A 56,827-nucleotide genomic window follows, 5' to 3' on the forward strand; every position below is an offset into this window, starting at 1 on the left:
ATCCTGCTCACCGGCTGGGGCCAGCGCATGGCCGCCGACGGCGAGCATCCGCCCAATGTCGATCGCGTGCTCGCCAAGCCGCCGCGCCTGCGCGAACTGCGCGCCACGCTGGCCGAACTGGTGGACGCGGCGGCGCCGTCGGGGGCCGCCGGCAGTCCGTCGTCCGCTGTCTCCGGAGACCCGTCATGACCGAGTCCGCCGCGTCACCCCTTGCCCGTCTGCTCATCGTCGATGACGAAGTTGCCCAGATGCGCGCGCTGTGCGACACGCTCCAGGACGAGGGCTATGCGACCACCGGCTGCACGGATGCCGCCAGCGCGCTCGACCTGCTGCGCGCCAAGCCCTTCGACCTGCTGCTCAGCGACCTGATGATGCCCGGCATGGACGGCATCGCGCTGCTGCGCGCCGCGCTGGCGATCGACCCGATGCTGATCGTGATCATCATGACCGGCGAGGGCTCGATCAGCTCCGCCGTCGAGGCGATGCGCGCCGGTGCCCAGGACTACATCCTCAAGCCCTTCCGGCTGAGCGCCGCGCTGCCGGTCATCTCGCGCGGGTTGTCGATGCGCCAGCTGCGCATCGACAACGCCGCGCTCGAGCGCCGCGTGCGCGAGCATTCGGCCGAGCTGGAGGCGGCCAACCGCGAGCTGGACGCCTTCACGCGCTCGGCCTCGCACGACCTGCGCACGCCGGTCGCGGCGGTGATGGGTCTGTCGGAGCTGCTGCTGCTCAAGGCCGGCCCGACGCTGCCGGCCGATCAGCGCGACTGGCTGGCGAGCATCCACAAATCGGCGCGCCACATGAACCGGCTCATCGACGACCTGATGCGGCTGTCGCGCTTCGGCGGGCAGGCGCTCGTGCCCGAGCCGGTCGACATGACAGCGCTTGCACGCGAGGTGGCCGACGAGCGTCTCGCGCAGGAGGCCGGCCGCGATATCCGGCTCGCGATCGAGCCGCTCGCGCCGGCCCGGGCCGACCGGGCGCTGGTGCGCCAGGTGTTCGTCAACCTGCTGTCCAACGCCATCAAGTACTCGCGCGACCGCGATCCCGCCTGCATCACCGTCGGCTGCGACACGGCGGGCGCGGTGCCCGCGTGGTTCGTGAAGGACAACGGCGTCGGCTTCGACATGGGCGACGCGGCGCGGCTGTTCGACGCCTTCGAGCGGCTGCACGGCGCCGACCGGTTCGAGGGCAGCGGCGTGGGGCTGACGATCGTGCAGCGCATCGTCGTGCGCCATGGCGGACGGGTCTGGGCCGAGGCGAGTCCGGGGCAGGGCGCTTGCTTCCACTTCACGCTGGCAAGTGACGCGGGGTGATCGGGGCCGGGCCGGCGGCGCGGGCGCGACAGGCATCGGGGCGGCCGGCAGGGAGCCGGGCTCCGTGTGCGCATGCGACACTCGCCGCCCGTCCATTACCGCTCCCGTCGACGTGTCCACCCCCGCCCAGCCCGAAGCCGACGGCGGCGCCAGCCGGCCCGCCGATGACCGCGAACCCTTTCTCGTCGCCCTCGGCGAGCGCGTGAAGCTGCTGCGCTCGCGCCGTGGCATGCCGCGCCGCGTGCTCGCCGAGACGGCCGACGTGTCGGAACGCCACCTCGCCAACCTGGAGACGGGCTTGGGCAACGTGTCGGTGCTGGTGCTGCGCCAGGTGGCGCAGGCGCTCGAATGCCCGATCGCCGAGCTGCTCGGCGACGAGACCACCGCGAGCGCCGAATGGCTCCTGATCCGCGACCTCCTGCACGGCCGCGACGAAGCCGGGCTGCGCCGCGCGCGCGAGGCGCTCACCGAGCTGTTCGCCGAGCCGTCGCCCAAGGCGCGGCGCGCGAGCCGCATCGCGCTCGTGGGCCTGCGCGGCGCCGGCAAGAGCACGCTTGGCGCGCGGCTCGCGCAGGCGCTCGGCTGGCCCTTCATCGAGCTGAGCCGCGAGATCGAGCGCATCGCCGGCTGCGCGCCGAGCGAGATCCACGCGCTCTACGGCGCCAACGCCTACCGCCGCTACGAGCGCCGCGCGCTGGAAGAAGTGATCGAGCTGCATCCCGAGGCGGTCATCGCCACGCCGGGCGGGCTGGTGTCGGAGGCGGCCACCTTCAACCTGCTGCTGTCGCACTGCTTCACGCTCTGGCTGCGCGCCTCGCCCGAGGAGCACATGAGCCGCGTCATCGCCCAGGGCGACCTGCGGCCGATGGCCAACAACGCGCAGGCGATGGAAGACCTCAAGCTCATCCTCGCCGGGCGCGAACCCTTCTATGCCAAGGCCGATCTGAGCTTCGACACGAGCGGGCGGACGACGGAAGAAGCCTTCGCCGGGCTGGAAGCGGCGCTGCGGCCGGCGCTGCCCGAGGCTTTCCCGAAGGCGGGCTGACAGCGCTTGCAGCCGGCGGCACGGCAGGTCGGCGGTTCCCGGCGGGGCGTGGCTTTCAGCGCCGCTCGGCCACCACCACCCGCACTTCCGCCCAGGCCTGGTCCTGCTCGGGCGCCGCCGGATCGGTGCGGCGCTCGGCATGCAGCCATGCCACCGCCACCTCGCCGTCGTCATTCACGGCGATGCGCGGCGTGATGTTGCGCGAGGGATTGCCGGCGGCGTCGGGCGTGCTCAGGCGGCGCGGGCCTTCCCACAGGCCGGCGGCACGCCAGTAGCTGCGCGCATGCACGCCGGTGGCGGTGTAGGGCTGGGTCATCCACTGCTCGTTGATGAGGTCGGGCAGCAGCCTGTCGTCGGACCAGGCAACGTGAAGATTGCCGCCGCGATCCACGGCCGCCACCGTCCGCAGGCCGAAGGCCGGCAGCGCGACCGGCGCCGACCAGACGCCCGCGGCGCTGCGCCAGCGCACGCTGCGCCGGGCGCCGCCGTGGCCGAAGGTCTCGCCGGTGATCGCGATGCCGCCGTCCGCCAGCGCGGCGAGCGCGATGTCGGTCTCGTCCGTGGTGCCGCCGGGCAGGCTCAGCAGTTCTTCCTGTTCGAGCGCGCGGGCATCGCAATCAAATACCTGGTGATGGATGAGCCCGTCGCGGCCGACCCAGGCCAGATGGGGCTTGCCGCCGTCATCCACCACGAGCGTCAGGTCCCTGATGAACAGGAGCGACGACGGCGCCTGCGCGACCCGCAGGTGGGGATGCCAGAGCGAGCGCGTCCGGTCGCGGAAGCGCACCCACAGCGCGCTGCGCGACTGGCCGGCGAGGGTGGCGCTGCTGATGCCGGCCAGGATCATCTTGCGATCGCCGCAATCGGCGAGGAGCGGCGCGCCGGAGCTGGTGTCGAGGGCGAGATCGCCGAGCGGGGGCAGGGCGTCGGGATCGATCTGCCATGCGGCCGTGCGGTTGGTGCGGGTGGCGGTGCGCAACAGCGCCGCGCCGCTGGTGTCGGGGGCCTGGAGCCAGACGGCGACGCCGCTGCCGTCGGGGCGCAGCACCGGCCGGGCGCTGGCCTGCACGGCGCCGGTCACGAGCAGCCGGCTCCAGTTGCTGGCGCTGCCGGTCAGCGGCCGGATGCCGAAGTACAGGACGCAGGGATCGCCCTCGGGCGGCCCGAGCACGACGCCGCAATTGCCCGACCATTCGCCGATCTGCCGGCTTACGGGCACGCCGTCGCCCGCGATGAAGCTGCCGCCGACGGCCGAGCCGGCCGGATCGTTGGTGCCGCCGGTCCGCCAGAACGGACTCCACGCCTGGCCGGTGCCCGCGCGCCAGACGCCGTCCGGGATGAGCGGCGGATCGCTGCCGTGCCAGACCGGCCAGTCGGCGAAGCGATACCACCAGCTCGCGATGGCCTTGCCGCCGTCGGCGTAGTCGAGGTCGTTCATCCAGACGTTCTCGTAGCGGTGGACCGGCAGGTCGTTGCCGCGCGGCCAGCCGATGGCCACTTCGTAGAGCGGGCTGGCAGCTGCGGGTGTGCTCCAGCTGCCGCGCTCGGTGGCGCTGAGCTGGGCGGTGGCGCGGGCGTCGGCGGTGGTGGCGGTTGCCGTGGCGGCGGGGGGATCGCCGCCGCCTCCACAGCCCGCGAGCGCGAGGCAGACGGCGATGACCAGGGCGAGCAGCGGGCCGCTCGCGATCGTCATGAAGTCGATCCGGCGGCGCATGCGCTCGTCGGGACGCACGGTTGCTGCAATCCTTTGCATGGCTGCCTCCTTGCCGGCACAGGAATGGCGCGCAGCGTAGTTCCGGCCGCTGAAAGGCGTCGGCAAGTTACACGCCGGCCGATGCCCGCCACCGGCGCGGAGTGATGCGGGGCGGCGCTGGCGCGGGCGCATCAGCGGGTCTCGGCCCATTGCACGTCGACGACGGCCCAGACGCGATCCTTGGGATGGGCCGCGGCGGGATCGGTCTCGCGGCGCGCGCGCAGCCAGGCGACGGCGAGGCGGCAGTCGGGCGCGACGGTGATGAGCGGCCGCGCGTTGCGGCGGACGATGCCGTCGCCGTCGGCGGCGCTGAGCGTGCGTGGCGCGTCCCAGCGCGCGGGCGTGCGCCAGTAGCGCAGCAGCCGGATCGACGAGGCGGTGTAGGGCTTGTCGATGTAGTCGTCGGCGTTGAAGTCGCCGGGGTCGTCCGACCACACGGCGGCGATGTTGCCGATGTGGTCGATGACGAGGCTGGTGGGCTGGTTGTCCGACGGCACGGTCACGGGCCGACTCCAGGTGCCCGAGGCGCTGCGCCAGCGCACGTCGTCGCGGCCGGGGCCGTCGGCCAGCGTGTTGCGCAGCGCGAAGGCCATGCCGCCGTCGGACAGCGCGGTCATCTGCAGGCCGCCGTAGATGTCGATGCCGTTGGGCCAGGGCAGGGTCTCGTGCAGCGTGACTGCGCCTTTCGCGTCGCACTCGAGCATGAGGTGGTGCATGACATCGCCGGTGGTGATCCAGCCGAGATGCGGCTTGCCCGCCTTGTCCACCCGCAGCGTGAGGCCGGCGAGCCGCTCGGTCGGCAGGTTCTGCACGAGCCGGATGAGCGGTCCCCAGCGGGACTGGCTGCGCTCGCGGATGCGGGCCCACACCACGCGATGCCCGACCTCGTCCGGCGGCGCGCCGAAGAAGAAGGAGCTGCCGATGAGGATCATGCGGTTGCTGCCGCAGTCGGCCAGTTGCAGGGCGCCCGCGCCGGTGTAGCCCTTGGGCGTGTCGAGCGTGTCGAGCACGCGGGCGTCTTCCTTCCAGGCGGCGGTGCGGCCGGTGCGCGTGGCGGTGTGCAGCTTGTTGAGGCGCGGCGTGCCTTCCTCGGCAGCCCAGACGGCGATGCCGCTGCCGTCGGGGCGCAGCATCGGCTCGGGCGCCGACAGGTTGATGGCGGCGGCATGCAGGCGCGTCCAGCGCGATTCGGGCGCGACGAGCGGATGCACGTCGAGTTCGCGCACGCAATCGTCGGTGTAGTTGGTGATCGAGTAGAAGCACTGCACGTCGCTCGGCCGCAGGCTCGCGCCGATGGGCTGGCCGTCGCCGGCGATGCCGGTCATGAGCTGGGTGCCGCCCTCGGGCTTGATGTGGAAGCCCGGCGCATCGAGCGTCGTCCAGCCGGCGTCGCGCGACGGGCGCCAGGCGGCCTGCGCGGTCGCGAAGTGGGCGTGGTAGTGCCAGTCGAGCCATTCGGTCGGATAGCTGCCCCAGGTGGCGAGCGCGCGGCCGGCGGCATCGAAGGCGATGCGGGCGAGATAGAGGTTGTCGGTCGAGTGCAGCGGCAGCTGGTAGGACGGCGCGGGCGTGAACTCGCCGCCGTACAGCTCCCAGCCGACCTGGATATCGACTTCGGGACTGAGGGTTGCGGGCGCGGTCCAGCCGCGCTTTGGCGTGCTGGTCTGGACGGTGGCGATGGCGCCGTCCGTGCCCGGAGATGCGTCACCCCCGCCGCAGGCCGCAAGCAGCGCGGCGCAGGCGAGGACGACAGGCGGTCTGAGGTTTGCAAGGCCTTGCATGGTGGCCTCCTCGTGGCTCGTGACCCGACGGCGCGCAGCTTAGGAGGATCGCGGCCGATGCCCGCGCCGGTTACAAGGCCTTTGGCGCGACCACGCCCGCGCGAAAGCGCGCGACCTGCGAGCGCACGCCGGCGGCGATCGCCTCCCAGGTGCGCGGCGGGAAGTCGGCCGGCAAGTCCGCCTCGACCGCCGCGAGCGCCGGCTCGACCTGATCCACCAGCCCGAGCATCGCCTCCCACACCGGCAGGCCGCCATGCTTCATCGCGAGGCCGTGCCAGTGCCGCGCCTCGATGCGCGCGAGCAGCCAGTGCGGATTCTTCGAGCGCAGCGCCATCGCGAGGCCGGCCTGGTGCCAGCGGAAGCGGTTGGGCGCGTCGCCGAAGTAGGGCCACATCGAGATCACGTCGTAGATCGGCGTGAGCCAGTAGCGATCGCCCGGGCCGAGGAATACCGACCAGTTCTTGGCATGGCCGTCGGTGGCCGCGAGCAGCCAGAACGCGAGCTGCGCGAGCTGGAACACGAGCCGGTCGCGCGGCGCCTCGTCGCTCGCGGCGAGCAGGCGCAGGCAGGCCGCCATGCCGGGGCCGCCGTCGGCTTCGTACTTGCGAGCGGGCGGCTGGCCGAGCGCCTGGCAGAAGTCTTCCTGCGGCAGGCGCGCGATCCAGTAGCCGCCGTCGGCGAAGGCGCGGTCGAAGCGTTCGACCACGAGCACGGGCTGGCCGTCGAAGCGCGCCATCTCCGTCGTGGCGACCGGCAGGCCGAGCGCGCCGAGCAGCCGCAGGCAGAGCCATTCGTTCTGCACCGAGTCGGACAGATCGACGCGCCGCGAGCCGCCGACGAGGCCGAGCGGCAGCTTGAGGATGTGGGTGGTGGGCGTGGCGCCGCGCGGCAGATGCCAGCGGCCGTCGAGGCGCAGCAGCGCGGTCTTTTCCTGGGCGCCGGCGATCGAGATGCGGAAGGGCTCGTCGTCGCGCAGCGCGGGCGCGCCGTCGGACGGGACGGCGGCGAGCAGGGCGGCGACATCGGTGTCGGTGAGCGGGTCGGCGTCGATGCGGTCGAAGCCGGCGGGCGTCTCGTCTTCGGGCAGCAGCTGCACCGCGCCGACGCAATCGCGGCCGATCGCGCCGAGCAGCGCGAAGGGCTCGGTACCGCCGAGTCCGAAGCGGCGCGCGAGCCGGGCGCGGATGGCTTCGTTGTCGGGCAGCAGGTTGTCGAACCAGTGGGCGACGGCGGGGCCGCGCAGCTCGTTGCCGGGCGTGATCGGCAGCGAGAGCGACAGCGCGCGGCGGCGCGGCGAGGCGAGCCAGGCGGCGTCGTAGGCGAGCGTGTGCGCGCCGCGCGCGAGCTGCCAGCGCGCGACGGGCTCGCCGTTCATCCAGAGGTGGAGCGCGTCGCTCACCAGACACCCTTGCGCGCGGGCAGGTTGACGGAACGCGGGGTGGCGGACGGGGCGGGCGCCGGCGGCGCGGCTTGCGGCTCGCCGGTGGGCGGGGCTTTCGGCACGGTCATTTCATCGGCCCCCGGTGCGGCCGTCACTTCATATGCGGCCGGCTGTGCGGCGGCGAGCGGAAGGGCTGCGGGCTGGCCGGCGAGGCCGCCATCGGCGGCACTTGCCGTCGTTGCCGCATCCGTCGCCACCGCCTCCGGCTCGCCATCGCGCAGCACGAGGGTGACGCCCAGCGCCGCGAGCAGCCGCATGAACTGATCGACGCTCACCACCGACGGATCGGCCTCGATCTCGGCCATGCGCGCCTGCCCGACGCCGAGCTGCTGGCCGAGCTGCGCCTGAGTGAGGCCGGCCTGGCGGCGCAAGGCGCGCAGTTGCGGGCGGAGCTGGCTGGCGAGGCGGATCGGGTAATCCATGGCGGCTGGCCTATCGGCTTCAAGCGATGAAGCAAGAGTATCGCTTTTGAGCGATCAAAGATGAATATCGCTCAAAGCCAATGAAATATGCCTTCCAGGCCACCGATCCGGCAGCCGAATGCCGCCCGGAAAGGGACATCCCTCATTTCGGACATGCACTATCGTGCTTGACGCCATGCAATGTAGTGCAGCATAGTGCGCCTCAACAGGAAGCGCACTGCACTAAAGTGCATGTGACGCGATCCCCGGTCAGCCCGGCCGCCGATGGCCGAACAAAGAGGAGCGCGCATGAGCATCAATCCCCGAGTCGAGTACCAGACCGACCCATCCCGCTACCGCCACTGGAAGCTGAGCTTCGATGGCCCGATCGCCACGCTCGCGATGGACACGGCCGAGGACGGCGGCCTGCACCCCGGCTACAAGCTCAAGCTCAATTCCTACGACCTCGGCGTCGACATCGAGCTGCATGACGCGCTCCAGCGCATCCGTTTCGAGCATCCCGAGGTGCGCACCGTCGTGCTCACGAGCGGCAAGGAACGCATCTTCTGTTCGGGCGCCAACATCTTCATGCTCGGTCTGTCGTCGCACGCCTGGAAGGTCAACTTCTGCAAGTTCACCAACGAGACGCGCAACGGCATCGAGGACAGCAGCGCGCATTCGGGCCTCAAGTTCCTCGCCGCGATCAATGGCGCCTGCGCCGGCGGCGGCTATGAAGTGGCGCTCGCCTGCGACCACCTGCTGCTCGTGGACGATCGCTCGTCGGCGGTGTCGCTGCCCGAGGTGCCGCTGCTCGGCGTCCTGCCCGGTACCGGCGGCCTGACCCGTGTGACCGACAAGCGCCATGTGCGCCACGACCATGCCGACATCTTCTGCACCACGACCGAAGGCGTGCGCGGTCAGCGCGCGGTGGACTGGAAGCTCGTCGATGAAATCGCCAAGCCGGCCGCCTTCGCCGACGCGGTGAAGACCCGCGCGCTGGCGCTGGCCGAGCAGAGCGACCGCCCGGCCGACGCGAAGGGCGTCGCGCTCATCCCGCTCGACCGCGGCGTGACCGAAGACGCGCTGCGCTACGAGTTCGTCACGGTCGAGATCGACCGCGCGAAGCGCCAGGCGACCTTCACCGTCAAGGCGCCGACCGCCCCGCAAGCCACCGAGCCTGACGCCATCGTCGCCGCCGGCGCGCGCTGGTGGCCGCTGCAATTCGCCCGCGAACTGGACGACGCCATCCTCTCGATGCGCACCAACGAGCTGGACATCGGCACCTGGATCCTCAAGACCGAGGGCGATGCCGCCGCCGTGCTCGCCGCCGACGCGACGCTGAAGAGGCATGCGAACCACTGGTTCGTGCGCGAGACCACCGGAATGATCCGCCGCACGCTCGCGCGGCTGGATGTGTCGTCGCGCTCGCTGTTCGCGCTGATCGAGCCGGGATCGTGCTTTGCCGGCGTGCTGGCCGAACTCGCCTTCGCCGCCGACCGCACTTACATGCTCGCCGCCGGCGACGTGTCCAACGCCACCGCGATCCAGCTCGACGACGGCAACTTCGGCACCTGGCCGATGGTGACGGGCCAGTCGCGCCTCGGCCGCCGCTTCTACGAGGACGAAGCCCAGCTCGCCGCCGCGCGCGCCACCGTCGGCACCCCGGTCGATGCCGAACAGGCCGTCGCGCTCGGCCTCGTGACGGCCGCGCCCGACGAGCTGGACTGGGCCGACGAGATCCGCATCGCGCTCGAAGAACGCGCCGCGCTGTCGCCCGACTCGCTTACCGGCCTTGAAGCCAACCTGCGCTTCAACGGCAAGGAAAACATGGTCACGCGCATCTTCGGCCGGCTCTCGGCCTGGCAGAACTGGATCTTCATCCGCCCCAACGCCTCGGGCGAGAAGGGCGCGCTCAAGCTCTACGGCAAGGGCGAGAAGGCCGCGTTCGACCTCGATCGGGTTTGACCCCACGACAATCGCAGCACCCGGCCGGCGTCCGCCGCGCCGGCCAGCCATCACGAGCATCGGAGACCCTCATGTCCGCCGTTTCCATCGACTACAGCGAACGCATCCCCAACAACGTCGACCTGTCCAGCGACCGCACGCTGCAACGCGCGCTCGAACACTGGCAGCCCGGCTTTCTCGACTGGTGGGGCGACATGGGCCCCGACGGCTCGCACAACTTCGACGTCTATCTGCGCACCGCGGTGAGCGTCGATCCCCAGGGCTGGGCGCAGTTCGGTCACGTCAAGATGCCGGACTACCGCTGGGGCATCTTCCTCAACCCGAAGGAGGAGGGCCGCAAGGTCAACTTCGGCGAGCACAAGGGCGAGGAAGCCTGGCAGGAAGTGCCGGGCGAGCACCGCGCCAACCTGCGCCGCATCATCGTCACGCAAGGCGATACCGAGCCGGCCTCGGTCGAGCAGCAGCGCCATCTGGGCCTGACCGCGCCTTCGCTCTACGACCTGCGCAACCTGTTCCAGGTGAACGTGGAAGAAGGCCGCCACCTCTGGGCGATGGTCTATCTGCTGCATCGCTACTTCGGCCGCGACGGCCGCGAGGAAGCCGATGCGCTGCTGGAGCGCCGCTCGGGCGACCAGGACCATCCGCGCATCCTCGGCGCCTTCAACGAGAAGACGCCCGACTGGCTGAGCTTCTACATGTTCACCTACTTCACCGACCGCGACGGCAAGTTCCAGCTCTGCGCCCTGGCCGAGTCGGGCTTCGACCCGCTCGCGCGCACGACCAAGTTCATGCTCACCGAAGAAGCGCACCACATGTTCGTGGGCGAGTCGGGCGTGTCGCGCGTCATCCAGCGCACGGTCGACGTGATGAACCAGCTCAAGACCGATGACGTGGCCAAGCTGCGCGCCGCCGGCGTGATCGACCTGCCGACCCTTCAACGGTATTTGAACTTCCACTTCAGCGTGACGATCGACCTGTTCGGCGCCGACGAGTCGAGCAACGCCGCGATCTTCTACAACTCGGGCCTCAAGGGCCGCTTCGAGGAAACCAAGCGCGACGACGACCATCGCCTGCAGACCGCCTCGTACAAGGTGCTCCAGGAGCTCGACGGAAAGCTCGCCGAGAAGGAAGTGCCGATGCTCAACGCGCTGAACGAAGTGCTGCGCGACGACTACATCAAGGACAGCGAATCGGGCGTCGGCCGCTGGAACCGCGTGATCGAGAAGGCCGGCATTCCCTTCCGCCTCAAGACGCCGCACAAGGCCTTCAACCGCCGCATCGGCGCGCTGTCGGGCGTGCGCGTGGCGCCGGACGGCCGCGTGGTGAGCGAGGCCGAATGGCTCGCCAACGTCAACGACTGGCTGCCGAGCGCCGAAGACCGCGCCTACGTCGCCTCGCTCATGGGCCGCGTGACCGAGCCGGGCAAGTTCGCCAACTGGATCGCGCCGCCGGTCATGGGCATCAACAAGCAGCCGGTCAACTTCGAGTACGTGCGCTTCAACTGATCGGCGTCTCCCTTCGACAGCCGTTTGGCCGGATCGTCTCCACGCGGTCCGGCGTTTTTTCCCCGGGACACGGCCATGAATGCTCCCCTGCCCGAAGTGCTGCGCCAGCACCTCATCGACCCCGAGATCTGCATCCGCTGCAACACCTGCGAGGACACCTGCCCGATCGACGCGATCGAGCACGACGATCGCAACTACGTGGTGAAGGCCGACGTGTGCAACGCCTGCGGCGCCTGCATCTCGCCCTGCCCGACGGGCGCGATCGACAACTGGCGCATGGTGCTCAAGGCCCAGGCCTTCAGCCTCGCCGACCAGTACGCGTGGGACGAACTGCCGCCGGACAACCCACCCACCGACGTGGACGGCGCCGCGATCGAGCCCGCTGCCGAGCCGGTCGCCCTCGCCCAGCTGCAGGACGAGCCAAAGACTTCGCGCCACGCGCCGTGGTCGGCCGCGCATCCCTACATCAACCTCTACACGCAGCAACGCCCGGCAATCGCGACCGTCGCCGGCAACTACCGCGTCACGGGCGAGGACTGCGACAGCGACGTGCATCACCTCGTGCTCGACTTCGGCACCCAGTTCTTCCCGGTGCTCGAGGGCCAGTCGATCGCGGTGATCCCGCCCGGCACCGACGAGCGCGGCCGCGCCCATTACGCGCGCCAGTACAGCATCGCCAGCCCGCGCGACGGCGAGCGGCCGGGCTACAACAACCTGTCGCTCACCGTGAAGCGCGTGACGACCGACCATGAAGGCCGGCCGGTGCGCGGCGTGTGCTCCAGCTACCTCTGCGACCTCAAGAAGGGCGATAAGGTGCAGGTGATCGGCCCCTTCGGCAGCAGCTTCCTGATGCCGAACCATCCGGGCTCGAACCTGCTGATGATCTGCACCGGCACCGGCGCCGCGCCGATGCGAGCGATGACCGAGCATCGCCGTCGCCTCGGCGCCAAGGCGAGCGGCCGGCTGATGCTGTTCTTCGGCGCGCGCACCGAGGCCGAGCTGCCTTACTTCGGCCCGCTCATGAAGCTGCCGAAGGACTTCATCGACGTGAACCTCGCGCTCTCGCGCGCGCCCGGCGAACCGCGCCGCTATGTGCAGGACCGGCTGCGCGAACGCTCGGCCGACGTGGCCGCGCTGCTGCGCTCGGGCGACACGCATCTGTATGTGTGCGGCCTGCGCGGCATGGAAGCCGGCGTGCTCGACGCGCTGCGCGACATCTGCGCCGCCCACGGCCTCGACTGGGGCGCGACCGCGCAGGCGATGCAGGCCGAGGGCCGCATCCATCTCGAAACCTACTGACGACCCACCACCAGGAAGGCCGCGCGAAGGCGCGAACCGCGCGCGGCCGGGAGACAACGATGGAGACACTCGCGCTCGACGTGGATGCGCGCGGCGTGGCCCGGCTGGAGATGGCCCGGGCCGAGGTGTTCAACGCCTTCAACGAGACGATGATCGGCGAGCTGGCCGAGAGCTTCGACGCGCTCGGCCGGCGCGAGGATGTGCGCGTGATCCTGCTTTGCGGGCGCGGCAAGGCCTTCAGCGCCGGCGCCGACCTGCAATGGATGAAGCGCCAGTCAGCCCAGGACGAGGCCGCCAACCTCGCCGACGCGCGCCGCTTCGCCGACATGATGCGGGCCGTCGCCGAATGCCCGAAGCCGACCGTCGCCCGCGTGCAGGGCTCGGCCTTCGGCGGCGGCGTGGGCCTCATGGCCGCCTGCGACATCGTCGTGGCCGCTTCGCATGCGCGCTTTGCCGTGAGCGAGGCGCGCTTCGGCATCCTGCCGGCCGTCATCGGCCCCTATGTGGTGAACGCGGTCGGCGTGCGGCAGGCGCGGCGGCTCGCGCTCACGGCCACCCAGGTCACGGCCGACGAGGCGCGGGCGATGGGCCTCGTGCACCGCACGGTACCGGCCGAGGAGCTGGACGCCGCGATCGACGCCGTGCTGCTCGAACTGCTCGGCAACGGCCCGGCCGCGCAAGGCGAGATCAAGCGCCTGTTCGCGCAGCTGGAGGTCGGCCCGGTCACGCCCGCCGTGCGCGAGCTGACCGCCGCCACGATCGCCCGCGTGCGCTCGACCGACGAGGCGCGCGAGGGCTTCGCCGCCTTCTTCGACAAGCGGCCCGCCGCCTGGAGCCGCGCATGAATGCCCCCGCCATCGCAACGCAACTCTCGCTCGCCGAACGGGCCGCCGGCGTGCCGGCCGAGAAGCCTGCCGACAAGGCCAGCGCGCTCGTCGTCGGCGTGATCGGCGCCGGCACGATGGGCGCGGGCATCGCGCAGATCGCGGCCGCGGCCGGCCACACGGTGCGCGTGCACGATGCGCGCGACGGCGCGGCGGCCGAGGCGGTCGCGAAGCTCGGCAAGACCTTCGGCGCGCTCGTCGCGAAGGGAAAGATGCCGGCCGACGCGGCGGCGGACGCGGTCGCGCGCCTGATGCCCGCCGCCTCGCTGGCCGAGCTGGCCGATTGCGGTCTCGTGGTCGAGGCCATCGTCGAGCGGCTCGACGTGAAGAACGCGCTGTTCCGCGAGCTGGAGGCCATCGTCGCGCCCGACGCGATCCTCGCCACCAACACTTCGTCGATCTCGGTCACCGCGATCGCGCGCGGGCTCGCGCATCCGGAGCGGGTCGCGGGGCTGCACTTCTTCAATCCGGTGCCGCTCATGAAGCTGGTGGAAGTCGTGAGCGGCCTCGCGACCGCGCCCGACGTGGCCGACCGGCTGCATGCGCTTGCAGGCGCCTGGGGCAAGACGGCGGTGCGCGCGCGCTCGACGCCGGGTTTCATCGTCAACCGCATCGCGCGGCCCTTCTATGCCGAGGCGCTGCTGCTGTTGCAGGAGCAGCGTGCGACGCCGGACGCGATCGACGCGGCGCTGCGCTCGGCGGGCTTCCGCATGGGGCCGTGCGAGCTGATGGACCTGATCGGGCATGACGTGAATTTCGCGGTCACGTCGTCGGTGTTCGAGGCCTTCCATGCCGACCGGCGCTTCGTGCCGTCGATCGTGCAGCGCGAGCTGGTCGATGGCGGGATGCTCGGGCGCAAGACGGGGCAGGGCTTCTATCGCTACGGCGAGGGCGGGGTGATGCAGGCGGTAACCGCGTCGGCGGGTCTGGCGGGCGTCGTGTCGAACGGCGTTGATGCCGGCGCGGCGAACGGTGCCCATCCCGAGTCATCGCCAGCCGGCCTGCCCGCGCGCGTGGTCGTGCGCGGCGGCGGCGAACTGGCCGAGCGGCTTGCGACTTCGCTGCACGCAGCCGGCTGCATGGTCGTGCGCGATTCCGCCACCGCCACGTCGAGCGCGGGCGCCGCCTTCGCCGGCGTCGCGGCGGGCACGGCCGTGGCGGGTGGCGAGCCGGTCGGCGTCATCGCCGGCAGCCTGCGGCTCTGGCTCACCGACGGCCGCCCGGCCGCGCAGCGCGCCGCCGACGATTCGCATCCGCCCACCGCCGTGTTCGACCTGCCGCTCGCCACGCCCGCCGAGGGCCGGCCCGTACTTGCCGTCGCCTTCGCGCCCGCCTGCTCGGCCGAGCAGCGCGCGCTCGCGGGGGCCGTGCTCGCGGCGGCGGGCTTCGACGCGACCGAAACGGGCGACGCGCCGGGCCTGATCGTCGCGCGCACGGTCGCGATGCTCGTCAACGAAGCCGCCGACGCCGTGCAGCAGGGCGTGTGCTCGGCCGCCGACGCCGACACCGCGATGAAGCTCGGCACCAACTATCCCGCAGGGCCTTTCGAATGGCTCGCGCGGCTCGGCGTCGGCAACGTCGTGGGCCTGCTCGACGCGATCGGCGCGGCGACCGGCTCGGAGCGCTACCGCGTCAGCCCCTGGCTGCGCGAGCGCGCCTGGGCGGGGAGGGCGGCGGCATGACAACGCTTGCAGCCAACCGCGACGCCGACACCACGCCGCAAGCCATCCCCTTCGACACCACCGACTTCCGCGTCGAACTCGACGCCGACGGCATCGCCCACGTCATCCTCGGCGCGCCGGGCGCGATGCCCGTCACCGACGCGCGCGGCCATGCCGAACTGGCCCGCGTCTGGCGCGTGCTCGACGCCGACGAGCGCGTGCGCGCCATCCTCGTGCGCAGCGCGGGCAAGGGCTTCTGCGCCGGCGGCACACCCGAGCTCGTCGCGGCGATGGTCGAGCACCAGACCGACCGGCTGCGCGTGATGCGCGAGGCGCGCGAACTCGTGATCGGCATGATCGATTGCGACAAGCCCATCGTCTCGGCCATCAACGGCGCGGCGGTCGGCGCGGGCCTCGCGGTCGCGCTGCTGGCCGACATCTCGGTCGCGGCGCGCGGCGCCAGGCTCATCGACGGCCACACCAAGCTCGGCCTCGCGGCCGGCGACCACGCGGTCGCGATCTGGCCGCTGCTGACGAGCATGGCGCGCGCCAAGGACGCGCTGCTGCTCTGCGACACGCTCACCGGCGAGCAGGCCGAGCGCATCGGCCTCGTGAGCCGCTGCGTCGAGGTCGACGCGCTCGACGCGACCGCGCTCGGCATCGCGCAAAGGCTTGCAGCATCGAGCCCGACCGCCATCGCCTGGACCAAGCGCACGCTCAACCACTGGCTGCGCGCCGCGCTGCCGGCCTTCGAGCATTCGCTCGCGCTGGAAATTCTCGGCTTTGCCGGCGCCGATGTGCGCGAAGGGCTCGCGGCGCTGAACGAGCGGCGCGCGCCGGCGTTCGGCCGCGTGCCCGACTGACCGCGCGCAAGCGCGTCCGCGCCGGCGACCGGCATGCGACGGCGAGCCGGCGCGGCCGGACCGCGACCCACCCTCCAGGAAGCCCCATGAAATTTGCCGACCTCCACGCCGGCCAGGTCATCGAGCACGGCCCGGCCTCGCTCACCGAAGCCGAGATGCTCGCCTTCGCGCGCCAGTACGACCCGCAGTGGTTCCACGTCGATGCCGAGCGCGCCCGCACCGGCCGCTGGGGCGGCCTGATCGCAAGCGGCTGGCAGACCTGCGGCCTCGCGATGCGCATGGCGACCGAGGCCGTGCTGCACGACTCGGAGAGCTTCGGCTCGCCTGGCCTCGCCTGGCTGCGCTGGCCCTCGCCGGTGCGCGCGGGCGACCGTCTCAGCTTCCGCGCCGACGTGATCGACGCGCGCGTGTCGGCCAGCAAGCCGCACATCGGCATCGTGCGCTGGCGCTGGCGCCTGCTCGCCGACGACGGCCGCGAGGTGCTCGACCTGGAGGCGACGAGCTTCTTCGACCTCGCGGTGGCCCCGACGGCCGCTGTTCGGGCCTGACACCGGCGCGTCGCCATCGGGGCAGACGGCGCGCGGCCGAAGCGACACCCGGCTTCGCGCATGCGCCGGCAGGCGGAGGATGCGCGCCGTGGCTGTCCTCAGCCCCGACGCTCCGCGGGCGTTGGCAGCGCCATCGCCCCGCACAGCTCCACCAGCGCCGGAACGATCGCGTCGATCGCGCTGCCCGGACCGAACACCCGCGCCACGCCGCGCGCACGAAGCCGCGCGGCGTCGGCCTCGGGGATGACGCCGCCGGCCACGAGCGGCAGCCTGGCCGGCAGCAGCGGCAGCAGTTCACCGATCAGCGCCTCGTGCGCGCCCGCGAGCGACGACACGCCCGCGAGGTCCGCGCCTTGCGCGCGCACGAACCCGGCTGCTTCCGCCGGACTCGTGAACAGCGGCCCGCAGGCCACCTCGAAGCCGGCGGCGGTCAGCGCCGACGCGAGCACGAGCAGGCCGCGATCGTGGCCGTCCTGGCCGAGCTTGAGCAGCGCGATGCGCGGCGCGCGGCCGTGGGCGCGGCGCCAGTCGGCGACGCTGGCGCGGGCGGCCTGCCAGCCGGCGTCATCGGCGGGACGGGTGTCGGCATAGCCGCGTGGCACCGGCGGCGCGGGCGGCTGGTGGCGCGGCCAGCAGGCTTCGAGCGCGGCGGTGCATTCGCCGACCGTGGCGCCGGCGCGCATCGCGTCGAGCGTCGCGGCGAGCAGGTTGCCGCCGTCACGCGCGGCGGCCGTCAGCGCGGCGAGCGCGCGGGCATAGGCGCCCGGGTCGCGCGCGAGGCGGACGCGGGCGAGGTCGCGCGCGCGGCGGCGGGCGAGGGCGGTGGCGTCGAAGGGGCGCGGGGCGTGGCGGGTGGTGGCCGGAGCCTCGCTGCCGACGATGACGCGCCGGCCGCTGTCGATCTCGGCCTGGACGGCGGCGGCGCTGGCGCGGATGCGCGCCGCGATGCGGCCGTCGAGCGTCATCGCGAGCACACCACCACCGGCCTCGATCGCGGCCAGCTCGGCCTCGACGCTGGCGGCGAGGTCGGCGGTGAGGCGTTCGATCGCGTAGGAGCCGGCCCAGGGGTCGGCGATGTCGCACAGGCCCGATTCGCGCTGGAGGATGTGCTGGGTGTCGCGCGCGAGCCGGGCGGCCTCGTCGGTCGGCAAGCTCAGCGCCTCGTCCCAGGCGTTGGTGTGCAGCGATTGCGTGCCGCCGAAGACGGCCGCCATCGCCTCGATGGTCGTACGCGCGAGGTTGTTGCGCGGCGTGCTCGCGGCGAGCGACCAGCCGCTGGTCTGGCAGTGCATGCGCAGCGCACGCGCCTTCGGATCGCGGCCGCCCTCGGCCTCGACCAGCCGCGCCCACACGAGCCGCGCCGCGCGCAGCTTGGCCACCTCGACATAGAAGTCCATGCCGACGCCGAAGAAGAAGCTGAGCCGCCCGCAGAAGTCGTCGACCGCATGGCCGCGGGCCTTCAGGCCGCGCAGGTACTCGCGAGCGTTGGCGAAGGCGAGCGCCAGTTCGGTGACGGCGTCGGCGCCCGCTTCCTGGAAGTGGTAGCCGCTGATCGACATCGCGTTGAAGCGAGGTGCATGCGCTTGCAGCCACTCGACCACGTCGAGCGCGATGCGCAGCGACGGCGCGGGCGCGAACACGTAGGCATTGCGCGCCTGGAACTCCTTGAGGATGTCGTTCTGGATCGTGCCGGCGAGCGCGGCCGGCGCCACGCCCTGGCGCTCGGCGGCGAGGATGAAGGCGGCGAGCACCGGCAGCACCGCGCCGCTCATCGTCATCGACACCGACACGCGGTCGAGCGCGATGCCGTCGAACAGCCGCGCCATGTCATCGACGCAGGAGACGGACACGCCGGCGCGGCCGACGTCGGCGGCGACGCGCGGATCGTCGGCGTCATGGCCGCGATGCGTCGGCAGGTCGAAGGCCACCGACAGGCCCTGGCCGCCCTCGGCAAGCGCGCGGCGGAAGAAGGCGTTGCTGTCCTCGGCGGCGGAGAAGCCCGCGTACTGGCGGATCGTCCACGGGCGCTCGGTGTACATGCCCGGATGCGGTCCGCGCAGGAAGGGCGGCTCGCCGGGCAGCGCGCGCAGATGGGGCAGGCCGGCGAGGTCGGCCGGCGTGTAGACGGGCTTGAGGTCGAGGCCGGCGCGACGGCGCGGCCGGCCGGGGCGGGCGGGCTTGATCATGGCTGGAGGTCGTGGCGGGCGGCGGGGCAGCGCGGGAGCGGCGCGGATGCGCGCCGGGTGAGGGCGCGCGCGAGCAGCCGGCCGTCGCTCGCGCGCAGCTCGCAGGCATGGCCGGCGGCGGGGCCGGCGGCATGCAGGCCGGCGAGCGTGATGACCAGCGTCTCGCCCGCGTTGAGGTTGCCGGCGAAGGCGATCTCGCGGTCGGCGGTGAGCACGTCGGGCGGCTCGCGCCACCAGTCCCAGGCGGCGCGGTCGAGCAGCGCGGCAAAGCTCGCGAAGTAGAGGAACTCGGCGCCGTTGAAGTCGTTGCGCGGGCAGGGCGTGAAGCGGAATTCGCGCGGCTGAGTCGGTGCGACGAGGCCTTCGGCGGCGAGGTCGAGGCCGTCGCGCAGCGCGCGCACGCGGGCGGCGAGCGGGACGGCGGCGCGAAGTCGGGCGGGCACGGTCCGGTCGTCGTCCGCGCCGGCCGTCGCAGGGACGATGGCACCGGCGGCGCCGGACAGGGCTTCGGCGCTCGCGCCAGACCCGTCAAGCGCCGCGTCGGCCGGCACGCTCACGCGCGTCACGCTGCGGTTGTCGCCGGCGGCGGCGCGGCGCACGAAGGTCGAGAGCAGCTCCAGCCGGCCGACCGGGCGGCCATTCACTGCAAGGCCATGCACGCTGAGGTGGCGCGCCGGCGCGAGCCGCAGCAGCCGGGTGTCGATCACAAGCCGGTCGTGCTCGCGCACCTCTGCGAGCCGGGCGCCGGTGAGCCGCAGCCCGAGGAAGGCGGCGTAGGCGGTCCGGCCCGCGTCGTCGGCGAACACCGGGTCGGCCAGCCCGAGCCGCGCCGCGAGCGCGCACCAGTGGCGGTCGCCGCATTCGCGCAGCAGCCAGTGCTCGGACAGCCCTGCGTGCGCGAGTTGCGGCATGCCGATGCGCACGGCCGTGGCCGGGCCGGCCGGTGCTGGCGCCGATGCCGTGGCCGGCAATGCCGCCACGTCCGCGCCGACCGAACGCGGGCCGCCGCTCATGCCGCGAGCGCCACGTCGGCGGCGCCGGCTTCGTCCGGCGCGAGGCCCGCCGCGCGCGATCCGGCGCGCCGCTCGGCAATGCGCTCGGCAAGGTAGCCCGCGTCGCGCGACACGCCCGAGAACCGGCCCGAGCCCCAGGTGTGCAGCCAGGGCAGGCCGAGGAAGTAGAGCCCCGGCTGGGGCGTGACGCCGCGATGGTGGGCCGGATAGCCGCGTCCGTTGAACACCGGCGCGTCGATCCAGCCGTAGCCCGCGCTGAAGCCGATCGACCAGATCACGTTCGTGATGCCCGCCGCCGCGAGGTCGAGCGTCTCGCGCTCCGTGGGCGGGGTCCAGACCGGGCGGTAGGCGCCCGGCGACTCGGCGGCGACGATGCCCTGCTTTGTGATCCAGTCGTCGATGCTCGCGTTGATGCGGTTGTAGACCGCGTCGGCGTGGTCGAGGTTGGCCCCGAGCGTCGGCGCGAGGCGCAGCAGGCCGTCGGCGTAATCGAGCGCGGGGCCGAACAGCTCCATGCCTTCGCGCGCGAACTGGCGCAGGTCGATGTCGCGCCCGCCGTCGCGGCCGGTCACGTAATGGTTGGTGTTGTCGCGCACGCCTTCGCGCAGCGGATGCTGCTCGACCGGCAGGTCGTAGTAGCCCATGTCGGCGAGCCAGTCGACCACGTCGCGGCCGCGATGGAAGCGCGCGCAGCGCGGCGCGTCGCCGGTGGCCAGGAACACCTTGCGGCCCGCGAGATGCAGGTCTTCCGCGATCTGCGCGCCCGACTGGCCCGAGCCGACGACGAGCACCGCGCCCTCGGGCAGCTGGCCCGCGTTGCGGTACTGCGCCGAATGCAGTTGCACGATGCCGGCCGGCAGGCGCTCGGCGTAGCGCGGAATCATCGGCGTCTGGTAGCCGCCGCTCGCCACCACCACTTCGTCGGCGGTCCAGCGGCCGTCGCTCGTGATGACCTCGAAGCCGCCGTCGCGGCGCGGCGTGAGCTTCTCGACCGCGACGCCTTCGCGCAGCGGCGCGTTGACCTTGCGCGCGAAGCGGTCGAGGTAGTCGAGGATCTCGCGTTTGTTCATGAAGCCGTGCGGCGCCGGGCCGTCATAGGGATGGCCGGGCAGGTCGCACTGCCAGTTGGGCGTGACGAGCGTGAAGTTGTCCCAGCGCTGCTCGCGCCAGTTGTGCATCGCGCTGTCGCGTTCGAGCACGAGGTGGTCGATGCCGGCGCGTTGCAGATACCAGCTCATCGACAGGCCGGCCTGGCCGGCGCCGACGACGAGGACGGGAAGGTGGCCCCGGTCGGGGCGGGCGGGGGTTGCGGTCATGTGGGGTCTCCCTGGCGGTCGTGCGGTGGTGTGCGGGTGTAGGCGTCAGGCGAGGTCGAGCACTTCGACTTCGGCGTCGGGCTGGTCGGCGAAGCGCGCGGCTTCGCGTTCGAGGACTTCGAGCTGGTCGGCGGCGCTGGAGCAGGCGTAGCCGTAGACCTCGCGCACCCGCTCCGAGGCGCGCGGATAGGCCTCGCGCGCCAGTTCCATGAAGCGCGCGAGCGGGTAGCGGGTATGCGGCGCGAGGTAGTGCCGGATGACGGTGGACGGCGAGTGGCAGCGGGCGACGCTGCCGTCGGGCCAGCGCAGCTGGTAGTGGACGGTGGGCATGGGTCGGGCCTCCGGGGCGGTAATCGGATTCGGGAAGTCGGGTGGGGCCGCGCGGGCGCGGCGGCGTGCGGGCGGTGGCGGTTCAGCCGGGCGCGGCATTGCGCCGGGAAGGCGCGGCGGCCGACGGCGCCGGCGCGGGCGGCCGGATGAAGGGCTGCTCGCGCCAGTCCCAGAAGGGCGCGCTGGCGCCGGTGGACGCGGCTTCGAGCACGAGCGCCGAGCCCTCGGTGAAGCGGCCGACCGGCGCGGCGGCGAGGTCGCGCGCGGCGAAGCGGGCGATGACGGCCGGCACGTCGGCCGGCGCGACCGCGAGCAGATAGCCGTAGCTCGGGAAGGCGGTGAGCCAGCGTTCGAGCGCGACGCCGGGCGGGCGCGGGACGGCGTCGAGATCGAGCGCGAGGCCGACGCGCGAGCATTCGGCAAACATCAGCGCGGTGCCGGCGATGCCGGCCATGCTGATGTCCTTGGCGGCGCGGCTCAGGCCGGCTTCGGCCAGTTCGGGCAGCAGCGCGAGGTCGCCGCGCAGGCGCTCGCCGGGCGCGGTCGTGGCCGCGTTCCAGTACGGCCAAGGTTCGACCCAGGCGCCGCGCAGGTCGGCGGCCATCACGAGCACATCGCCGGGGCGGGCGTCGAAGCTCGTGAGCAGCCGGCGCGCGCGGCCGACGATCGCCACCGCGAGCTGGTCGCGCGCGGCGCGGTAGTTGCTGTGGCCGCCCGCGATCGGCACGCCGAGCGCCTCGGCGGCGGCCGTCATGCCGGCGAGGATTTCGGCGGCCCGGGGCGCGCCGCGCGCCCAGAGCGCATCGGCCACGGCGAGCGGCCGGCCGCCCATCGCGGCCACGTCGCTCACGTTGACGAGCACGCCGCAATAGCCGGCGAACCAGGGCATGGCCTCGACCAGCTCCTCGACCAGCCCTTCCATCGCGAACAGCAGCCAGCCGTCGCCGGTCGGGTCGCGCAGCGCGGCGCAGTCGTCGCCGAGGCCGTTGGCGTCGTCGGCGGCGAGGCCGGGGCGGCGCTCCAGCTCGGCGGCGGCGGCCGCGATGTCGGTCTTGTGCCGCATGCCCCGGCTCGCGCGCAGGCGGCTTGCAAGGGCTTGCAGGGCGGCGGCGTCGAGCGGGGTGTCGGCGGGCGCGTCGGCACCGGCCGGCGGGGCGTTGGCGGTGCGCGCGTTCATCGCCCGGCTCCCGGCCGCAGCACGAAGCCCGCCTCGGGCGCCGGATGCGGCGGATAGACCGCGAGGTCGGCGCGCATGCGGCAGTGCTCGCGGCCGTGCAGCGTCTCGCGGCCGAGCGTGGTCCAGCCGAGGCGGCGGAACAGCGGCTCGTTCTGCGCCTGCACATGGGCGAGGAATTCGTCGCAGCCGCGCGCGTTGGCGGTCGTGACCGCGAGCCGGATCAGCGTCGCGCCGAGCCGGCCGTGACGGCGCCAGTCGGCCGCCACCGCGAGCCGCGAGCCCCACCAGTGACGCGGCGCGGCGCGATGGATGCGCACCGTGCCGACGACCTGCTGCGGCTCGCCCGCGAGGCAGGCGGTGGCGACGATCAGCTCGGCGTGCTCGTCGATCGCGTCGCGGTCGTCGTGCTCGAACACGCGCTGCTCGGCGCAGAACACCGCGCGCCGCAGCGCGTGGGCGGCCTCGCGCTCCCACGGCAGCGTCGCGAGCTTGATGCGGAACTCGGCCGGCGACCAGTCCAGCGGCAGCTCGCAAAAGCCGGCCGCCACGCCACCGCCAGGCGCGCGCTCGCCGAGGCCGCGCGCGAGGTCGAAATGCAGGCGCGCCATCTCAGCCTCCGTAGGTCGAAAGCGTCGAGCAGGCGCCGCACTTGCCGCAGCCGGCCTTGCTGTCGCTCGCGCGCAGGCCGGCCGCCGCGAGCATCGCGCCGAGCGGCGCAAGCAGCTCGCGCATGAACCCGGCCGACGGCGCGGGATGGTCTTCCATCGGCGTGCCCGCGATCGGCACGAAGGGCACGACGAAGGGATAGACGCCCAGCCCGACCAGCCGCTCGCAGCTGGCGAGGATGGCCTCGCGGCTGTCGCCGAGGCCGGCGAGCACATAGGTGCTGACCTGGCCGCGCCCGAACACCGCCACCGCCCGCTCGAAGGCGCGCCAGTAGGCGTCGAGCGGCACGCTCGCCTTGCCCGGCATCACGCGCTCGCGCACCTCGGGCGTGACCGCCTCCAGATGCATGCCGAGCGTGTCGACGCCGGCCGCGCTCAGGCGGTCGAACCAGCGCGCGTCGTCGGGCGGCTCGCATTGCGCCTGGATCGGCAGATGCGGCACCGCCGCCTTGATCGCGAACGCGCTCTCGCAAAGGATCGCGGCGCCGCGGTCGGGCGTGGGCGGCGTGCCGGTCGTGAGCACCATGTGCTTCACGCCGTCGAGCAGCACGGCGGCGCGCGCCACCTCGGCGAGCTGCTCGGGCGTCTTGCGCTCGATGGTGCGGCCGGCCGCGAGCGACTGGCCGATCGAGCAGAACCGGCAGGTCTTGCGCCGGCTCTCGTAGCGGATGCAGGTCTGGAGCACCGTGGTCGCGAGCACGTCGCGGCCGTGCAGCGTGGCGATCTTCGAGTACGGAATGCCATCGAGCGTCTGCAAGGCCGCGAAGCGCGCGCGCGGCGTGAACTCGATGCGCGCCACCGCCTTGCCCTCGCGCAGCAGGGTGCCGAGGCCGTCGGCGTCGCGCCGCGCGCTGAACGGCGAGGCCCAGGCCGAGGACGTGTGCGTCGGCACCATGAGCGTCAGGCCGTCCACGGTGATCGCCTGATGGTCGGACGGCCCGGCGCCGCCGCGCCGGCTCGCGGCCGCGAGCGCGCCGTCAGGCAGCCGCAGGCCGGCGGATTGCAGCTCCGTCATCAACTGCCGGTCGGGGGCGGACAAGGTCAGGCTCATGGCGGTTCACTCCTGCGGGATCGGGGGACGGGAAGGCGGCCGGCGCGTCGCTCGCGCGCACGAGGGCGCGCGCCGGCCGGTCGTCGAGATGCAGCGACAGGAGTTCGGGCCGCGCGTAATGCCCGGCCGAATCCATCATCCGCTTGCGCTTGGTGACGAGGGCGAGGTCGAGATCGGCGACGACCATGCCCTCGCCCTCGCGCAGCGGCGGCGCGAGATGCACGCCCTCGGGCGAGACGATCGCGGTGTTGCAGCCGCCGCGCAGCGCCTTCTGCAACTGCGGATCGGTGGTGATGCTCTCGATCTGCGCGTCATGCAGCCAGCCCGTCGAATTGATGACGAAGCAGCCCGACTCCAGCGCGTGATGGCGGATCGTCACATCCATCTGCTCGCCAAAGATCGGTCCGACGAGCGAGCCCGGAAACTGCGCGCAATGGATCTCCTCGTGCTGGGCCATGAGGGCGTAGCGCGCGAGCGGGTTGTAGTGCTCCCAGCAGGCCAGCGCGCCGACACGGCCGACGCGCGTGTCCACCGGGCGCAGGCCGGCGCCGTCGCCCTGGCCCCAGACCATGCGCTCGTGATAGGTGGGCGTGATCTTGCGGCGCTTGAGCACAAGGCTGCCGTCGGCGTCGAACACGAGCTGGGTGTTGTAGAGCGTGCCGTGGTCGCGCTCGTTGATGCCGAGCACCACCACCATGCCGTGGCGGCGCGCGCGCTCGGCCACCGCGTCGGTCACGGGGCCGGGCACCGTCGGGGCCAGTTCGTACAGCCGCAGATGCTCGCGGCCCATGAGCACCGGCGGCCGCACGAACGAGAAGTAGGGGTAGTAGGGGACGAAGGTCTCGGGAAACACGATCAGCTCGACGCCGCGCGCGGCGGCCTCGTCGATCGCGGCGCAGACCTTCTCCAGCGTGCCGTCGGCCGAGTCGAGCACGGGTGCGATCTGCACCGCGGCGGCCCGGACCATGCGCGGGGTCGTCATCGCGCTGGCCTCAGAGCGTCCAGGTGTCGAGGATCACCGCATTGGCCTTGCGGTGGATGAGCATGAGGTCGAGCACGTCGAGCGGATTGATCGCGCGGATGCCCTCGATCAGCGCGCCCTCGCCATGGCCGTACAGCGCCTGGAGCGCGAAGCGGCAGGCGTAGACCTTGCCGCCTTCCTCGATGAACTTGGCGATCTGCTTGTTGAAGTTCTGATGGCCGGGGAAGGCCTCGTCGCCGAGCGTCGGGAAGCCGCGCTGCACGCCGAGCGTGACGCCCGGGCCGTAGAGCAGCACCGAGGTCTCGTAGCCCTTGCGTTGCAGCCGCGTGGCCTGGAGCAGGTTGACGAAGCCGATCGAGCCTTCGAAGGCCACGGTGTGGAAGGTGACGAGCGCCTTCTCGCCGGGCGCCGCCTTGACGTCCTCGAACACCTTTTCCTCGTAATCGACGAGGTGCTCACCCTTGACGTTGGCGGGCTTGGTGACTGCGGGCATGTGGGTTCTCCTGAGGGGTTCGCGCCGGGTTTGGCGTGATCTCCTTCAGCAGCCGGCATGCCATCGCTTTGCCCGCCGGATGCGATCAATCTGCGATGAGCGAGCCGGCGCGCGGGCCGCGCGGCCGAAAAAAAATTCCGGCGCCGGTGGCGGGCGCGCCGCCACCGGGGCAGATCAATCTGCGATCAATTCGGCTGGCGCACCGCGCGCGGGCGGGCTGCACGGCGCCGGGGCCGGCATGGGCACCGCCGGTCGGCATAAGCCGCCTCCGGAAGCCATCTTCTGCCATCGATGTGCGATCAATCCGGCCAGCCTATGCAATCAATTTGGCACGCAATTCGCGTCCGCCGGAGCCGCCCCTTCATGACCCGAGAAAGACCTTCCATGCCCAGGATCACGCGGCACTGGCGCCAGCGACTGGCCGAGGCGAGCGGCCCGGCCTATCTCGCGCTGGTGGACTGCATCGCCGAGGACGCGCGCAGCGGCCGGCTTTCGCCCGGCGACCGGCTGCCGCCGCTGCGGGAGATGGCGACCGACCTCGACCTCAACTACTCGACGATCGCGCGCGGCCTGGCCGAGGCGCGCAAGCGCGGCCTCGTCGATTCGCGCGTGGGCAGCGGCACCTTCGTGCGCGGCCCGGCGCCCGCGATGGCGCTGCGCGACGGCAACAGCGCCGACATGACGATGAACCTGCCGCCCGAGCCCGACGACGCCAACCTCGTCGCCCGCCTGCGCGCGAGCGCCGCCGCCGCGCTCGGCGAGGCCGACCCCTATGCGCTGCTGCGCTACCAGGATTTCGGCGGCAGCCCGCGCGAGCGCGAACTCGGCGCGCAATGGATGAAGCCGCGCTTTCCCGAGGCGCGCGCCGAGCGCGTGCTGGTCGCGCCCGGCGCGCATGCGGTGCTGCATGCGCTCGTGAGCCAGCTCGCGCGGCCCGGCGACACGATCTGCGTCGAGGCGCTCACCTATCCGGGCATCAAGGCGATCGCGGCCCAGCTCGGCGTGCGCCTGCTGCCGCTGGCCGATGACGGCGCGCCGCTGCCGGCGGCCTTCCGCGATGCCTGCAAGTCGGCCCAGCCCAAGGCGCTCTACCTCAACCCGACGCTCAACAACCCGACCACGCGCACCATCCTGCGCAGCCGCCGCGAGGCGCTGGCCGAGATCGCGCTTGCCTACAGCGTGCCGATCATCGAGGACGACGCCTACGGCCGCTTGGTGCGCACGGCGCCGCCCGCCTTCGCCAGCCTCGCGCCCGAGCTGACCTGGTACCTCACCGGCCTGTCGAAATGCGTCGGCGCGGGGCTGCGCACGGCCTATGTGCATGCGCCCGGTCAGCGCCAGATGCAAAGGCTTGCAGGCACGCTGCGCGCGACCACCGTCATGGCCTCGCCCGTCACCACCGCGATCGCCTCGCGCTGGATCGAGGACGGCACGGCCGACGCGCTCATCGACGCGGTGCGCGACGAGGCCAACCGGCGCCAGCGCATTGCCGAGACCGAGCTGGCCGCGCAGCGCTATGTGCCGCGCGCCGACAGCTTCCATCTCTGGCTGCCGCTGCCCAAGACGGTCGAGGCCGGCGAGCTGGCGGGCTGGCTGCGCGAGCGCGGCGTGCCGGCGGTGGCGGCCGTGGCCTTCAGCACCGGCACCGAGCCGCCCAACGCGCTCCGCCTGTGCCTCGGCGGGCAGCTGACGCGCGAGCAGTGCGCGGCCGGGCTGCATCTGGTGGCCGAGGCGCTCGCGCATCCGGTGGTGATGCAGGGCGGGTATCTGTGAGGCGGGACGCGGGAGCATTGCGCATGCGCTCCCACCCGCGCACCCTCGCTCACCCCCCAGGCCCGCGCGGCAGCCAGCTCGCGCTGCCGCTGCCGAGCGCCGGCGTGGTGCCGGCCCAGCGCGGCGGCGTGCGCGACATCCTCAGCACCGGCCCGAGGCTGAGCAGGTCGCCGTAACAGCTGCCGTCGTCGCGGAGCGCGTAGGCCGCGAACTCCTCCGGCGCGAGCGCGCCCGGCGCATCGGCGAAGTCGTCGATCAGGCCCTGGCGCAGCAGCAGCATCGCGGTCTGGCACAGCGAGACCTGCACGCGGTAGCTGCCGCCTTCGCGCGCGCGCCGCGCCAGCGCCAGCATCGCGCCGTAGCTGCCGAGAAAGCCGGTGAGGAAGTCGCACATGAACACCGGCGTGAGCTGGGGCCGGCCGGCGCCGCTCGCCTCGCCCTGCACATGGCAGATGCCGGTCACGGCCTGGGCCACCTGGTCCCAGCCGGCGCGGTCGGCGAAGGGGCCGTCGGCGCCGAAGCAGTTCACGCTCACGTGGACGAGGCCGGGCCGCAGCGCGACCAGTTCGTCCACGCCGAAGCCGTGCGCGGCGAGCCGGTTCGGCCGGTAGCCGTCGATGAACACGTCGGCCTCGCGCACGAGCGCGCGCAGGCGGTCGGCCTGGTCGGGCCGGTCCATGTCGAGAAAGCAGCTGCGCTTGCCGTGGCTGGTGTCGCGCACGAAGGCCGGCACCTGGGGCAGATGGGGCGCGGTCACCATCAGCACGTCGGCGCCGTGCTCGGCCAGGCCGAGGCCGCAGGTCGGCCCGGCGAGGATGCGCGTGAGGTCGAGCACGCGGATGCCCGACAGCGGCTCGTCGCCCGGCGGCAGCGGTTCGGGCGCGCCGTCGGCGAGCTTCGTGATCTCGACCACGGGCCGGCTGGCGAGCAGGGCGCCGTGCGGATGGGCGAGCCATTCGTCGGGCGTGCGGACCAGGCCGGCGCAGGCGCGCGCGGCGGCGATCGCGTCCTCCAGTTCGGCCGCGTTCCAGCGCGCGACGCCGGCCGCGACCGCCTCGGGCGTCGATTCGCAGCCGAGCACGTCGAGCACGCGGCGCTCCAGATGCGGCAGGTTGGTGTGCGGCAGCAGCCAGCGGCCGTCGGCTGCCTGCCAGGGCTGGGTGAGCGCGATCATGTGGCGCAGCTCGGGCGAGGGCGGGATCGGCCGGTAGATGCCGTGCTCGTCGCGGCGCTGGGTCATGTCGCCGCCGGCGAGCGACATCGCGGCGGCGGCGCGCACGTCGATCGAGAGGCTCTGGCGCTCGCCGGTGCGCAGTTGCCAGAGGTCGTTGGCGGCGATGGCGCGCGCGGCGAGCACGTCGGCCGAGGTCTCGCCGATGCGCAGCGGCGAGCGGAACAGCGGGTCGCGGCCGGTGATGCTCACCTCGCCGGGCGCGATCGGCGCGCCGGCGCGGATGGCCATGAGTTCGGCGAAGGCGCCGGTGCGACCGGCGTGCGGATGGAGGCGGGAAGCGGTCATGGTGCGGGTCGGGTTCGGGAAAGGGATCAGCCGGCCGCGCCGAGCGGGGCCACCGGCCGGCCGCGCGTCGCGAGCGAGCCGGCGATGCAGGCGGCGAAGGCGAGCGGCACCGTGACGAGCGCCGGCGGGTCGAGCGGGAACAGCGGCGCCGCGTGGCCGAGCACCTTCACCCAGATGGCCGGGCCGAGCGCGGTCAGCAGCAGCGAGCCTCCGAGGCCCACGCAGCCGCCGAGCACCGCGCCGGCGGGCGTGAGGCCCTTCCAGTAAATGGCCAGCACGAGGATCGGGAAGGTGGACGAGCAGGCGATCGAGAACGCGAGGCTGATCATGTAGGCCACGTTCTGGCCCCGGAAGGCGATGCCCAGCAGCACCGCCAGCAGGCCGAGCGCCACGGTGGCGATGCGCACCACGCGCATCTCGGCGCGGGCGTCGGCCACGAAGCGGCGCAACAGCGCGCCGCAGATGTCATGGCTGATGGCCGAGGCGCCCGACAGCGTCAGCCCGGCCACCACCGCGAGGATGGTCGCGAAGGCCACGGCCGAGACCGCGCCGAACATCACCTCGCCGCCGAGCAGATGCGACAGGTGCAGCGCCGCCGTGTTGCCGCCGCCGAGCAGCGCGCCCCTGGCGTCGAGATAGCCCGGCGCGGCGCGCAGCAGCGCGAGCGCGCCGAAGCCGATCACGAAGATCATCGCGTAGAACAGGTTCATGAACACCGTCGCCCACAGCACCGAGCTGCGCGCGGCCTTCGCGTCGGGCACGGTGAAGAAGCGCATCAGCACATGCGGCAGGCCGGCGGTGCCGAGCATGAGCGCCACGCCCAGCGACAGCCCCGACAGCGGATCCCGTGCAAGCGCTTGCGGCCCGAGGATGGCGGCGCCGGCCGGATGCAGGCTCACCGCGCTGTCGAGCAGGCGCGCGAAGCTGAAGTCGAAGCGCGCCAGCACCAGCGCCGTGATGAGCAGGCCGATGCCCAGCATCAGCACGGCCTTGGTGATCTGCACCCAGGTCGTCGCCATCATTCCGCCGAACACGACGTACATCACCATGAGCGCGCCCACCAGCACGATGGCCTGGCTGTAGCCGATGCCGAACAGCAGCTCGATGAGCTGGCCCGCGCCGACCATCTGCGCCACCAGGTAGAAGGCCACGATGATGAGCGAGGCGCAGGCCGAGAACACCCGGATCGCGCCGCCGCCGAGCCGCGCGCACACCACGTCGGTGAAGGTGTAGCGGCCGAGCCGCCGCAGCCGGCTCGCCATCAGGAACACCACGATCGGCAGGCCGGTCGTGTAGCCGATCGCGTACACCAGCCCGTCGAAGCCGTTGTTGAACACGAGCGCCGTCAGGCCGAGGAAGGCGCCGGCCGACAGCGCGTCGCCGGTGATGGCCAGCCCGTTCTGGAAGCCGGAGATGCGGCCGCCGGCGGCGTAGAAGTCGCTCGCCGACGCGGTGCGGCGCGCGGCCCACCAGGTGATGCAGAGCGTGAGCGCGATCACCGCGGCGAACAGCGCGATCGAGGTGGCGCCGGCGGCGCCGAGCGCCATCGGCGCCGCCAGCGCGCCTGAGGCCGGCAGCGCCAGCAGCCAGGGAAGGAAGCGCTTCATGGCTCAGGCCTCCGCCGCGTTGACGCGCAGCACGTACAGCACCGTGAGCACGGTGCCGGTCACGATCACCGCGAGTCCGGCGACGAAGGCCGCCGGCAGGCCGAGGCCCGGCAGCGGGAGGCGCAGCAGCGCCGGCGCGAAACAGCCGAGCGCGATGAAGCCGAAGAAGACGGCCACTTGCACGGCGGTGAGGGCAAGGCTGAAGCCGAGCGGCTCGGCGACGATCTCTTCCATCGGGAAGTTCTCCGTAATGGGGGGCAGGGAGGAGGGCGGATGACGCGGCCACGGCCGTTGGCCCGGCGTCGCGTCGCATCATCGGCAGCCGCGTGACCCGCCGGGAAACGGTTATTCGCGATGGAAGCGATCTGCATTCCAGATGGCACCATCGCCGAGCCAGCAGGAACCCCGATGGGGCGACCGGTTCACCGAAATGAGGCGGCGACCGCCGCTGGCGGTGGCGGTTGCCGCCATCGGGCGGCCCGCGCGCCGGCCGGCCCGGCGCTTGCTGCGCGGCCGGCTCGCATCCGCATGTCGCCGTCGCGCGACGTCAACGCCAGGGGAAATCGCCGTGGAGATCAGTGACCTCATCACCTTTGCCGCCGTCGCGCGCTGCGGCGGCATCACGCGCGCGGCGAAGGAGCTGCACACGGTCCAGTCCAACGTGACCAGCCGCATCCGCAGCCTGGAGGACGAGATGGGCGTGGCGCTGTTCGAGCGCCACAGCCGGGGCGTGGTGCCGACCAGCGCCGGCCTGCGGCTGCTGCCCTATGCCGCGCGCGCGGTGATGCTCGTGCGCGAGGCGACGCTGGCCGTGCGCGACGACGGCGAGGCGCTCGGCCGGCTCGCGGTCGGCGCGATGGAGACGACGCTCGCGGTGCGGCTGCCGAGCCTGCTCGCGGCCTATCACGCGCGCCATCCGGCGGTCGAGCTGGTGGTGCGCACCGGCCCGACCGCCGAGCTGATGGCCAAGGTGCTGGAGGGCGAACTCGATGGCGCCTTCGTGGCCGGGCCGATCGAGCATCCGCTGCTCGTGGCCGAGCCGGCGCAGGTCGAGGAGCTGGTGCTGGTGACTTCGCGGCGCTGGCCCACGCTGGCCGCGCTGCGCGACGATCCGGCGCCCGTCACGGCGCTGATGTTCCGCGCCGGCTGCGCCTATCGGCAGCGGCTCGAGCATCTGCTGGTGCGGCTCGGGCGGCCGAATTTCCAGCGGCTGGAATTCGGCACCCTCGAAGGCATGCTCGGCTGCACCGCCGCCGACGTGGGCCTCACGCTGCTGCCGCGCCAGGTGGTGGCGCAGTCGGCGATGGCGGCCGAGGTCGTGGTGCACGAGGTCGAGCCGGCGATCGCGCAGGCGCCGACGCTGTTCATCCGCCGCGCCGACGCGCGCGAGGGCACGGCGATGCGGCGCTTCCGCGACTGCGTGGCCGAACTGGCTGCCGGCCCGTCGGCCGGACCGGTCCCGGCCGCGCAGGCCGGTGCCGACGTCGGCTCATTGCCCATCCTCGCCCTCGCGCGCGGCGGCCACGCGCGCGCCGAGCCCGTGGCGGCCGAGCTTCACGTACAGCGTGCTCTTGGCGATGCCGAGTTCGCGCGCCGCGCGCGCCAGGTTGCCGCGCGTCGTGAGCAGGACCGCCTCGATCTGGCGCCGCTCGGCGAGGTCGAGGCTGGCGCCGTCGGGGCCGGGCGCACCGGGAGCGGGGCCCGCTGACGCCGGGCCGCCGGCCGCGCCCGAGAGCGGCAGCGCCTCGGCGCGCCAGTCGGGCGGCAGCGCGTCGGCGTCGATGACCGGGCCGTCCGACATCAGCACCAGCCCCTCGATCATGTTGCGCAACTCGCGCACATTGCCCGGCCAGTCGTGCGCGGCGAGCAGGTCGAGCAGCGCCGGCGCCAGCGTGCGCGGGCCGGTGCCGTGCTCGCGCGCGAAGCGGTCGGCGAACAGGCCTGCAAGCGCATGCAGGTCGGCGCGGCGCGCGCGCAGCGGCGGGATGCGCACGCTCGTGACCGCGACGCGATAGAACAGGTCCATGCGGAAGCGCCCGGCCGCCACCTCGGCGCGCAGGTCGCGGTGGGTCGCGGCGACGAGGCGGAACGAGACCTTGCGCGTCTGCGTCTCCCCCAGGCGGTGGATCTCGCCGCATTCCAGCACCCGCAGCAGATGCGGCTGGAGGTCGAGCGGCAGTTCGCCCAGTTCGTCGAGAAACAGCGTGCCGCCGTTCGCGGCCTCGAACTTGCCGACCATGCCGCCGCGCCGCGCGCCGGTGAAGGCGCCCTCGGCATAGCCGAACAGCTCGCTCGTGAGCAGGTCGCGCGACAGGCCGCCGCAGTTGACCGCCACGAACGGCCCGGCCGCGACCGCGCTCGCGCGATGGATGCCGCGCGCGAATTCCTCCTTGCCGGCGCCGGTCTCGCCCAGCAGCAGCACCGGCACGTGCGCGGCGGCGAGCTGGCTCGCGCGCGCGACCGCCTCGCGCATCGCCGGGTCATGCGCGACGACGTGCTCGAAGCCGGGCGGCATGGCGGACGCGGCCGCGATGGCGCGGCGCGCGCTGGCCGGGGGTTGCGCTGCCTCGCCGCGGCAGAGCGCGGCGGCCTCGCGCCAGTCGGCCCCGCCCGTGCCCGCCCGCCGCGTGCCCGCCGCCGGCGCGAAGGTGACGATGCTGCCGATGCGCTCGCCGTTCTCCATCACCGGCCGCACGCGCGCCGGGTCAATCCAGGCCGGCAGCGCGGCGTCGCCGGGCGCGCCCGCGAAGCACAGCGCGCCGACGCGCCGTCCGCCGAGGCGCCACCAGTCCGAGGCTGCCGCATGGTCGCGCTCGCGGCCGTTGGTCTTGACCGGATGGCCGCGCCGGTCGAACACCACCACGCCGTCCTCGCGCGTGCTCGCGAACCAGGGCAGGGCGTGTTCGAGCAGGCGGAAGCGCAGTTCCATCTCGCGCTCGGCGATGCGCGCCGCGATGCGGTTGGCCGTCGTGACCACGAGCGCGAGGCTGTGCCGGCTGTAGCTGCCCGACAGCCCCGACACGTCCACCACGCCCAGCACCTCGCCGTCGAGCGGATGGCGGATGACGGTGGCGGCGCAGGTCCAGCGCTGGATGCCCTCGCAGTAATGCTCGGAAGAGTGGATCTGCACCGGCTCGCCGATCGCGAGCGCGGTGCCGATCGCGTTGGTGCCGCATTCGTCCTCGCGCCAGTTCACGCCGGGCACGAGGCGGATGCTGTCGGCGCGGTCGATCGTGCCGTTGTCGCCTTCGAGCTTGAGGATGGTGCCGCGCGTGTCGGCCAGCGCGAGCATGGTGCCGGTACCGGCCAGCATCGCGTGCGCATCGACGAGCACCGGCGCCGCCATGTCGAGCAGCTCGGCGTTGACACGACGCAGCGCGGCGAGACGGTCGGCGCCGATCGGATCGCGGCCGGCGGCGAGGCCCGGATCGACCTTGAGATCGAGGCAGCGCCGCCACGAGCCGTCGATGATCGGCCGGCGCGTGCTGGTGTCGAGTTCGCCGCGCAGCAGGCTCTGCCAGGCGGTGCGCACGAGGGCGTCGTTGTCGGGGTTCGAGAACATGGGCTGGCCTCCTTCGCTCGCCGTGGGCGCCCGCCGCCGGCAAGGCCGGGCCGGGCGCCACCCGCATCCGACGGGCCCGCGAGGCTCGCCCCGTTCGCCCCCGCCGGGCAAGCCGGGGACAACACGGTGGCGCGCGGCCCTAGCAAGCCCGGCGCCAGCCGCCGCGCCCTGGGCAACGCGGACGCCCCGACGGCCCGACCGTCCGGTTTCCGGTCGGTCGGGCCGTCGGGGCGTCCGGAAAGCGGACGCTTCGTCGGTCGGTACGCGGCGGTGCGGGCGCGGCCGCAATGCGCCGGAGCGCGTGTTGCCGCGCGGCCGCGCGCCGCTCGCGCCGTCAGTCCACGCGCTCGGGCAGCGGCAGCTTCACCCAGTCCTTGTAGAAGGCGTCGATGTCGGGCTCGAAGTCGTGGATGACCGGATACCAGGGCGTTGGCGCCTCGACGTCATGCAGCGTTGCGCACTGCGGGCAGATGTATTCGCGATAGACCTGCCATTGCGTGTCGGGCGCCATGAGCCTGGGATAGACCTCGGCCATCGCCTCGGCGCTGTCGCGCACGTACACATGCGCATGCAGCTTCCAGTTCTCGCGCCAGTCGCAGAACTCGTGGCCGCAGTCGCAGCGCACGCGCCATTGCTTGGTGTCGGCGCGCTGCACGATGAACAGGTGCGGCCCGAGCGGCAGCACCACGCGGTCGGGCCAGTCGAGCTTCTTCTGCAGGGCCGCGAGGTACATCTCGAAGCGCTCGGGGTCCTTCGGCATCGACAGCATGCGCAGCGTGGTGTCCCAGTCGAGCTTGCCATCGACGAGATTGGAGACCTGTTCGGCGGTGTAGGTGGTCATGGCGGATCACTCCTCGACGAGAACGACGGTGTGGACATCGGGCAGCTTCGATAGGTCCATGCGGAACTTCGAGCCATAGGAAGGCACGTCGAGCTCGTCCTCGGTGAGGGTCCAGCTCGCGGGCAGGTTCCAGAAGGCGCGGAACTGGCCTTCGAACTTCTTCGACAGGCCGAAGCTCGTCGCGAACATGTGCAGCACCTGGGGCGAGGCGTCCTTGACGAGGATGCGTTCGCGCTCCTGCTTCATCCAGTCGGCGACGGGCACCGAGCGCGCGAGCCGCGCCTGGCGGATCTGGAGCCGCTGCTGGGCGGTCTTCTTCGCGTCCACCGTCCACAGGCCGGCGGCGTCGCGCGTCGCGACCGCGCCGTACACCTTCTGCGCGAAATCGGGCAGCAGCAGCGCGTTGTTGAGGTCATCGGCGATGGCCTCGATCTCGCGGTCGAGCGGGTCGCCGAAGCCGGGGCCGCCGCGCAGGTAGTTGAGGTACAGGTCGTGGTTGGCGTAGCAGTCCTCGGTCGTCATGCACTGCTGGTCGCGCTTGACCACCGCGCCTTCGTTGAGATGGTTCTCGTAGTCGGGCGCGTCGGGGTTGAGGTCGGCGCCGAAGGGCAGGCTGTCGCCGTTGGCGATGCGCGTGGCCAGCCCGGTCTTGTGCGCCTCGAAGCGGTAGCCGGTCGCGGGCGGATAGCCGCCCATCAGGCCCCAGTCGCTGTTCATGTAGCCGTTGCCCATGAAGAACATGGTCCAGTCCTGCGCCTTCCAGACCATGCGCAGCGTCTCGAAGCCGCAGCCGCCTCGGAACTTGCCGTAGCCGCCCGAGTTGGCCTTGACGTTGCGCCCGAGGTAGAGCAGCGGCTCGGCCATCTCCCAGATCTCGATGTCGCCCATGTCGCCTTCGGGGTTCCAGATCGCGGCGGCATGGTTGAGGCCGTCCTTGATCGCGCTCGCGCCCGTGCCGCAGGAACTGGCCTCGAAGCTGTTGACGGCGTGGATGTCGCCGTCCTGGTTGATGCCGCCGCCCTGGAGCCAGTTGGAGGTGTTGGCGTTGCCCGCGTTCACCTCCTCCAGATAGCCGCGGCTGAAATAGCTCTGGCCCAGCGCGCGCCACATCGCGCTCCAGCCCGACACCAGGAAGTGCCAGGCATAGGCATGGCCGGTGCGGCGGTCGTCCGGATTCATCCACGCGCCCTTGGGCAGGTGGAACTGGGTGCCGTAGTAGGCGCCGTCGTTGATGCGCTGGGTCGGCACCAGGGTCTGGGTCATCATCACCCAGATGCCGCTCGTGAACGCGACCTGGTGCGCGTTGTACGAATGCCAGCCCCAGCGGCTCGCGCCCTCGAAGTCGAGCCGCCAGCTCGCGTCGGGCTTGATGGTGATCTCGACCGGCGAATGCATGATCGAGTCGAGCTTGGCGAAGGCCGACGAGGTCTGCACGTCCGGATGCGCATAGGGCACGTCCACGAAGGCCACCTTGCGGTAGATGCCCGGCAGCGTCATCGCCTTGATGCGCGTCTGGAGGCCGCGCCGGCCTTCCTCGATCACCTCGTAGGCGAACTTCTCGTAATCGTCGAGGCCGACCTCGGCGATCACCTCCTCCACCAGCTCGCGGATCATGTGGCAGCCCGCGATGCGGGTGCGCTCGTCGAGGATCCAGTACTTGGGCGTGCGCACCGAGCGCTGGCTTTCATGCAGCCAGTCGCGCAAAGGTGTGTCGTTGATGCCGGTTTTGCGGCAGGTGATCATGTAGCCGTCGCCGAAGCGCTGCACCTGGCCGGTCGACATGCTGCCCGGCGTGACCGAGCCGGTGTCGATCACGTGCGTCACGCCACCGACCCAGCCGATGAGCTTGCCGTGCGAGAAGATCGGCACGATGGTCGCGATGTCGCAGGGGTGGACATTGCCGATCGCGCAATCGTTGTTGGTGAACATGTCGCCGGGGTTGATGCCCGGGTTGGTCTCCCAGTCGTTCTCGATCATGTACTTGATCGCCGCGCCCATCGTGCCGACGTGGATGATGATCCCGGTCGAGGTGAGCACGCAGTCGCCGGCGGCGTTGTAGAGCGTGAAGCACAGCTCGCCTTCCTGCTCGACGATCGGGCTGGCGGCGATCTTCTTGGCCGTCTCGCGCGCATGCACGAGGCCGCCGCGCAGCTTGCTGAACAGCTTCTCGTAGCCGATGGGGTCGCGCTCGCGCAGCTCCAGCCGGTCGAGGCCGTTGTAGTGGCCGCTGGCGGCGGTGCGTTCGAGCACGCCGTCGCGGAACTGCTTGAGCGTCTGGCCGGTCTTGAGCAGATCGGCGAATCCGGCTTCCGTGGCTGACATCATGTTCATGCTCAGGCTCCCTTCACTTCCTTCAGGTGGAACAGGCGGTGCTTGTCGAGGGTGGTCGCGAAGCCCTTGGGCACGACGAAGGTCGTCGCGTCGGACTCCACGATCGCGGGGCCGGTGATGCGGTTGCCCGGCCTGAGCGCTTCCATCTTCCAGAGGGTCGCGTCGAACCATTGCCTGTGGCGGTAGAGCTTGCGGGTGCCGATGCGCGCGGCGGCCGGCGGGATGTCGCCGCCGTCCTCGTCCTCGGGCAGGACGGGCTTCTGCGTGAGCACGGTGCCGCGCATGATCGCGCCCGTCACCGAGAAGCCCAGCTCGGGCGAGCGCGCCGAACTCGCGTACACGCGGCCGTAGGTGGCCTCGAAGGCGGTGACGATCGCGTCCCAGTCCTCGGCAGTCGCGGCGCTCGTGATCGGCGAATCGATCTCCAGGTCGTTGAGCTGGCCCATGTACTGCATGCGGTAGCCGGGCCGCAGGATCACGTCCTCGGGCGCGAAGCCGTTGATGCGGAACTCCTCGATCACCTTGGCGGCGAGCGCCGACCAGGCCTGCTGGATGGTCGCGGCGGCCTCGGCCTTGGCGCCGGCCTCGGCCTTCTGCGGCAGCGCGAGGTCCACGCTCTTGTCGTAGCGGTACTCGAAGTCGGCGCAGGCGCAGCCGAAAGCCGAGAAGCCCGCCGCCCAGGCCGGCACGATCACGTCCTTGAAGCCGAGCCCTTCGGTGTAGCCGTAGGTGTGCACCGGCCCCGCGCCGCCATAGCTGAAGCAGACGAACTCGGTCGGGTTGTAGCCCTTGGCGCTCACGTTGCTGCGCAGGTATTCGCGCAGCTGCAGGTCGAGCAGCTCGATCACGCCGGCGGCCGCGTCTTCCACGCTGAGGCCGAGCGGGTCGGCGATCTGCGCCTTGATGTGGGCGCGCGCGCGGTCCACGTCGAGCTTGATCGCGCCGCCGAGGAAGTTGGCCGGGTTGAGGTAGCCGAGCACCACATGGCAGTCCGACACGGTCACGGTGTCCAGGCCGCTCTCGGGCCAGCAGGTGCCGACGCGGTAGCCGGCGCTGTCGGGGCCGAGCTTGAGCGCGCCGCTGTAGGGGTCGAGCCGCACGAAGCTGCCGGCGCCCGCGCCGACCGAATCCATCGTCACGAGCGGCAGCGACAGCACCAGCCGCGCCATGTCGGGGTCGGACGCGATCGCGAAATTGCCCTTGGTGATCAGCGCCATGTCGAAGCTCGTGCCGCCGATGTCGCTGCACGCGATGTTCTCGTAGCCGAGCGTCTCGCCGAGCAGCTTGCTGCCGATGACGCCGCCGATCGGCCCCGACACGATCGTGCGCGCCAGCTCCTTGGCCTTCCAGCTGATGGTGCCGCCGTGAGTCGCCATCACGCGCAGGTCGAACCTGGCGCCGTGCTTCGTGAAACGGTCGCTCACCTTCCTGAGCGTCTGGCGCGAGGGCTCGGCCGCATAGGCTTCGAGCACCGTCGTGTTCATGCGGTGGCTTTCCTTGCGCTGCGGGTAGTAGTCGACCGAAGCGAACACCGGCAGGTCGGCGCCGAGCTTCTTCAGCTCGTCGAGCGTCACGTCGCGGGCGCGCTGCTCGCTCGCCGCGTTCTTGTGCGACTGGAGCAGGCAGATGACGATGGCCTTGGCGCCGGCCGCGACCAGCTCGCGCGTGGCCTGCCGCACCTCGTCCTCGCGCAGCGGAATCACCACCTGGCCCTGCACATCGGTGCGCTCGGTCACGCCGCGCGTGCGGGAGATCGGCACCAGCGGCGCGTCGTAGCGATGGGTGTTGAGGTGGATGCGCTCCTCCAGCGCATAGCCCAGATAGCTCTGGATCGCGCGGCCCATCGAGTGCACATGCTCGAAGCCCTTGTTGACCATGAGCCCGACCGCGAGCCCCTTGCGCTGGACCACGCGGTTGAGCATCGCGGTGCCCGAGTACACGCAGGTGACGAGTTCGGGATAGACGTCATCCACCTCGCGGCCCCAGTGCGCGAGCGCGTCCTGCGACGAGTTGAAGATCGCGAGCGATTCGTCGTCGGGATTGCTCTGGGCCTTGCCGACCACGAAGCGGCCGTCGGCGCGCACGAAGAAGGTGTCGGTCATCGTGCCGCCGGCATCGATGCCCATCACCTGGACCGCCGAGGCCGGCGGGCGCTGCTGAGCTTGTATTGACATGTGGGTCTCCGTTCTCCTCTGACGCCCGGCGGCGGTGTGCCGGCCGGGGCAGGGGAGAACGGGGCAAGCCCGGTGCCATCGCCGGGCCTTGCCGCCAAGTCATTGATCGGCAAGCAAAAGAGGCATTCGCGCTGCGGGTTGTCACGGACGTCCGGCGGCGGACGGTACGGCGGCGCGGCGTCCGGATTCCGGCCGTCGTGCCGGGCGGTGCGCCCGCGCGAGCCGCCCGCCGTCGGGTGGCCAGCCGCCGCGCCGCGGCGCCCCCGTCTCACGGCAAGCCGAACACGACGATCGCCGAGGTGCCCGTGCCGCCGAAGAAGCCCGACACCACGCCCGAGGTGGTCGCGACGTACTGGTGGCCGCCGATCTCGTAGCTGACCACGCCGCCGCCAACCGAGCCGCCCGTGTTGAAGCGGTACAGCGTGCGGCCGGTGGCCGCGTCGAGCGCGAGGAAGTTGTTGTCGAGATCGCCGGTGAACAGCACGCCGCCGGCGGTCGCGACGATGCCGGCCGTGAGCGGCGTCGGCCACTCGCGCTTCCAGCGCGGCTTGCCGGTCGTCGCGTCGAGCGCCTGGATCCAGCCCTTCCTGCGGTCCGCCGGGTCGGGCGCGACCGCGCCGCCGTAGTAGTGCGCGTTCGCGACGAAGGCGGGCGGCTGGGCCGCGCGCGTGAAGGTGCCGCACCAGTCGATCGACGACACGTAGAGCGCATGCGCGCGCGGGCTGTACGCCGGTCCGTTCCATTCGAGGCCGCCGAGCAGGCCGGGGCAGGAGTGCACGCCCTCGGGCGTCGGCTGCGCGTCGAAGCCTTCGCGCGACGTGATCGCTGTCTCGAACAGCTGCGCGTGGCTGTCGCGGTCGATCACGCGCAGCAGGCCGTCCTTGCCGCCGATCGCGATGAGGCGGCGACCGCCCGCGCTGAACAGCGGGCTCGTCTGGCTCAGGTCGCGGTCGTGGTCGTCGGCCGGGCCGAACTGGCGATGCCAGAGCAGCCGGCCGCTGCGCACGTCGAGCGCGAGCGCGGCGTTGGTGTAGAGGTTCGCGCCTTCGCGCACGTCGCGATAGAAGTCGGGCGCGGGATTGCCGACCGGCACCCACAGCACGCCGCGCTCGGCGTCGAGCGTGAAAGGCGTCCACAGGCTGCCGCCGCCGTGGGCGCGCGCCTCGGCGCTCGGCCAGCTGTCGGCGCCGGGCTCGCCGTCGTCCGGAATGACGTTGAAGCGCCAGACCGGCGCGCCGGTCACGAGGTCGAAGGCGCCGACCCAGTTCTTCGCGCCCCAGTCGGCGCCGGCGGGGCCGACGATGATGAGGTTCTCGTAGATGAGCGGCGGCATGCTCAGGTACTGGCTCGATTTGGCGTCGGCAATCTTGCGCTGCCAGATCAGCGAGCCGTCCGCCATGTTCAGCTCGATGAGCCAGCCGTCGGGCGTGCCGCGAACGAGCCGGCCGTCCTTGATGGCCACGCCGCGGTTGGTGCGCGACAGCGCCCCGTCCTTGATGTCCCAGCGGTGGGTCCAGCGCGGGCGACAGGTTGCCGCGTCGATCGCGAAGGTGAGCTCCTCGCTCGTGAAGTAGAGCACCCCGTCGTAGACGAGCGGATTGCTCTGCGTCGCGCCCGAGCGGTCGGTGCGGAAGATGCACTCGGCGCGCAGCCGGTTTGCGTTCGCGGGCGTGATCTGCGCCAGATCGACATAGCGCTGGCCCGACCAGTCCTTGCTCGCGTAGAGCCAGCTCGCGCGGTCGCGCGCGGCGCCGAGCAGCTCGGCCTGGGTCGGCCCGCCGCGCACCGGCGTCGGTGCCGGCGCGGGTGCCGCCGCCTGCGCGTCGTTGGCCGGGCCGGACAGCGTCGCGAGCCAGGCGACGACATCGGCGCGCGCCTTCGGGTCGCTCAGCGACACGGCCATGGCGGTGCCGGGCACCTTGGCGGTTGACGACGCGAGGAAGGATTCGATCTCGGGCGCGGTCCAGGTGATGCCCGAATGCGCCATCGCGTCGGTGTAGTGGTAGCCGCGCAGGCTGCCGGCGCGCCGCCCCACGACGCCCGCGAGCGACGGACCGAAACCGTTGCGCCCGGGCGTTGCCGTGTGGCAGGCCGCGCACTGGTTGTCGAACACCGTCTTGCCGGCGCCGGCATCGCCGGTGGGTGTGCCTGCGGGCGCGGGCGAGACCGCATGCGGCGCGCCGGGATCGGGCACGCCGTCCGCGTGCGCGGGCGCCGCAAGAAGCAGCGCCGTGAGCAGCGGGACGAGGGCAAGTGCGCGCGGCCAGGCCGGCGCGTCCTGGCGGAGGGGAGTTCTGGACATGGACGCGTTCCTTCGGAAGCAGTGTCGGGAGCGAGCCGTCCTGCGGGCCGGGCCCGGTCCGGCTCGTTCGCGAGTGTTCCGGCGCCAGGCTTGCGGAACGCGGTCCTGACGCCAAGCGTTACGCGTGTGCCGACCTGTTCAAGTAAATCTTTCCGCCCGGCGGGGGCGCCGGGAAAATCGCGGCGCCGTCTGCTTCCGGGAGCAAAACGTGAATCCAGTCCGCCGCGCCGCCTGGCTGCGCATCGCGCTAGTCGTCCTTGGCCTGATCTGCGCCGTCGGCTTCTATCCGCTTACCGTGCTCTGGCCGGCCGGCTGGGTTTGGCACCAGGGGCATTCCGATTACCTCGAAATGATCATCGCCCTGTACGCGACGCTCGGCGTCTTCCTGCTGCTGGCCGCGCGCGATCCGGTGCGGTACCTGAGCCTCATCTCCTTCGCGCTCTGGTCGAGCGCGGTGCACGGCGCCGTCATGGCGGTACAGGCGCTGCGCAACCCCTTGCATGCCGGGCATCTCGCAGGCGATGTGCCGGCGCTGCTCATCGCCGCGCTGGTGCTGGGCTGGCTCTGTCCCGAGGCGGCGCGCCTGCCCTTCGAGGGCGGGCGGGGCTGACAGGCGCGGCGAGCTTCAGCGCCCGGCCGGCGCCACGCGCAGCAGCGCGCCGGCCGGCGCCTCGGCCAGCACGTACAGCGCGCCGTCCGGGCCTTCGATCACGTCGCGCAGGCGCAGGCCCCGGTCGGCCAGCAGCCATTCCTCGCCGGTGACGCGGTCGCCGTCGAGCTTCAGGCGCACGAGCTTGCGGCTGCCGAGCCCGGCCACGAACAGGTTGCCGCGCCAGTCGGGCAGGCCGCGCCCGCTGTGGAAGACCATGCCGCCCGGCGCGATGACCGGGTCCCAGTAGTAGACCGGCTGTTCCATGTCGACGCGCGCGGCGCTCTCGTGCATGCGCTCGCCCGAGTAGTCGATGCCGTAGCCGATGACCGGCCAGCCGTAGTTGCGGCCCGGGTCCGGGCGGTTGAGCTCGTCGCCGCCGCGCGGGCCGTGCTCGATCGTCCACAGCCGGTCGTCGGCATCGAGCGCCGCACCCTGCACATTGCGATGGCCCAGAGACCAGATTTCCGGTCGCGCGCCCGCGCGCCCGGCGAAGGGATTGCCGGCCGGCACCGAGCCGTCGAGATTCAGGCGCACCAGCTTGCCCAGATGACTGCCGAGGTCCTGCGCCTGCGCCCGTCCCTCGGGAATGCCGCGCTCGCCCAGCGTGAGGAACAGCTCCCGGCCGCCGGGCCCGAACGCGATGCGCGAGCCGAAGTGCAGCGGCGACCGCAGCGACGGCTGCTGGCGGAACAGGATGCGCACCTCCTCCAGCCGCGCGCCGCGCGCGTCCTCCACGAGCACGCCCTTCGCGAGCGTGGTGCCGCTGCCGTCGGCGCGCGGCTCGGCGTAGCTCCAGTAGATCGTGCGGTTGGCGGCGAAGCCGGGGTCGAGCGCCACGTCGAGCAGGCCGCCCTGGCCCTGGGCGAATACCGGCGGCAGGCCCGCGACCGGCGCCGAGAGCCGCCCGTCCGCGCCGACGATGCGCAGCCGGCCCGGCCGTTCGGTGACGAGGAAGCGGCCGTCGGGCAGCAGTTCGACCGCCCAGGGCTGGTCGAGCGCGTCGGTGATCGTGCGCACGTCCAGCGCGACCGGCGTGCGCATCGCGGGGGCGCGGGTCTGGCCCGCGAAGGCCGGGCGGGCGTCGGCGTTGTTGGGCGGGCGGGTCTCGACCGACGTGTCGGCGCTGGCCGCAACGGTCAGTACCGAGAGCGCGAGCGACACGGCGCAGAGCAGGCGCGGGCGGGGAAGGATGGGCATGGGACGGGCTCCTGAACGATCGGAGAAAGCATGCATCGCATCCGGGCCGGGGCGGCGCTGCCGCCACCGGCTCAAGGCAGGATGAAGGTGCTCGGCTCGCGCACGACCGGCTCGTCGCCGTCGAGCGCATGCACCTCGAACATGATCGGGAGCGTCGCGCCAGCCGGGCCGACGCCGGCGCCGGCGTCGAGCCGCACATGCAGCGGCACGCTGCGGTCGCTGGCCGGCTCGATCGTGACCGGCTCCGACTCCTCGATGTGCAGGCCGGGCGCGCCGGTCACGTCGATGCGCACGCGCCGTGACTGCTCGGCGCTGTTCATGAGGACGAGGCGGTACACGTTCTCCGACGCGCCGTCCTCCACGGCGCGCGCCATCACGCCGCGGTCGCGGATCACGTCCACGCGCAGGCTGTGGCGGCCGGCCAGGCTCAGCACGAAGGCGGCCGACAGCGCGACGAGCAGCGCGCCGTAGATCAGCACGCGCGGGCGCAGCAGGCGGCGCAGGGTCGCCGCGCGGTCGAGGCCGAGGGCGAGCGCGTTCTCGGTCGTGTAGCGCACGAGGCCGCGCGGCGCGCCGAGCTTGTCCATCACCGAATCGCAGGCGTCGATGCAGGCGGCGCAGCCGATGCACAGGGTTTGCAGGCCGTCGCGGATGTCGATGCCGGTCGGGCAGACCTGCACGCAGAGCGAGCAGTCGATGCAGGCGCCGTGGGCGGGCGCGGCGGCCGGCGCGGTCTTGGTGGGCGGCGCGGCCGAGGCGCCGGCCAGGCCGGCGCGCGCCGTCGCGGGCACGCCCTTCGGCAGCGCGCCACGCGGCTCGCCGCGCGCCGCGTCGTAGCTGATGACGAGGCTGTCGGGATCGAGCATCGCGCCCTGGAAGCGGCCGTAGGGGCACATGTGCTTGCAGACCTGCTCGCGCAGGAAGCCGGCGTTGCCGTAGGTGGCGAGGCCGTAGAACAGCAGCCAGAAGCTCTCCCACGGCCCGGTCGAGAGCGTGAGCACCGCGCCGGCCAGCTCGCGGATCGGCGTGAAGTAGCCCACGAGCGTGAAGCCGGTCCACAGGCTGAAGGCGATCCACGCGGCGTGCTTCGCGCCCTTGAGCGCGAGCCAGCGGGCGTTCACGCCATCGCGGTCGAGCCGGATGCGCGCGCCCCGGCTGCCCTCGATGCGCTGCTCGATCCACATGAAGATCTCGGTATAGACCGTCTGCGGGCAGCTGTAGCCGCACCACACGCGCCCGGCCACCGCCGTCACGAAGAAGAGGCCTAGCGCGCACAGCACCAGCAGCGCCGCGAGCCAGACCATGTCCTGCGGCTGGAGCACGACGCCGGGCAGGTAGAAGCGCCGCGCGTCGAGGTCGAACAGCATCGCCGGGCGGCCGCCCCAGTCGAGCCACGGCAGGCCGTAGAACACCGCCTGCGTGAGCCAGACCATGAGCCAGCGCCGCGTCGCGTAGCGGCCCGACACCGCGCGGGCGTGGATGCGGTCGTTGGCGGGCGGGCGCGGCGCGCCGGGCGGCTCGCGCGGGGGGAGGGGCGTGATGGGGATGACGGTTTTCGACGCGCTCACGGGCGGCTCCTGCGGCGTCGCGCTCGGGCGACGGGATGGGCGCCGACGGTAGGCGGCGCGGCGCGCGGGCGGCAGGAGCAGTTGCGGCGCGGGGGACCGGATCAGTTGCGGGCCGGGCACGGCGCCGTCGGGCGGACGCCGCCGCGCGCGGGCCGGGCGTCAGCCGGCGCGGCCCGCCAGCCGCCCGAGCGTGGCGATCGCGTCATGGGCGCGCTCGTCCCAGGCGTGGCCGCAGTTGATGCGCAGGCAATGCCCGAAGCCGCGCCCGGCCGAGAAGATCGGCCCCGGCGCGATGCTGATGCCGGCCGCGAGCGCGCGCCGGTGCAGCGCGAGCGCGTCGCCCCCTGCCGGCAGCTCGACCCAGGTGAAATAGCCGCCCTCGGGCCGCGTCGCGCGCGTGCCTTCGGGGAAGTGCGCCGCGATCGCGCGCAGCACGCTCGCCTGGCGGATGCGCAGCGTCTCGCGCAACCGGCGCAGATGGCGGTCATGGCCGCCGCGCTCCAGATAGGCCGCGAGCGCGATCTGCGCCGGCGCCGACGTGGCGATCGACAGCGACAGCTTCTGCCGCGCCACCGTCTTCCGGAACCGCCCCGGTATCGCCCAGCCGATGCGGTAGCCCGGCGCGAGGCTCTTCGAGAACGACGAGCAGTGCAGCACCAGCCCCTCGGCGTCGAAGGCCTTGGCCGGCGGCGGCCGGCGCTCGCCGAACCACAGCTCGCCGTACACGTCGTCCTCGATGAGCGGGATGCCGTGGCGCGCGAGCAGCGCCACGAGTTCGCGCTTGCGCGCCTCGGGCATCAGCGCGCCGAGCGGATTCTGGAAGCTCGGCATGAGCCAGGCGGCGCGCGGCGCGTGGCGGCTGACAGCGCTTGCAAGCGCGTCGAGGTCGATGCCGTCGCGCGGATGGGTCGGCACCTCGATCGCGCGCAGGCCCAGGCGTTCGAGCGCCTGGAGCGCGCCGTAGAAGCAGGGCGACTCGACCAGCACCGCGTCGCCGGGCCGCGTGACGGCGGCGAGGCAGAGGTTGAGCGCCTCCAGCGCGCCATTGGTGATGACGATCTCGTCCGGATCGACCGCGATGCCGTCCGCGAGATAGCGCCGCGCGATCTGGCGCCGCAGCCGCGCGAGGCCGGGCGTGAGGTCATCGACGGTGGCGCGCGGGTCGAGCGATTGCGCGGCCGCCGCCATCTCCTGGCCGAGGCGCGCGAGCGGAAACAGCTCCGGCCCGGGGAAGGCCGAGCCGAAGGGCGCGACCGCGCGCGACATGCTGGCTTCGAGAATGTCGAAGACCATCGCGCTCACGTCCAGCTCGACCGCGTTGCCGTCGGGAGCGGAACTGGCGGCCGGCTCGGGCGGCGCGGCGGGCGCCGCCTCGGTCACGAACCAGCCCGAGCGCTCGCGAGCGCGCACGAGACCGCGTGCTTCGAGCAGGTAGTAGGCCTGGAACACGGTGGACGGGCTGACCGTATGGCTGGCGCAGGTCTGGCGCACCGAGGGCAGGCGGTCGCCGGGGCGCAGCACGCCGGCGGCGATGGCCTGTTCGATCTCGTCGGCGAGGGCGGCGTAGCGGGTGGACTTCATCGGAGCGGCGGCGGGCGGGCGGGGCGCGCGATGGTAGCGGGGATGCCGGTCTGCATGGCATCGCGGTGCGGTCGCGGGCCACCGGGGGCGCGCCTTCGCCGGCGCCTTCACCTTCACCTTCACCTTCACCGACGCCGACGCCGACGCCGTGCGCGGCCGCGCCGTCGCGTCAGCCGGCCAGCGGCGGCAGCAGCAAGGGCAGCAGCAGCGCGGTCGCGAGGCCGTTCAGGCCCATCGCCAGCGCGGCGGTCGCGCCCTCGACCGGGTCGATCCGCAACGCGCGCGCCGTGCCGACCGCATGCGCGGCCATGCCGGTGGCGAAGCCGCGCACCGCCGGGTCGCGCAGGCGCAGCGCGTCGAGCAGCGGCCGCGCGAGCAGCGCGCCCGCGATGCCGGTCAGCGCCACGGCCGCCGCCGCGACCGGCGCGATCCCGCCGCCGGCCTCGACCAGCGCCAGCGCGACCGGCATCGTCGCCGACTTCGGCGCGAGCGACTGCACGAGCGCCGCCGGCAGCCCGAGCGCGCGCGCGAGCAGCACCGCCGAGCCGATGCCCGCGATCGCGCCGGCCGGCAGCGCCACCGCCAGCGCCGGCCCGAGCCGGCGGATGCGCGCGCGCTGCGCATGCAGCGGCACTGCGAGCGCCACCGTCGCCGGCCCCGCGAGCCAGCGCAGCAGCGCGGTGGCCTCGCGGTACTCGGCATGCGGCAGGCCGGCGAACTTGAGCCCGAGCGCCACCAGCGCCGAGCCGGTCAGCACCGGAATCAGCCAGGGCGAGAGTCCGCCGCGCCGCCACGCGGCCAGCGCGACCGCGTAGGCGAGCAGCGTCGCGCCGGTGCAGCCGGCCATGAGCGCGGCCCCGTGCGCCGAGGGGAGCGAGAGCGCCGCGGTCAGGTTCATGCCCGGCCGCCGAACAGTCGCAGGCTCAGCGCCAGCACGAGCGCCGACACCGCCATCGTCACCGCCGCGCCCGCGACGCACACCACCACCAGCGCCAGCCCGTGGTCGCGCAGCAGCGGCGCCTGCGCCGCGATGCCGGCCACCGACGGGATGAGGAACAGCATCAGATGGCGCAGCAGCGGGTCGGCCGCGCGCGCGAGCGGCGCGGGCACGCCGGCGCGCGGCAGCAGCAGGGCGGCGAGCAGGAAGGCGCCCGCGAGCGCGTCGGGCAAGGGCAGATGAAGGGCGCGCGCGGCAAGACCGCCGAGCCACTGGAAGCCGGCCAGCGCGGCCAGCCCGGTGAGGATCGGGAACATGAGGGAAGGCTGCCCGTCGCGGGGCAGCGGAAGCGGACGGGGGCGGGAGTCTGCGCCCGCGCGGCCGCGCGCGACAGGCGCAGCCGCGGCGCCACCGACCGGAGCAGCCGCGCCGTCCGCTGCGGCTGCGCAACGGCAGCTGGTGGGTGGCGGCTGACCGCGCCAGCCTCAGAAGGTGTGACGCATCCCCACGAAGCTGCCGAGCTGGTTGGTGCCGGCCGTCGGCGTCGTGCCGCCGCCACCCGAGCTGACCGTGTATTGCGCGCCCTTGCCGTTGTCGAGCCAGCCGAGCTGCGCATACACCGCCGTGCGCTTGCTGAAGGAGTAAACCCCGCGCCCCACGAGCATCGACGCGCTGCGCTGCTGGTCGCTGTTGACGATGCGGATCGCCTCGCCGTCGAAGGTCCAGGCGGCAGTGACCGGCACCGACGCGCCGAGGAAGAGCATGTCGCTCTTCACGTCGGTGGTGGCCGTGTCCACGCGCCGGCCGATCCAGCCGCCCGCGACCTTCACGCCCGCGAGCTTCGCCCAGCCCGTCACGGCCTGGCGCCGGTCCTTGTCCGAGCTGTTGGGCATCGCGATCGCCGCCGCGCCGTTGTAGAAGCTCGCGCCAAGCGTGCCGCCGCCGCGCTGCTCGTCGATCGCATAGCCGAGGCCCCAGTCGGCGGTGTCGTACTGGACCATCGCCGAGACCTGACGGCAGGCGACCGGCCCGGCGTTGCCTTCGCCGGCGCAGGAGGTCGCGCCGTTGCCGACGGTGTCGCGGCCGGTGGAGTAGGTCGCGCCGAAGCCGAGGCCGCCGAGCTTGTGGCGGTAGGCAAGGGTGTTGTCGGACCGCGCGGCGGGCAGATAGCTGTCGAGCGAGCCGAGGCCGTAGAGGTTGGGGCCGAGGATGTCGCCCGTGATGAGCGGGTAGTTGAGCATCGTGTACTGGCGGCCGAGCGTGAGCGTGCCGAGGCTCGCGGAGCTGAGTCCGACAAAGGCTTGCCGCCCCCACATGCGCCCGCCCTGGCCGGCGGCGCCGGTGTCGGCGTTGAAGCCGTTCTCGATCACGAACAGCGCCTTCGCGCCGTTGCCGAGGTCTTCCTCGCCGCGCACGCCGACGCGCGAGGCTTGCGTGCCGGTGATCGACGGCACGCGCACGAGGGCCGAGCCGTCGCCGCGCGCATGGCTCACGCGCTCGACGCCGGTGTCGATGGAGCCGTAGAGCGTGACCTGCTGGGCGCCTGCCGTGCCGGCGAGGCTGGCGAGCGCGGCGGCAAGCAGCGCGGTGCGTTGGGGGTTGTTCATGCTTCTCCTCTTTGTGGTTGGGTGGCGCGCGGGTCTCGTGCCCGGTTGCCGTGGTGGCGGCCGACCGCGCCGCGCCCGCGTGCCGACGCGGGCACGGTTGCGGGCCGGGCCGGATGCGATGCCGCCGTGGCGGCCGGATGGAGGGAGAGCGAGCGGGCGAAGCGCCCCGCCGATGGCGGGGCCGCGCTGCAAGGGCTTGCAGCCGCCGCCGAGGTCAGGCGGCCAGCATGTCCTGATGCCGCCCCGACAGCCCGAGATAGGACTCGATCACGCGCGGGTCGCTGGCCAGCTCGGCGGCCGGCCCTTCGAGGCCGACGCGCCCGTTCTCCAGCACATAGGCGTGGTCGGCCACCTGGAGCGCGGCGCGGGCGTTCTGCTCCACGAGCAGCACCGACACGCCGAGCGAACGCAGCTTCACGATGATGCGGAAGATGTCGCGCACGATCAGCGGCGCGAGGCCGAGGCTCGGCTCGTCGAGCATGAGCAGCTTGGGCCGGCCCATGAGCGCGCGCCCCACCGCGAGCATCTGCCGTTCGCCGCCCGACAGCGTGCCCGCCGCCTGGGCGCGCCGTTCCAGCAGGCGCGGGAACAGCGCGTACACCTCGTCGAGCGTCGCCTTCGCCTCGGCCCGGCCGCGCCGGTAGGCGCCGAGGCTCAGGTTGTCCTCGATGCTCATCTCGCCGAACAGGTCGCGCGATTCGGGCACGAGGGCCAGCCCTTGCGCGACGAGCTGCTCGACCTGTCCGCGCCGCACCGGCCGGCCGTCGAAGCGGATCTCGCCGCGCGCCGGCAGCAGGCCCATGAGCGCGGCGAGCGTGGTCGTCTTGCCCGCGCCGTTGGGGCCGATGACCGTGACGATGCTGCCCTCGGGCACGGCGAGGTTCACGTCCTGCACCGCCTCGACCTTGCCGTAGGCCACGCACAGGCCGCGCACTTCAAGGATGTTGCCCATCACGCCACCCCGCCCAGATAGGCCTCGAGCACCTTCGGGTCCTGCTGCACGTCCTGCGGCAGACCCTCGGCGATCTTGCGGCCGAACTCCATCACCACCACGCGATCGGCGAGGCCCATCACGAAGTCCATGTCGTGCTCGACGATGAGCACCGCCATCCCCTCGGCGCGCAGCCGGCGCAGCAGTTCGCCGAGCGCGGCCTTCTCCTGATGGCGCAGGCCGGCCGCCGGCTCGTCGAGCAGCAGCAGGCAGGGGTCGCTGCACAGCGCGCGGGCGATCTCCATCACGCGCTGCTGGCCGAGCGAGAGCGAGCCGGCCGGCGCGTGCATGCGCTCTTCCAGCCCGACGCGCCGGATCTGGCGCGCGGCCTCGGCGATGAGCCGGGCCTCGTCGGCGCGGTCGAGCCGCCAGGCGCAGGCGAACACGCCGCGACTGCCGCGCAGATGGGCGCCGATCGCGACGTTCTCCAGCACGCTCATCGCCGGCAGCATGCGCACATGCTGGAAGCTGCGGCTCATGCCGAGCGCCGCGATGGCGCGCGCGCCGAGCCCGTCCACGCGCCGGCCCCGGAAGCGGATCTCGCCCGAGGTCGGCGCGTCCACGCCCGAGATCTGGTTGAACATCGTGCTCTTGCCGGCGCCGTTGGGGCCGATGAGCGCGACGATCTCGCCGGCCTTCACCTGGAGGTCCATCGCGTTGTTGGCGACCAGCCCGCCGAAGCGGCGCGTGACTTCGCGCGCATCCACGAGCAGCTCGCCGGCCGCCGGCATCGCGCGGCGCGGCAGCGGCTCGGCGTGGTCGTCGATCGCCCGCGCGCGGCGGCGCGACGGCAGCAGCCGCGCCACCCACGGCGCGAGGCCGTCGCGCGCGCGCTGGAGCACGACCACCATCGCGAGGCCGAACACGATGGTCTCGAAGTTGCCGGCCGTGCCGAGCAGGCGCGGCAGCCAGTCCTGCAAGCCCTGGCGCGCGGCGGTGATGACGCCCGCGCCGACCAGCGCGCCCCAGACCTGGCCCGCGCCGCCGAGCACCGCCATGAACAGGTAGTCGATGCCGGCCTGCATGCCGAAGGGCGTCGGGTTCACGAAGCGCTGGAGATGGGCATAGAGCCAGCCCGCCGCGCTGGCCTGCAAGGCAGCGATCACGAAGATCACCATGCGCGCCCGCGAGGTATCGACGCCCATCGCCTCGGCCATCACCCGACCGCCCTTGAGCGCGCGGATCGCCCGGCCTTCGCGCGAATCGAGCAGGTTGTGCGTCGTGAACATGCCCGCCGCGAGAAAGGCCGCGATCAGGTAGCTGAAGCTGCGGCCGTCGTCGAGCGCGCGACCCGCGAGCGTGACCGCCGGGATGTCGGTGATGCCGGTATGCCCGCCCAGCCCTTCGACGCTGCCGAACAGGTAGTAGAGGCTGATGCCCCAGGCGATCGTGCCGAGCGGCAGGTAATGGCCCGACAGCCGCAGCGTGAGCGAGCCCAGCAGCAGCGCGATCGCGAGCGTCAGCAGCAGCCCGGCGGCGAGGCCGATCCACGGCGATGCCGGCAGCCCGAGCTGCGCGAGCCAGGGCCCGGTCGTGAGCAGCGCCGTCGTGTAGGCGCCGAGCCCGACGAAGGCCGCCTGGCCGAAGGACGTGAGCCCGCCCACGCCCGTGAGCAGCATGAGGCCGAGCGCCACCAGGCTGTAGATGCCGACGTAGTTGACGAGCGTGACGTAGAAGTCGGGCAGCAGTTGCGGCGCGGCGGCGAGGGCCGCGACCGCGAGCGCGCCGACCACGAGCGGCAGCGGCGTGGACGCGCCGACGCCGGCGGCGCGCGGGGCGATCGAGGGCAGGCTGCTCATGCGTCCTCCTCGATGTGATGCGATTGCAGCGAGCGCCAGACCAGCACCGGGATGATCAGCGTGAACACGATGACGTCCTTGAACGCGCTGGCCCAGAACGACGAGAACGACTCCAGCAGCCCGACGAACACCGCCGCGAGCGCCGCCGCCGGATAGCTCGCCAGCCCGCCGACGATCGCCGCGACGAAGCCCTTGAGGCTGATGAGAAAGCCGCTGTCGTAGTAGACGGTCGTCACGGGCGCCACCAGCACGCCCGACAGCGCGCCGATCGCGCCCGCGAGGCCGAAGGCAAGTCGCCCGGTCGCCACCGGCGAGATGCCGACGAGCCGCGCGCCGCGCCGGTTGAGCGCCGACGCGCGCAGCGCCCGGCCCGCGAGCGTGCGGCTGAAGAACAGCCACAGCCCGACGATGAGCGCGAGCGAGCTGCCCATCACCGCGAGCGACTGGCCGGTGAAGTCGAGCGGGCCGAGCGTGAAGCTCGCGTCCGACAGCGCCGGCGTGCGCGCGCCCTCGGGACCGAAGAACAGCAGGCCGAGGCCCAGCATCGCCACATGCACCGCGACCGCGACGATGAGCAGCGTGAGCACCGTCGCATCGGCGATCGGCTGGAAGGCGAGGCGATAGACCATCGGCGCGAGCGGCACGACGGTCGCCAGCGCGAGCGCCACCTGCGCGCCGAGCGGCAGGCCGGCGAGCGGCAGCGCCTTGAGCGCCGCGACGAGCGCGAGCGGATAGCCGAGCTGCCAGCCGAGCGCGCGCAGCAGCCGCGCCGGCTCGGCGCGCAGCGCCACCGCGTCGAGCGCCGACGCCGCCGCGCCGCAGGCGAGCAGCACCCAGGCCGTGCCCGGGAACTGCCCGGCCTGCAGCGCCGCGAGCGTGAGCGCGCCCCAGGCGACGAACTCGCCCTCGGGAATGAAGATGACGCGGGTGACCGCGAACACGAGTACGAGGGCCAGCGCGAGCAGCGCGTACACCGCGCCGTTCGCGAGCCCGTCCTGCCCGAGCAGGAGGGCGATGGGCAAGTCCATGGATGTCTCCTCCGGGCCCGTCGCGCCGACGGGCCGGCTGTGGTTGTTGTGCGGGGGAGGGCGGCCGGGTCAGGCCGCGACGCGGGGCGGAGAGGCGGCAGTGACAGCGTTTGCAGCGCCAATGCCGGCCGCGCGTTCGCGCGCCAGCGTCATCGCGGTGTCCTCGATCATGTCTTCCTGGCCGCCGACCATGCCCTTGCGGCCCAGCTCGACGAGGATGTCGCGCGCCTTGACGCCGTACTTCTGCTCCGCCCGCTTGGCGAACAGCAGGAAGCTCGAATACACGCCCGCGTAGCCCAGGGTGAGCGAGTCGCGGTCGATGCGGATCGGGTGGTCCATGATCGGCACGACGAGGTCCTCGGCCACGTCGCTGATCGCGGCCACGTCCACGCCGGTGTCGATGCCCATGCGCGAGCACACGGCGATCAGCACTTCCATCGGCGTGTTGCCGGCGCCCGCCCCGAGGCCGGCGGCCGCCGCGTCGATGCGCCGCGCGCCGGCCTCGATCGCGGCGATCGAGTTGGCCACGCCCATCGCGAGGTTGTGATGGCCGTGAAAGCCGAGTTCGGTCTGCGGGTTCAGCGCGGCGCGCACGGCGCCGAGCTTTTCGCGCACGTCGTCGGGCAGCATGTGGCCGGCCGAGTCGGTCACGTACACGCAGTTCGCGCCGTAGCTCTCCATCAGCCGGGCCTGCTCGACGAGCTTCGCGGCCGGGGCCATGTGGCTCATCATCAGGAAGCCCACGGTGTCCATGCCCAGCCTGCGCGCCATGCCGATGTGCTGCTCGCTCACGTCGGCCTCGGTGCAATGCGTGGCGACGCGGATCGTGTGCACGCCGAGGTCGTGCGCCATCTTCAGATGCTCGACCGTGCCGATGCCCGGCAGCAGCAGCGCCGACACCTTGGCCTGCTTCATGAGCGGGATCACGGCGCCGAGATATTCGGCATCGGTGTGGCGCGGAAAGCCGTAGTTGACCGAGCTGCCGCCGAGGCCGTCGCCGTGCGTGACCTCGATGAGCGGCACGCCGGCCGCGTCGAGGCCGCAGGCGATGCTCTGCATCTGTTCGAGCGTCATCAGGTGGCGCTTGGGGTGCATGCCGTCGCGCAGCGTCATGTCATGCACGCGGATCTTCGTTCCTGCGAGGTTCATCGCGGGCTCCTTCAGGCGGCGAGGGGGGAGGCGGGGCTGACAGCGCTTGCAGCGCCCGGGGCGGTGGCCGTGGCCGTAGAGGCGGCGAGTTCGGCCGCGCGCGCCTTCGGATCGAAGCGCCCGGCGAGGATTTCCTCGGCGAACATCTCCGCCGTGCGCGCGGCGGCGGCGGTCATGATGTCGAGGTTGCCGGCGTACTTCGGCAGGTAGTCGCCGAGGCCTTCGACCTCCATGAACATCGACACGCGGTTGCCGTCGAAGACCGGGCCGTTCACGAGCCGGTAGCCCGGCACGTAGCGGCGCACTTCCTCGATCATCGCGAGCACCGACGCGGTGATCGCCTCGCGGTCGGGCTCGGCCGCGGTCAGGCAATGCACGGTGTCGCGCATGATCAGCGGCGGATCGGCCGGGTTGATGATGATGATGGCCTTGCCCGTCGCGGCGCCGCCTACGCGCTCGACCGCGCCCGCCGTGGTGCGGGTGAACTCGTCGATGTTCTTGCGCGTGCCGGGGCCGACCGAGCGGCTCGACACCGTGGCGACGATCTCGCCGTAATCCACCGTCTGCACGCGGCTCACGGCCGCGACCATCGGGATCGTGGCCTGGCCGCCGCAGGTCACCATGTTGACGTTCATCTCGCCGCTGCCGACGTGGTCGCGCAGGTTCACGGGCGGCACGCAGAAGGGGCCGATCGCGGCGGGCGTGAGGTCGATCATGAGCACGCCGAGCGCGTTGAGCTTGCGCGAGTTCTCGGCATGCACATAGGCGCTCGTGGCGTCGAAGGCGATCTGGATTCCGTCTTCGGCCACATGCGGCAGCAGGCCGTCCACGCCGTCGGCGGTGGTCTTGAGGCCCAGCTCGCGGGCGCGCGCGAGGCCTTCGGATTGCGGGTCGATGCCGACCATCCAGACCGGCTCCAGCACCGGGCTGCGACGCAGCTTGTAGAGCAGGTCGGTCCCGATGTTGCCGGGGCCGATGAGCGCGCACTTGATCTTCTTCATGGGGGTTTCGCCTTCGGTGAGGGTCATTCGAAACGCGCGCGGACTTCGCCGAGTCCGTCGATGCGGGCGCTGAACCGGTCGCCGGCGGCCACGGCCACCATCGGCCCGAGCGCGCCGGTGAGCAGCACGTCGCCGGCGCGCAGCGGATGGCCGCGCGCGACCATCGTGTCGGCCAGCCAGACGGCGGCGTTGAGCGGATTGCCGAGGCAGGCCCGGCCGCCGCCGCGCGACACCGGCTCGGGCGCGCCGTCGTCGCCGCGCGCGCGGGTCATTTCCATCGCGCAGGCGGCGAGGTCGAGCCGGTCGAGCGGCACCGGCCGCGCGCCGAGCACGAAGCGCCCGCTCGACGCGTTGTCGGCCACGGTGTCGAACAGGCGGATGTTCCAGTCGGCGATGCGGCTGTCGACGATCTCGATCGCGGGCAGCGCATAGGCTGTCGCTGAGATGAGGTCGGCGTAGGAGTGGCGCTCGAAGCCGAGGTCGCGGCCGAGTACCAGCGCGATCTCGGCCTCGACCTTGGGTTGCAGCAGCGTGGCGCGCGCGAGCGGCGCGTCGTCGCCGACCGGCATGTCGTCGAACAGCACGCCGAAGTCGGGCTGATCGACGCCGAGCTGGGCCTGCACCGCGCGCGAGGTGAGGCCGATCTTGTAGCCGACCACGCGCCGTCCGGCGGCGAGGCGGGCGCGGGTGTTGACGGCCTGGATCGCATAGGCGAGGTCGAGGTCGGCGGCGGCCACGCGCTCGCGCAGCGGCGCGATCGGCGTGCCGGTGGCGGCGGCCTCGCGCAGCAGACGGGCGGCGTCGTCGGGCGTGAGGAGGGCGCTCATTTGACGAGCTTCCAGGCGCCGTTCTCGACCTTCACGAGCACGATGGCCTTCGGGTCGTAGCCGGCGTGGTCGGCGGGGGAGGTCGTGTACACGCCGTTGCTGCCGACGAGGCCACGCGTGTTTTCGAGCGCGTCGCGCACCGCGTCGCGGAAGGCCGGGCTGCCGGGCTTGGCGGTCTTGAGCGCGACGGTGAAGGCGTTCTGCAGCAGCAGCCAGGCGTCCCAGCTCGCGCCGGCGAAGGTCGAGCGCGTGTCGGCCCCGTACTTCGCTTCCAGCTCCTTCACGAAGGCCGTGCCGGCCTTCTTGGTCGCATGGCCGTCGGACAGCTGCTCGGCGACGAGCACCGGGCCGACCGGCACCAGCGCGCCTTCCACCTTCGCGCCGCCGACGCGCAGGAACTCGCGGCTCGTGACGCCGTGCGACTGGTAGATCGCGCCCTTGTAGCCGCGCTCGCGCAGCGTGATCTGCGGCATCGCGGCCGGCGTGCCCGAGCCGCCGACGAAGATCACGTCGGGCTTCGCGGCGATGAGCTTGAGCACCTGGGCCTGCACGCTCGGATCGGTGCGGCCGTAGCGCTCGGCCGCGACGATGCGCAGACCCGGCGTCTCGACCGCGCCCTTGAGCGCGTTGAACAGCGTGTCGCCCCACGAGTCCGAAAAGCCGATGAAGCCGACGGTCTTCGCGCCGGCCGCGACCATGTCCTCGA

At 72.6% G+C, this 56,827-nt stretch carries 45 protein-coding genes and 2 pseudogenes (2 of these 47 cut by a window edge); 13 read left to right on the top strand and 34 right to left on the bottom strand.

Features of this window, described 5'->3' with window-relative positions; genetic code table 11:
• From H566_RS30385 to H566_RS24875, 3 genes are all read left to right on the top strand, one after another.
• On the top strand, window positions 1-189 hold the end of the coding sequence (locus H566_RS30385; RefSeq protein WP_156924417.1) for a PAS domain-containing protein. 3,372 nt of this gene lie to the left of the window's left edge; only the last 189 of its 3,561 coding nucleotides appear in the window; its start codon lies beyond the left edge, outside the window; its stop codon occupies window positions 187-189.
• Complete coding sequence (locus tag H566_RS0112890) at window positions 186-1,316, top strand: sensor histidine kinase (protein ID WP_028311769.1); 1,131 nt, start codon at window positions 186-188, stop codon at window positions 1,314-1,316. The genes H566_RS30385 and H566_RS0112890 overlap by 4 nt, the downstream gene beginning before the upstream one ends.
• 112 nt (window positions 1,317-1,428) lie before the next feature.
• Entirely contained in the window at window positions 1,429-2,361 is a 933-nt protein-coding gene (locus H566_RS24875) for a helix-turn-helix transcriptional regulator (RefSeq protein WP_245591349.1), read from the top strand.
• Between the two features lie 55 nt (window positions 2,362-2,416).
• On the opposite strand, the gene H566_RS0112900 is transcribed toward H566_RS24875, so the two are convergent.
• From H566_RS0112900 to H566_RS29645, 4 genes are all read right to left on the bottom strand, one after another.
• Entirely contained in the window at window positions 2,417-4,114 is a 1,698-nt protein-coding gene (locus H566_RS0112900; protein WP_156924418.1) for a hypothetical protein, read from the bottom strand.
• Between the two features lie 131 nt (window positions 4,115-4,245).
• A complete protein-coding gene (locus tag H566_RS0112905) occupies window positions 4,246-5,895 on the bottom strand; it encodes a hypothetical protein (RefSeq protein WP_028311771.1) in 1,650 nt (549 codons plus the stop codon).
• A 70-nt stretch (window positions 5,896-5,965) separates the two neighbouring features.
• A complete protein-coding gene (locus H566_RS0112910) occupies window positions 5,966-7,297 on the bottom strand; it encodes a type II toxin-antitoxin system HipA family toxin (protein WP_425387944.1) in 1,332 nt (443 codons plus the stop codon).
• On the bottom strand, window positions 7,291-7,758 hold the full coding sequence (locus H566_RS29645; protein ID WP_051378707.1) for a helix-turn-helix domain-containing protein: 468 nt from the start codon (window positions 7,756-7,758) through the stop codon (window positions 7,291-7,293). Before H566_RS29645 ends, H566_RS0112910 begins: the two co-directional genes overlap by 7 nt.
• A gap of 288 nt (window positions 7,759-8,046) precedes the next feature.
• On the opposite strand from H566_RS29645, the gene boxC reads away from it, so the two are divergent.
• The 7 genes from boxC to H566_RS0112950 all read left to right on the top strand — a co-directional run bounded on the left by boxC (window position 8,047) and on the right by H566_RS0112950 (window position 16,462).
• On the top strand, window positions 8,047-9,702 hold the full coding sequence (gene boxC / locus H566_RS0112920) for a 2,3-epoxybenzoyl-CoA dihydrolase (protein ID WP_028311773.1): 1,656 nt from the start codon (window positions 8,047-8,049) through the stop codon (window positions 9,700-9,702).
• Window positions 9,703-9,773: 71 nt separating this feature from the next.
• A complete protein-coding gene (gene boxB, locus H566_RS0112925) occupies window positions 9,774-11,207 on the top strand; it encodes a benzoyl-CoA 2,3-epoxidase subunit BoxB (protein ID WP_028311774.1) in 1,434 nt (477 codons plus the stop codon).
• Between the two features lie 75 nt (window positions 11,208-11,282).
• A complete protein-coding gene (gene boxA / locus H566_RS0112930) occupies window positions 11,283-12,506 on the top strand; it encodes a benzoyl-CoA 2,3-epoxidase subunit BoxA (RefSeq protein ID WP_028311775.1) in 1,224 nt (407 codons plus the stop codon).
• A 59-nt stretch (window positions 12,507-12,565) separates the two neighbouring features.
• Window positions 12,566-13,351, top strand: a complete 786-nt coding sequence (locus H566_RS0112935; protein WP_028311776.1) for an enoyl-CoA hydratase-related protein — start codon at window positions 12,566-12,568, stop codon at window positions 13,349-13,351.
• Window positions 13,348-15,072 (top strand): 3-hydroxyacyl-CoA dehydrogenase NAD-binding domain-containing protein, encoded by a 1,725-nt coding sequence (locus H566_RS0112940; RefSeq protein WP_084545055.1) that lies wholly within the window; start codon window positions 13,348-13,350, stop codon window positions 15,070-15,072. Before H566_RS0112935 ends, H566_RS0112940 begins: the two co-directional genes overlap by 4 nt.
• Entirely contained in the window at window positions 15,069-15,914 is an 846-nt protein-coding gene (locus H566_RS0112945) for an enoyl-CoA hydratase/isomerase family protein (protein ID WP_084545056.1), read from the top strand. Before H566_RS0112940 ends, H566_RS0112945 begins: the two co-directional genes overlap by 4 nt.
• A gap of 86 nt (window positions 15,915-16,000) precedes the next feature.
• Window positions 16,001-16,462 (top strand): MaoC family dehydratase, encoded by a 462-nt coding sequence (locus H566_RS0112950; protein ID WP_028311779.1) that lies wholly within the window; start codon window positions 16,001-16,003, stop codon window positions 16,460-16,462.
• A 98-nt stretch (window positions 16,463-16,560) separates the two neighbouring features.
• Here the strand turns inward: H566_RS0112950 and H566_RS24885 are convergent, their stop codons facing one another.
• From H566_RS24885 to H566_RS0112995, 9 genes are all read right to left on the bottom strand, one after another.
• A complete protein-coding gene (locus H566_RS24885) occupies window positions 16,561-18,648 on the bottom strand; it encodes a methylmalonyl-CoA mutase family protein (protein WP_051378708.1) in 2,088 nt (695 codons plus the stop codon).
• Complete coding sequence (locus H566_RS24890; protein ID WP_051378709.1) at window positions 18,645-19,661, bottom strand: Pnap_2097 family protein; 1,017 nt, start codon at window positions 19,659-19,661, stop codon at window positions 18,645-18,647. Before H566_RS24890 ends, H566_RS24885 begins: the two co-directional genes overlap by 4 nt.
• Window positions 19,658-20,977: an MSMEG_0569 family flavin-dependent oxidoreductase gene (locus tag H566_RS0112965; RefSeq protein ID WP_028311780.1), complete on the bottom strand. Its 1,320-nt coding sequence runs from the start codon at window positions 20,975-20,977 to the stop codon at window positions 19,658-19,660. Before H566_RS0112965 ends, H566_RS24890 begins: the two co-directional genes overlap by 4 nt.
• Window positions 20,978-21,022: 45 nt before the next feature.
• Entirely contained in the window at window positions 21,023-21,307 is a 285-nt protein-coding gene (locus tag H566_RS0112970) for an MSMEG_0570 family nitrogen starvation response protein (protein WP_028311781.1), read from the bottom strand.
• An 82-nt stretch (window positions 21,308-21,389) separates the two neighbouring features.
• Entirely contained in the window at window positions 21,390-22,484 is a 1,095-nt protein-coding gene (locus H566_RS24895) for a sll0787 family AIR synthase-like protein (RefSeq protein ID WP_084545057.1), read from the bottom strand.
• The gene (locus H566_RS0112980) at window positions 22,481-23,092 is read right to left on the bottom strand and encodes an MSMEG_0567/Sll0786 family nitrogen starvation N-acetyltransferase (protein ID WP_084545058.1); all 612 of its coding nucleotides are present in this window, start codon (window positions 23,090-23,092) and stop codon (window positions 22,481-22,483) included. Before H566_RS0112980 ends, H566_RS24895 begins: the two co-directional genes overlap by 4 nt.
• Before the next feature lies 1 nt (window position 23,093).
• Window positions 23,094-24,164 carry an MSMEG_0568 family radical SAM protein gene (locus tag H566_RS0112985; RefSeq protein ID WP_028311783.1) on the bottom strand — a complete coding sequence of 357 codons (1,071 nt, stop codon included), beginning with the start codon at window positions 24,162-24,164 and terminating at the stop codon, window positions 23,094-23,096.
• A complete protein-coding gene (locus H566_RS0112990; protein ID WP_028311784.1) occupies window positions 24,127-25,182 on the bottom strand; it encodes a Nit6803 family nitrilase in 1,056 nt (351 codons plus the stop codon). The genes H566_RS0112985 and H566_RS0112990 overlap by 38 nt, the downstream gene beginning before the upstream one ends.
• Before the next feature lie 10 nt (window positions 25,183-25,192).
• Complete coding sequence (locus H566_RS0112995) at window positions 25,193-25,675, bottom strand: MSMEG_0572/Sll0783 family nitrogen starvation response protein (RefSeq protein ID WP_028311785.1); 483 nt, start codon at window positions 25,673-25,675, stop codon at window positions 25,193-25,195.
• Between the two features lie 384 nt (window positions 25,676-26,059).
• On the opposite strand from H566_RS0112995, the gene H566_RS0113000 reads away from it, so the two are divergent.
• Window positions 26,060-27,448 (top strand): aminotransferase-like domain-containing protein, encoded by a 1,389-nt coding sequence (locus tag H566_RS0113000; protein WP_028311786.1) that lies wholly within the window; start codon window positions 26,060-26,062, stop codon window positions 27,446-27,448.
• A gap of 49 nt (window positions 27,449-27,497) precedes the next feature.
• Here the strand turns inward: H566_RS0113000 and H566_RS0113005 are convergent, their stop codons facing one another.
• From H566_RS0113005 to H566_RS0113015, 3 genes are read right to left on the bottom strand one after another with little or no spacing between them, the layout of a single operon-like run.
• Window positions 27,498-28,967 (bottom strand): CoA transferase, encoded by a 1,470-nt coding sequence (locus H566_RS0113005; RefSeq protein ID WP_028311787.1) that lies wholly within the window; start codon window positions 28,965-28,967, stop codon window positions 27,498-27,500.
• A gap of 26 nt (window positions 28,968-28,993) precedes the next feature.
• On the bottom strand, window positions 28,994-30,574 hold the full coding sequence (locus H566_RS24900) for a sodium:solute symporter family transporter (RefSeq protein ID WP_084545059.1): 1,581 nt from the start codon (window positions 30,572-30,574) through the stop codon (window positions 28,994-28,996).
• A gap of 3 nt (window positions 30,575-30,577) precedes the next feature.
• Window positions 30,578-30,808: a DUF485 domain-containing protein gene (locus tag H566_RS0113015; RefSeq protein ID WP_051378710.1), complete on the bottom strand. Its 231-nt coding sequence runs from the start codon at window positions 30,806-30,808 to the stop codon at window positions 30,578-30,580.
• A 196-nt stretch (window positions 30,809-31,004) separates the two neighbouring features.
• On the opposite strand from H566_RS0113015, the pseudogene H566_RS24905 reads away from it, so the two are divergent.
• A pseudogene (locus H566_RS24905) lies at window positions 31,005-31,994 on the top strand (LysR family transcriptional regulator); the annotation flags it as partial.
• A gap of 69 nt (window positions 31,995-32,063) precedes the next feature.
• Here H566_RS24905 and H566_RS0113025 read toward each other — a convergent pair.
• The 5 genes from H566_RS0113025 to H566_RS24910 all read right to left on the bottom strand — a co-directional run bounded on the left by H566_RS0113025 (window position 32,064) and on the right by H566_RS24910 (window position 41,784).
• Window positions 32,064-34,136, bottom strand: a complete 2,073-nt coding sequence (locus tag H566_RS0113025) for a sigma-54-dependent Fis family transcriptional regulator (RefSeq protein WP_028311789.1) — start codon at window positions 34,134-34,136, stop codon at window positions 32,064-32,066.
• A 334-nt stretch (window positions 34,137-34,470) separates the two neighbouring features.
• Entirely contained in the window at window positions 34,471-34,977 is a 507-nt protein-coding gene (locus H566_RS0113030) for an acetone carboxylase subunit gamma (protein ID WP_028311790.1), read from the bottom strand.
• A gap of 6 nt (window positions 34,978-34,983) precedes the next feature.
• The gene (locus tag H566_RS0113035; RefSeq protein WP_028311791.1) at window positions 34,984-37,308 is read right to left on the bottom strand and encodes a hydantoinase B/oxoprolinase family protein; all 2,325 of its coding nucleotides are present in this window, start codon (window positions 37,306-37,308) and stop codon (window positions 34,984-34,986) included.
• Between the two features lie 2 nt (window positions 37,309-37,310).
• Window positions 37,311-39,482, bottom strand: a complete 2,172-nt coding sequence (locus H566_RS0113040; protein ID WP_034411536.1) for a hydantoinase/oxoprolinase family protein — start codon at window positions 39,480-39,482, stop codon at window positions 37,311-37,313.
• A gap of 268 nt (window positions 39,483-39,750) precedes the next feature.
• Window positions 39,751-41,784 carry an outer membrane protein assembly factor BamB family protein gene (locus H566_RS24910; protein WP_051378711.1) on the bottom strand — a complete coding sequence of 678 codons (2,034 nt, stop codon included), beginning with the start codon at window positions 41,782-41,784 and terminating at the stop codon, window positions 39,751-39,753.
• Between the two features lie 208 nt (window positions 41,785-41,992).
• Here H566_RS24910 and H566_RS24915 point away from each other — a divergent pair, with 208 nt between their 5' ends.
• Entirely contained in the window at window positions 41,993-42,394 is a 402-nt protein-coding gene (locus H566_RS24915) for a DUF6632 domain-containing protein (RefSeq protein WP_034411538.1), read from the top strand.
• Between the two features lie 15 nt (window positions 42,395-42,409).
• Here H566_RS24915 and H566_RS24920 read toward each other — a convergent pair whose 3' ends face one another.
• The 13 genes and pseudogenes from H566_RS24920 to H566_RS0113115 form a co-directional block, all read right to left on the bottom strand.
• Window positions 42,410-43,633, bottom strand: a complete 1,224-nt coding sequence (locus H566_RS24920) for a PQQ-dependent sugar dehydrogenase (RefSeq protein ID WP_034411539.1) — start codon at window positions 43,631-43,633, stop codon at window positions 42,410-42,412.
• 71 nt (window positions 43,634-43,704) lie between these two features.
• Window positions 43,705-45,201, bottom strand: a complete 1,497-nt coding sequence (gene ccoG / locus H566_RS0113060; protein ID WP_084545060.1) for a cytochrome c oxidase accessory protein CcoG — start codon at window positions 45,199-45,201, stop codon at window positions 43,705-43,707.
• Window positions 45,202-45,360: 159 nt separating this feature from the next.
• Window positions 45,361-46,782 carry an aminotransferase-like domain-containing protein gene (locus H566_RS0113065; RefSeq protein WP_028311794.1) on the bottom strand — a complete coding sequence of 474 codons (1,422 nt, stop codon included), beginning with the start codon at window positions 46,780-46,782 and terminating at the stop codon, window positions 45,361-45,363.
• 169 nt (window positions 46,783-46,951) lie between these two features.
• The gene (locus H566_RS24925; RefSeq protein ID WP_084545061.1) at window positions 46,952-47,680 is read right to left on the bottom strand and encodes an LrgB family protein; all 729 of its coding nucleotides are present in this window, start codon (window positions 47,678-47,680) and stop codon (window positions 46,952-46,954) included.
• Window positions 47,677-48,036: a CidA/LrgA family protein gene (locus tag H566_RS0113075; RefSeq protein ID WP_051378712.1), complete on the bottom strand. Its 360-nt coding sequence runs from the start codon at window positions 48,034-48,036 to the stop codon at window positions 47,677-47,679. The genes H566_RS24925 and H566_RS0113075 overlap by 4 nt, the downstream gene beginning before the upstream one ends.
• A gap of 168 nt (window positions 48,037-48,204) precedes the next feature.
• Window positions 48,205-49,326, bottom strand: coding sequence for a porin (locus tag H566_RS0113080; protein ID WP_034411541.1), 1,122 nt, complete (start codon window positions 49,324-49,326; stop codon window positions 48,205-48,207).
• Between the two features lie 214 nt (window positions 49,327-49,540).
• Entirely contained in the window at window positions 49,541-50,278 is a 738-nt protein-coding gene (locus tag H566_RS0113085; protein ID WP_028311797.1) for an ABC transporter ATP-binding protein, read from the bottom strand.
• The gene (locus H566_RS0113090) at window positions 50,278-52,116 is read right to left on the bottom strand and encodes a branched-chain amino acid ABC transporter ATP-binding protein/permease (RefSeq protein WP_034411543.1); all 1,839 of its coding nucleotides are present in this window, start codon (window positions 52,114-52,116) and stop codon (window positions 50,278-50,280) included. The genes H566_RS0113085 and H566_RS0113090 overlap by 1 nt, the downstream gene beginning before the upstream one ends.
• Window positions 52,113-53,144: a branched-chain amino acid ABC transporter permease gene (locus H566_RS0113095; protein WP_028311799.1), complete on the bottom strand. Its 1,032-nt coding sequence runs from the start codon at window positions 53,142-53,144 to the stop codon at window positions 52,113-52,115. Before H566_RS0113095 ends, H566_RS0113090 begins: the two co-directional genes overlap by 4 nt.
• Before the next feature lie 69 nt (window positions 53,145-53,213).
• Complete coding sequence (gene dmpG / locus H566_RS24930) at window positions 53,214-54,293, bottom strand: 4-hydroxy-2-oxovalerate aldolase (RefSeq protein ID WP_051378713.1); 1,080 nt, start codon at window positions 54,291-54,293, stop codon at window positions 53,214-53,216.
• Window positions 54,294-54,394: 101 nt separating this feature from the next.
• Window positions 54,395-55,294: pseudogene (locus tag H566_RS24935) on the bottom strand (acetaldehyde dehydrogenase (acetylating)); the annotation flags it as partial.
• Window positions 55,295-55,317: 23 nt separating this feature from the next.
• Window positions 55,318-56,121, bottom strand: coding sequence for a 2-keto-4-pentenoate hydratase (locus H566_RS0113110; protein ID WP_028311800.1), 804 nt, complete (start codon window positions 56,119-56,121; stop codon window positions 55,318-55,320).
• Window positions 56,118-56,827, bottom strand: the 3' portion of a protein-coding gene (locus H566_RS0113115; RefSeq protein WP_245591350.1) for an ABC transporter substrate-binding protein. It continues 517 nt past the right edge of the window; 710 of the gene's 1,227 nt are visible here — the last part of the coding sequence; its start codon lies beyond the right edge, outside the window — the gene reads right to left on this strand; its stop codon occupies window positions 56,118-56,120. Before H566_RS0113115 ends, H566_RS0113110 begins: the two co-directional genes overlap by 4 nt.

Source organism: Derxia gummosa DSM 723 (assembly GCF_000482785.1).
GTDB classification, from domain to species: Bacteria; Pseudomonadota; Gammaproteobacteria; order Burkholderiales; family Burkholderiaceae_E; genus Derxia; species Derxia gummosa.

Bases quoted from the DNA above. Each gene is read 5' to 3' on its own strand.
- H566_RS0112890 (WP_028311769.1), top strand. From the start codon at position 186: ATGACCGAGTCCGCCGCGTCACCCCTTGCCCGTCTGCTCATCGTCGAT.
- H566_RS0112900 (WP_156924418.1), bottom strand. From the start codon at position 4,114: ATGCAAAGGATTGCAGCAACCGTGCGTCCCGACGAGCGCATGCGCCGC.
- H566_RS0112905 (WP_028311771.1), bottom strand. From the start codon at position 5,895: ATGCAAGGCCTTGCAAACCTCAGACCGCCTGTCGTCCTCGCCTGCGCC.
- H566_RS29645 (WP_051378707.1), bottom strand. From the start codon at position 7,758: ATGGATTACCCGATCCGCCTCGCCAGCCAGCTCCGCCCGCAACTGCGC.
- boxC (WP_028311773.1), top strand. From the start codon at position 8,047: ATGAGCATCAATCCCCGAGTCGAGTACCAGACCGACCCATCCCGCTAC.
- boxB (WP_028311774.1), top strand. From the start codon at position 9,774: ATGTCCGCCGTTTCCATCGACTACAGCGAACGCATCCCCAACAACGTC.
- boxA (WP_028311775.1), top strand. From the start codon at position 11,283: ATGAATGCTCCCCTGCCCGAAGTGCTGCGCCAGCACCTCATCGACCCC.
- H566_RS0112935 (WP_028311776.1), top strand. From the start codon at position 12,566: ATGGAGACACTCGCGCTCGACGTGGATGCGCGCGGCGTGGCCCGGCTG.
- H566_RS0112940 (WP_084545055.1), top strand. From the start codon at position 13,348: ATGAATGCCCCCGCCATCGCAACGCAACTCTCGCTCGCCGAACGGGCC.
- H566_RS0112945 (WP_084545056.1), top strand. From the start codon at position 15,069: ATGACAACGCTTGCAGCCAACCGCGACGCCGACACCACGCCGCAAGCC.
- H566_RS0112950 (WP_028311779.1), top strand. From the start codon at position 16,001: ATGAAATTTGCCGACCTCCACGCCGGCCAGGTCATCGAGCACGGCCCG.
- H566_RS24885 (WP_051378708.1), bottom strand. From the start codon at position 18,648: ATGATCAAGCCCGCCCGCCCCGGCCGGCCGCGCCGTCGCGCCGGCCTC.
- H566_RS24890 (WP_051378709.1), bottom strand. From the start codon at position 19,661: ATGAGCGGCGGCCCGCGTTCGGTCGGCGCGGACGTGGCGGCATTGCCG.
- H566_RS0112965 (WP_028311780.1), bottom strand. From the start codon at position 20,977: ATGACCGCAACCCCCGCCCGCCCCGACCGGGGCCACCTTCCCGTCCTC.
- H566_RS0112970 (WP_028311781.1), bottom strand. From the start codon at position 21,307: ATGCCCACCGTCCACTACCAGCTGCGCTGGCCCGACGGCAGCGTCGCC.
- H566_RS24895 (WP_084545057.1), bottom strand. From the start codon at position 22,484: ATGAACGCGCGCACCGCCAACGCCCCGCCGGCCGGTGCCGACGCGCCC.
- H566_RS0112980 (WP_084545058.1), bottom strand. From the start codon at position 23,092: ATGGCGCGCCTGCATTTCGACCTCGCGCGCGGCCTCGGCGAGCGCGCG.
- H566_RS0112985 (WP_028311783.1), bottom strand. From the start codon at position 24,164: ATGACGGAGCTGCAATCCGCCGGCCTGCGGCTGCCTGACGGCGCGCTC.
- H566_RS0112990 (WP_028311784.1), bottom strand. From the start codon at position 25,182: ATGACGACCCCGCGCATGGTCCGGGCCGCCGCGGTGCAGATCGCACCC.
- H566_RS0112995 (WP_028311785.1), bottom strand. From the start codon at position 25,675: ATGCCCGCAGTCACCAAGCCCGCCAACGTCAAGGGTGAGCACCTCGTC.
- H566_RS0113000 (WP_028311786.1), top strand. From the start codon at position 26,060: ATGCCCAGGATCACGCGGCACTGGCGCCAGCGACTGGCCGAGGCGAGC.
- H566_RS0113005 (WP_028311787.1), bottom strand. From the start codon at position 28,967: ATGACCGCTTCCCGCCTCCATCCGCACGCCGGTCGCACCGGCGCCTTC.
- H566_RS24900 (WP_084545059.1), bottom strand. From the start codon at position 30,574: ATGAAGCGCTTCCTTCCCTGGCTGCTGGCGCTGCCGGCCTCAGGCGCG.
- H566_RS0113015 (WP_051378710.1), bottom strand. From the start codon at position 30,808: ATGGAAGAGATCGTCGCCGAGCCGCTCGGCTTCAGCCTTGCCCTCACC.
- H566_RS0113025 (WP_028311789.1), bottom strand. From the start codon at position 34,136: ATGTTCTCGAACCCCGACAACGACGCCCTCGTGCGCACCGCCTGGCAG.
- H566_RS0113030 (WP_028311790.1), bottom strand. From the start codon at position 34,977: ATGACCACCTACACCGCCGAACAGGTCTCCAATCTCGTCGATGGCAAG.
- H566_RS0113035 (WP_028311791.1), bottom strand. From the start codon at position 37,308: ATGAACATGATGTCAGCCACGGAAGCCGGATTCGCCGATCTGCTCAAG.
- H566_RS0113040 (WP_034411536.1), bottom strand. From the start codon at position 39,482: ATGTCAATACAAGCTCAGCAGCGCCCGCCGGCCTCGGCGGTCCAGGTG.
- H566_RS24910 (WP_051378711.1), bottom strand. From the start codon at position 41,784: ATGTCCAGAACTCCCCTCCGCCAGGACGCGCCGGCCTGGCCGCGCGCA.
- H566_RS24920 (WP_034411539.1), bottom strand. From the start codon at position 43,633: ATGCCCATCCTTCCCCGCCCGCGCCTGCTCTGCGCCGTGTCGCTCGCG.
- H566_RS0113065 (WP_028311794.1), bottom strand. From the start codon at position 46,782: ATGAAGTCCACCCGCTACGCCGCCCTCGCCGACGAGATCGAACAGGCC.
- H566_RS24925 (WP_084545061.1), bottom strand. From the start codon at position 47,680: ATGAACCTGACCGCGGCGCTCTCGCTCCCCTCGGCGCACGGGGCCGCG.
- H566_RS0113075 (WP_051378712.1), bottom strand. From the start codon at position 48,036: ATGTTCCCGATCCTCACCGGGCTGGCCGCGCTGGCCGGCTTCCAGTGG.
- H566_RS0113080 (WP_034411541.1), bottom strand. From the start codon at position 49,326: ATGAACAACCCCCAACGCACCGCGCTGCTTGCCGCCGCGCTCGCCAGC.
- H566_RS0113085 (WP_028311797.1), bottom strand. From the start codon at position 50,278: ATGGGCAACATCCTTGAAGTGCGCGGCCTGTGCGTGGCCTACGGCAAG.
- H566_RS0113090 (WP_034411543.1), bottom strand. From the start codon at position 52,116: ATGAGCAGCCTGCCCTCGATCGCCCCGCGCGCCGCCGGCGTCGGCGCG.
- H566_RS0113095 (WP_028311799.1), bottom strand. From the start codon at position 53,144: ATGGACTTGCCCATCGCCCTCCTGCTCGGGCAGGACGGGCTCGCGAAC.
- dmpG (WP_051378713.1), bottom strand. From the start codon at position 54,293: ATGAACCTCGCAGGAACGAAGATCCGCGTGCATGACATGACGCTGCGC.
- H566_RS0113110 (WP_028311800.1), bottom strand. From the start codon at position 56,121: ATGAGCGCCCTCCTCACGCCCGACGACGCCGCCCGTCTGCTGCGCGAG.